This window comes from Clostridium sp. CM039 (assembly GCF_055081075.1).
In genome coordinates this window covers 519,045-576,715 of record NZ_CM143649.1, presented here as the reverse complement: position 1 = coordinate 576,715, position 57,671 = coordinate 519,045, and the positions used below count along the sequence as shown (strand labels likewise).

Genomic DNA, 57,671 nt, shown 5'->3' with positions numbered 1-57,671 from the left:
GGAATATACATATGATTATAATCATTTTGTTATTGGGAATGACTGCGTCGTTTGCAATAGCAGGAATTATAAAATCAGTAAATAAAAGTTCTAAAAATTTGAACACTAATTAATAACTTTAGCAATTTTAAAGGAGTATCTTAGATGAAAAATAAAAAAAAATTGATGAAAATTTATATACATATCGGAGTAATTATTATAGCATTGCCAATAATGGCACTTCTCTTCCCTACATGGACTCCGGATATAAAAGGTGAAAACAGTATAAGTGTATTAGAACAAGTAAAGATAAATGAAAGTAATCATGAAATTATGATACGCGGTAATGATAGGACTAATCCAGTTATTATTTTTGTACATGGAGGACCTGGATGTCCGGAAATACCATATGCTGATAAATACCAAAATTTATTGGAAACCAAATTTACAGTTGTTAATTACGACCAAAGAGCTAGTGGAAAATCATATCAATTTTTTGAGGACTATTCGAATCTTTCAACAGACTTATTGGTTAAGGACTTATTGGAGATGACGGATTATATCTCAGCACGTCTTGGCAAAAAAAAGATAATACTGAGTGGTCATTCTTTTGGTACATATATTGCAATGCAAGCTGCCTATAAATCTCCTGAAAAATATGAAGCATATATTGGTATTGGACAGATGAGCGATACAACAGAAAGTGAGATCGACAGTTTGAATTACTGTATTAATCAAGCTCAAAATGTTGCCAATACAGATGATGTTTTGTATCTACAAGGATTAACTAAAGAAATCAAAAATGGCAATATGTATACCCCACGATCTTATGTTATTAAATATGGTGGGGCTTCAATACTTATTGATGCCCCCGATAATAATAGTATAGGTTTTTTATTCAGTAGTGAGTATAACTTGTTAGATGTTATCCGTTATGACTATGGGATATCCTTATCTCAAAAGATTTTGGTACAGGATTTATTAAAAAATCCTTTACCAACTATAGTAACAAAACTTAAATTACCATGCTATTTTATCATGGGTAAATATGACTATATGACTTCAGCTAGTGCAGCAAAAAAATATTTTGATATGATTAAAACGGATAAAAAAGAATTTATTGTCTTTGAACAATCAGCTCATTATCCGCAATTTGAAGAGAAAGAAAGATTTAATAAATGGATGTGCGATACATTTATTAAATAAATATAATGCAAACTTGAATTAATTTGCCATCCTTACTTACTACAACTTATGTTGGGCTACAAAAGCAACTGGCGAGCTCCAAACCCATTCATAAAGATTGGGGCTTACTGAGAAGATATTTGATTATAAGGATATTATCTATTTTAGATGATATTAATTAAACACAAAACAGAGTAGAGAAATTTAATAGAGTTCGACTAAATTTATTAAAAATCAGTTGTCCAATAAGAATACTTGATTTTCATGTTATAGTTTATAAAATACAAACTAATATTTACAGATATTAGTTTTATATATATACTTATTTAGTATATAATTTATAAAAATTTATGTGGGTGGGGTTATTAATATATGGATAACATGTTTGAGAAAATAAAGGTAAAAAAAGTCGTACTATTTTATATACTTGCAATTATACTAACTTTTTTATTATTAGAGATACCTATTATTGACAATATATATTTGAAAGATAAGTACGTAGCTGAAATTATGTTAAATATTATATTGTTAGTTTTTGTTAGCCTACTGGTATTTAGAGGTAACAATGCAATGAAAAACGATTTAGTTAGTTGCATTAAAGAAATAAGTTATAAAAAGATAGCTCGATTATACCTATTGAATATAGGTCTTTACATTGGAGTAGGTCTTATTTTATTAGTAGGTACACATGTAACTGCTACAGGTCTGACTTTAAGCTATTTAATATTTGGAGTAACAACAGCGCCAATAGTTGAGGAGTTGTTTTTTAGAGGGGTATTGTTAAATAAATTAACATTTAAGACGGGTATCAGACTTGCAATCTTAATATCTGCGACAATATTTGCAATAGTACACTTTGATTTAAACTTTATAGGTAGGTTTTTTATGGGTGTGTTAAGTGCATTATTATATATAGAAACCAAGAATATTGTAAACTGTATTATTTTTCATATGTTACACAACTTTAGCATTTTTATATTTGTTGTTCTATCTCAATATGTTTATATACCTATGTCCAATTCAGATGGTACGGCACAACCTTTAGTCGTAGTTGTAGTTTTTGCATCTATAATCATATCTATTGTAATGAACATTAAGTATATAAAGTATAATTCACCAAAAAAAAGAAGTTAATCATTATAGACGAACTTTAAGAACATTGAAAACCAACTGCATAAATATAAAATTATTTTTTCTAAAGGTAAATATTATAAATACTTTACAGGATTATCTAAAATTTCTTGAATTTTATTAAAGTAATGTCCAACATGTGCGCCATCTACCAGTGAGTGATGTACTTGAACAGATAGTGGTAACTTTATCTTTACATTTTCCTCAAAGTATTTACCCCATGATATCATTGGGACACTAGCAACAGGGTTCATTTGAATTGGGTGAGTTATACTAGTAAATGAAACCCATGGAATACTTGTAGTATATATAAGGTCATCACGACCTGTTCCATTTCCAATACTTACATTATTTTTTGTTCTTTCTATTTCATTTGTGTGTTAATCTTAAATTCTTTAAATCCATCTATAAATTCAGCTGTACAAAAACTAAATATTTCATTTGAAGTCATTACTGTAAAAGAAGGACTGACCATTTCATGTTCAATTATTTTATCTTCTCTTATCCTATAACGAAATTCCTTTATGATATTTGCTGTTTTTGTAACAACATACAACATTGATATAAAAAACGGATTATCTTTCCCCTTAATAAATCTATAAAATTCAGTAATATCAACATTCCCACAAATATTAAAATGAGGATAATCAAGTTGTTTAAAATAATTGTAATGAGTTTTTCTTTCCCAATTTTCCATGTCTATAAACTTCACCTGTATACCACTCCCCCTAAAAATTCTCCTAAACTTAGTCTTATTCTACAAGTTAGACATATCCCCCGTTATTCTTTAACGGAAGGATAGCTTTGTATAACCATGACCTTTCAGCTGCTTCTTATATTCCCTACCCTAATCAATTAAGTGTTAATTTTTTGAGCTTCACATTATAGCCGCAACCTGCCCAAATAATCTATCTCTTTAATAATTCTTACATTTGGTTATGACGAACTATGTTTGCATTACGTTCTAACCTTTTTATTAAAAAAACGCCTACTATACCGGGTATTATTTGACCTATACAAAGACTAATGGCTAATGCGAAATATGGTATATGTAATAGATATGAAAGCCATATAGGTACTAATAAGCCTGGAATAAATACTATCGGAATAACAATCATCCACTTATTTAAATTAAATCTTTTTATAAGATATATTAATGTTGTCGTTATGATTCCCACCATTGTTCCGCCTATCATATCGAATACTCCTAAGCCACCCATTAATGTATTGCTTAATAAATTTGCAACTCCCATAGGAACTATTAAAAATGGATATATATACCCTAAAGCATATAAACTTGTTGCCATCCTTATTTGATAAGGTCCGAATGAAAACCCTTGTGTTAAATACATTATTACTATATACATCGCCATGACTAAGGCTGCTATAGTTAATTCCTTAATTTTTATAATAAACACTCCTCACAAAACTGTAACTTCAATTTTACCTTTTATTAAGTATTATATTATTCAGCAACTTTTATACGCCACCAAATTCCCTCGTCTGTTTCCTTATATTTTCCCATTCCACATTTTTGCAAAACTCTGTGTGAAGCAATATTGTCTTTTTCTGTTTCTGCAGTGATAATGGAAACATCATGTTGACTAATAGCCCACTTACAAATAGCCTGTGCTGCCTCGGTCATATACCCATTATTTTGATAGGTACTATTGATACCATATCCTATTTCAACCTCACCATTTTCATCTGGACATTTCATAAAACAAGCACTACCAATAGCCTTATTTTCTGATTTTAAGATAATCTGCCAATTTGTATACCAAAAATATCTAACTTTATTTTTTACAGCTTCTTGATATAATCTCTCCATTGCTTCTTGCGTATGTCCATCTAAACATTCATTTGAAGCACTTAACTTTAACTCCTTCTCCATTTTATCAATTCCATCAAGCAATAATTTAAACTGGTGAAGTGTCAAAGGTATAATTTTTAAACGTTCTGTACTTAACTCCATTTAATTTTCTCCTTTCTATATTAATAAAAGATTCTATTAATAAATATATTAGCTTCGTTATAAATAAACATTGTGATGCAGTTTAAAAAAATTGTGTATTTATTATTCTGCGAACTGCTTTTGCTCTTCAATGTGAATTTCTATTTCATCATTGTTTAATTTACAATTGTTTGGCGAAAAGCCCACTCCTTTAGGTATGGGAATTTCAGATATCATAATACATACCTACTTTCTTCAGATTTATTTACAACTATTCATGTCACCATGTACACACGCTACACATTTCTCATAATCCCACTTATGTTTTCTAAATCTACTGAATTGCATCATACAAATAGCAATGTGCTTTGCCATCTTTCGTATATTCACTTGGAACAGTGCCCTCAAAATCTGCTGTAAAGGTTCTATGTATATCGCCCGATTTATGCTCAGACCATACCTTTTCCCACGCCTTTCTCGTACAAACACTTATTTCTCCGTTTTCATCTTTTTCATCATATTTTTTATAAAAGCCTTTACTTACTTCTGCACCCATCTTTTGAAAAAAGTCCGCTGTTACAGCCATTATCGTTAGGTTCAAAACCTTTGTCCACTTTATTTTCCCTTGACATATTGTGCCCCCTTTTTATTTATAGTATAGATTCTATAGTAGTAACTAATTTATACACCTTCGACCTAACTCTATAGAAATTATAGCATATTATACATATTTCTACATTCCTATAATAGTAAATATTTTCATTTTTTAATACCGGATTATTCAATTTCCAAATTCAATAGTTATGTTGCCTTATATCTTATCTTCCTCAACATTTAGTATTCAAAAAGTAGCAGACTCTTAGAGCAACTTCTCTTAAAATATTCTATTTAACACAATATATTATTAGCCAAAAAACTAAATTGTCTAAGCCATTTCTATGTGGTGTAGTATAGATAATCCGACAAAACCAACGTTAAGGAATTATATGGATAAAAGAGACCATAAACGACCATTTTAGATACTCTCAAATAAAATAAAACTAGAGTGTTTTTTACTCTAGTTAGTTAACACTATAAAAAAAGTATGAATTAACTATAATTACGGATTATACTTATTAACTTTATTGTTGTTTCTTATTTTTGTTCGCTATTTTCGCATCTATTGCTGCTCCACTAGCAACCCCTATAGCAATACCAATAGCCAGATTATTAATTAATAATCCAAATACAACACCGAGACTAATCCCAATAGCAAGGTAAGACCCATTTTTAGAGTTCTTTTTGTTTTCATTGATGTTTTTTCTATCGTTACTCTTTTTTAAATCAGCCATAATGAACTCCTCCTCATAAAATATAAATTAACCTTACTTCGCATAACTCTACAAATTCGACGTATCGCCGTTATTCTTTTTCCCTACACTCATCAATTAAGTGTTCATTTTTCCAGCTTCACATTATTGCTCATAATCTTATAGTTCAACTGTGGTTCCCGTACTAAAATATTGCAACCGTTCTCCCAGTTTCTCTTTCAATACCTTATAAGCAGGATTACCAGTACAATGACCAGTATATATATGCTTTACATTCAAATCAAATAGTCGTTTTCCTAATGCTCTAACCTCTTCCGGTTTTCCACTCATAGACTTGGTGCCTATAATCCCCATTAAATGAAAACCACCGATTATAGCCAGAACTTCCTTTCCGTTGAACGTTTCCATTACCTCTTCAATAATGTTATCAACGCCCCCATGACAGCAACTATTTAGAATAACTAAACCGTTCTCTACTTCAAACACCAAACTTTGTTCATGCTGAAAATCATCGGCAACAAATCCTTTTTCTGTTTTTCGATACATATGTGCTTTCTTTCCCCGTGCTGCTAGCCCAATCGTTTTATGAGAAATTAACCATACACCTTCATCAATTTCATAATCTCCATCTACAAAGACAAATCGGTCACTATATGTATCTAAAATGCCTCGTGGAATACCATTATATATTTTAATCAATCCTAGTTTGGCATAATACAGTTCCCTTGCTGCGCTTTGGAGATATACTTTTGCTTTACTGTTTTCAGAAAAAAATCCAACATATCCACCAGAGTGGTCATAATGACAATGTGATAACGCAGCAGTATCAATATTTTTTAAATCTATGCCTAGTTTATTGGCATTATTCTGGAACTTATTTGATGCACCAGTATCTAAAAGATACTGTTTTCCATTGTATTCGATATGAACAGCAAGTCCATGTTCCCCACTCAAATTACCAGTAGCTTTATTTTCAATAAGTGCCGTTAGTTTCATTACATACCTCCATATGCGCTATTTACAAATATTCTTCACTTCTCACTTTTATACAAGCTCGACATATCCCCCTTATTCTTTAACGTAAAAATATCTTTGTGGAATATGACTTCTCAGATATTTGTTCTTATTTTACCGTTTTACATAATTTATTTAATTATACCATTATTACCGTGAATTGGTTTAAAACTCATTCGTGATTTTAAGTTAAAGCTTACATTCAAAATAATAATTCTACAATTCTTTAAAATAATGTTTTTAAAGAATTGTAGAATTATTAATGTTTCGTAACATTTTCCACTGTAGAAAAAGCCATTTAGTACGTAAGAACCCCTTGCCTTTAGGCGTAGGAGTTTTAGATGTAACTCAATTAATATTGTTATATGTTGCTAATCTTTTGAACGACGGTAGTGTACTTCATAAGTTAAAGCACCTACAGGAGTTTTAAACGGTCCATGCTTCATTCCAGGTGGACGAACTGCAACCATCCCCTTAGTAAATACTTGTTCACCGCAAATTAAACCACCTTCAATAATGTAAACTTCTTCCCAACACTCATGAGTTAAAATATTTGTTGTCTCTGTTCCTGGCGCAAATTTTAAAAGTCTAGTAAATTCATTCGTCTTTTTATCCTCAGTAACTATTAGTTCCAAAACCCCCTCTGGATAGCCTTCTGGTCTATGCCAGCTTAATGTATTAGGATCAAAAAATTCTTTTTCTTCCTTTGACATGATATCAACTCCTTTTAACTTTACAATTATGAACAAAGAATAATTTTTGTTTTCTCTATAATTTAACAAACATTAAATAGTCCGTCTCTCTTTCTTCTATAATAACAAACCCAAACTTTATGTACAAATTTGTTGCGAAATTGTTTTTTGACACACTTAAAGAAACTTGTTTATAGGATTGTTCTTTTAATAATTCCTTCATACTTGAAAGTAACATATTGCCTACCCGTTTACCTCTGAATTCTTCCTTTACAGACATAGATAATTCAGGAGTTGTATCATCATAATATCCATATCCTTTATGCGCACCATCAAACAGTCTCGTCCAAATTGCACCTATTATTTCTGAATTTACCTCAGCAACTAAACATATATCATCTTTTCCCCCGAATTCTTTGATATATTTAATTAAACTAGGTTCATCTACAATATTCATAGGCAAATTGGAATTTCCCTCTTCGATAAATACTGCAAGATATAAAAATTCTCTCAAAACCGAATCTTCTTGTGATAATAACGGTCTAATAACTAAACCTTCCATATTACTTCACCTCATAAAATATAAAATTTCTACCCTTTATTCTCTTAATATTAATACTTATGATATATTGTCCATTTTCTCGGTCTTATAAGTTATCAATCGGAGATTATCCGTTTCGCTTTCAATATTTGGAATAGAGTCTAGTTCATAGTTTCAGATATCACCAACGTTTTTCAACTGCAATACGAGTATCCGACAAGAATCCTATTATTACCACTATACTCATACAACATTTTTCAAACATTGTACCTAAAAACTGTTGAACAATACCCATTAATCCGAAAGGCAATGTCACCACTAAAAATACCGTTAAAAATTTCGACCAAAATTTATTCATTTTCAAAGGAATTATTTTACTGGCTATAAGTGCAATAATAATATTAAAAATAGTCATATAGATGCTTGATAACGATGTCTGTCTTGCTAATTCAAATGATACTGACCTTCCTCCATTAACCCATGTATATGGCATTATTTGTGTAATAATCAAAATATGAACGATAATATTTATTACCCCTATAGTAGCAGAACATACTCCTGCTTTTTTTATGTTTATTTCTCTGATTTTATCAAGCATTTCTTATTCTCCTTATCCGTTTTATTTTACTAATCTGATGAAACTCATAGGAATATTATACCATTCATTTATGCAAAGCTATCACAAACGTACCTATTTTGTATTTTATGACACCACAAAAGTAATAAGGATATCTTTGTGACAAATACAATATAATTCGGGCATATCATTATAAGAAACGCAAGATCATTGTTTAAGCATTTTTCAGCTATTGATAAAACTAAATTATAAATCCACCCATTGGTATTATTTAAATGCTAATTATAGTTTTATTTTAATATTGTATTATTTAATTATTAAAGACCATTTTTCGTATTTAAAATTTCAATAGTTACGTGGCACATTAAGAATCGATCGTCACTTTAAAAAAATACAAAATGATGTAAGCACACATTCTAATCATTTATTTGTTTACGCTTCATAATAATACTTATCCCCACTTTAACTATTACCCATCCAATTGTTGAACCAATTGCTAATGTAATCATAGAGGACTCTGTCTTAATCCCTATCTTTCTAAAAATCCAAAATATGAATAATGCAACCAAAAAATATTCAACTGCTTGTATTTCCAATTTAATAACCTTATTCATATTTACTTCTCCTTCGCTTATAAAAATAATTTTTATGTAACTACAGAATACAAGTTAGACATATTTCACGTTATTCTTTAACGGAGGGGTATCTTTGTATAACTATGACTTTTTAGATATTTCTTATATTCCATACACTAATCAATTAAGTATTCATCTTGCCATTATAGATACAACCTGCCCAAATAATCTATCTCTTTAATGATCTTACATTTGGTTATGACGAACTATTTTTGAAGTGTGACGTAAAATTCAGTTATGAATAATACGGTGTTTTAAAAAATTATTTGTTTTTTATAGTTGAGTCGTTAAATTAGAAAATGGTGAAATACTTTGTTCTACCTAAATTTTTTCTGAAGGTTCTCTATATCATTTTTATTATCAATCCATTCTTCAGAATAACCACATTCACAGCACAGATATCTTGTTACCTTTACTCCATTAAAGCCCAAAATTCCCCACGTAATATTGTTACCAGAATTAACTGGTCCAATGTTACCTGGTATTCTTATAATATTCTTTGAATTACATTTAGAACATGTTTGTGTTTTTTTCATATTACACCTCACTACTTTTTAGTTATTAATTTATTGTTATATCTATAAATTATTGCTACGCTATAATCTACTGTTGTGACGCTTATCAATAAAAACATTATGTAGTAACAAAACATAACATTATGCTCATTTTGTTCATCAGAGATATTTCTCTATTTTATATTGCTCATATATCTTTTTCCCTAACAGAGTAATTGCTTGTTGAGGACAATTGTTGATACACCTATAACACATGGTGCACCTTCCGCTTTGTACTGCTATCTTATTTACAGTAGACAAGTTTTTCATCGGGCATAGTTGCGTACATACCCCACAACCAACACATTTTTCAGTGTCGATTTTCAGCTTATTTGAATAGTTTTTTGTTTTACCATAGAACCAAAGTCTTTGCCCGAAAAGACCTGCAATATGATAAATAAAACCGATTCCCTCTTGTGTGGCATGCCTGTTTTTTAGGCTATTGGTGGACTTTTTTATTTTTATATATGCTTGCTTTACAATAACTTTATTTTGCTCTACTGTTTTTTTTAATGCTTTTTCATCGCCTATACAATCAGGCATTTTTAAATGAAGCCCGCCAACAATCTCAGCACCACATTGGGCAAGTAACCTTGCGCTACAACCACTACCATCACCACTGAACAAGCCCATAGTAGCAATGATAAAAACTTTTTTACCCATGAATTTTGATTTATTCTGCAAAATAAAATCTCTCACTATTTTAGGTAAATTGCTAAAATAAATTGGATACGCTAGAACGATATAATCACTTTCATGAATTTCGTCTAAGACGTTCACATCTTCAATCGAAATACACTTTGCTGCTGCGTCAATTTCTTTTATGAACAGTTTAATACAATGCTTTGTGTTACCTGTTCCACTAAAATATATCCCTAACATATCTTTAATACCTCATTTCTTTCGACCATTTTGAACTAACTAATAATAATTATAGCATATTTACATATGAAATCCATACATGGAAACACTTGTATTATTCAATTTTCAAAAACCATTGTTCGCACTCTCCATTTCCTAAGTTTTCTATTTTTATATAACTTGCAAAAATCCCTTTGTTTGTGCCAGCGTGAGTTATTTGTATAGAAAAATCTATTATGCCCTCTCTCTTTAAGTCCTTAAACATTTTGGAATTTGTTTTCCTTAAGATATTGATAACTTCAAGCTTTTCGCTTTTCAACGTAATATCCACTTATAAATCCACTTCATCTGGTCCACTATCTAAATTCCCTTACTTCAGAAAATTCCTAATTCCACATCTCAAAATCTCAAATATTTCTTCACCACTATCATTTTTATTTATAAAGCTTGGCCCGTTGAGAAATTGGTTTTGTAAACTTCTTAACCTTCTCATAAATGACAAAGGGAGATATTGACTCCTATAATCGCCTGTAATTATTTTCTTTCTTCCATTTTCGTCCTCTACTATCAAAAACATCTTGATGCCTTTTTCTTGAGCTCTTCTAAGTTCTCAGCTAATTCATCAACTGAATTTTTCCTTTCAACACCTATAGGAAAATATAACTATATATACCCATCTTTTCACACTTAGTAATGATGGCTGTATAGTCACCTGGTGACAGTTAAAACTTCTTTGATTACAAAAATTAATAGAGATAATAACTAAGACTTTCTATTGATTTTGCATAACTTTGTTACATTTTTTTCCGATTTACACATCTATGAAATTAACACATTCTTTAATAGCCTGCTTTCTAATTACAAAAAATAATCCAACTTGGATTAAAACTACTAATAAAGATAATCCACAAGCAAATAAAAATGATACATTTAAAAACAAAGAAGTATTAATAGTCATCATTGATTTAAATAAAAATAAAGTGATAATAGTTCCTAGTGTTACTGGAACAAAATATATTAAAGCAATTTGCATTGATATATTCGACTTTATCTTAGTTTTTCTTACTCCGAGTAATGTAATATTTTTATATACTGACTTATCCTGCCACATTGTATTTAATATTTTAAGACCGATTGTCATAATTGCTGAAACAATTGCGATTATAGAAATATATAGAGTAAGCAATAAATAAACAGCAAAATCAGAAATTCCACTATTAAATATGTGATATCTTGAATATGGTGTAAATTCCCACAATCTATTCGCCTCAAAGCTATTTTCTTTATACTCCTTATATTCATAATTTACTGGTTCGTTTGGTGTTTGTTTTCTTATTCTATCAATAACCCCCTTACTATAGTTTGTGCACCATTTTCCCCCGCTAGATTTAATTATTGAACTAAATAATGCATTACTAAAAACACCTGTTTCCCTCCAATTTGGTGTATTGAATATATATGTTTTAAATATATATTCCTTTTTTGTTTCGCTTCGCAGCTTATTAAACAAAGCGGTATCTATAACGTAAAAACCTTTTCGTTCAACTGCTGTATCTTCATTCATAATCTTATCAATAAATTTTATTCCTTTATTATTAAGAGTGAATTCTTTTTTTGTAGTAGTATTTAGTAGAGTTATAGGCCCAATAGGTTGTGAGTGATATTTACTTAAATCACTATTTTTGTCAGCAGATATAATATTAATATAAGAACCTGGCTCAATATCAAATTTTTTACCAGTAAGGTTATATACTGTTTCTTCACTTACAAAATTGATAGGGCCCCATTCATTATATTTTTTTAAGTACTCACCTAAAATGATTGTATCAAACTTCTTGAAGTCCTTAAGTTTAATATTATTATCTATTGCTAATTTTTTTATATCACTTTCATTAAAACCTCCTTGTTGAAATCCTACTTTAACCATATAATCATAAGGATCAACATAGATTGTACTTAAAATACCCGATATCATTGGAGTAGAAGTAAAAGCAATACCAAAAATTCCAACTCCAATTAGAATAGTCGAGACAAATAATGGTAAAGTATATTGTTTTCCCTTTGATTTTATCAAATTAAAAAACACAATGTTTTTGTAATAATAGCTAGGACTAATTTTTTTAAACAAAACACCTATGGATGTAATCTGTACTATGAATAAATACAATCCAACTAAAGATGCTATTAAAAAATATATCTTAGTGCTTGAAGTAAATAAAATGATTCCTACAGGTATCATTACTATACCAACTAAACCCAAAACGAAACTATCACCTTTATTATCATCGACCTGTTCTTCAGCCTTAAGTATCTTTATTATGTCTATCTTTTTGATATACCTTGAAGTTAGTACTCTAGTAATAATCATGCATAAAATTGAAAATAAAATTGCAATAGCCATTCCAGTCCATCCAATAGAAAAAGCTGTTTCTTCTGTTTTTAGAAAAATGGTTAAAATAGTACAGCTTAGCCACGAAATTAATATTGAAAAGAGTAATCCCAATAATGTAGCTGTTAAGAAAATTATATTCAGCTCTTTCATAACAATTTTGCATACATTTTTACGTCTGATTCCAAGAGAAATGAAAACACCTATTTCCCTTGACTTATATCTTATAAATAACGAATAAGCATATATTATAAATACAAATGTTCCTATTAATGTAAAGGCAAACATGCTTAATGTAATTTGTTGCGTCGAACCATCATCCGTGAGTACTTTGGTAACTGTTGGACTAAATTGGAGAATTCCATATCCTCCAATCATTGCAACTGCAAATATGATTGATGAAATAAACAAAGCGTATTGCTTTATGTTATTTTTAAATAATTTTTTAACAATAGTGTTAAGCGTCATAAGTCTCACCATTTATTCCTTTCATAAAATTTAAAATATCATTTAAAAATTCTCTAGGAGGTGTGTTTCTAACTAGTTCTTTGACAATTTGTCCATCCTTTAGTGCCACTACTCTATCTGAATGAGATGCTGCAAAAGCATCATGAGTAACCATAAATATTGTTGCTCCTAGATTTTTGTTTGCATCTATAAAAGTTTCTATTACTGCTGAACTTGACTTAGAATCCAAGTTTCCTGTTGGTTCATCTGCTAATAGAATGGATGGATTGTTTGAAAGTGCTCTTGCTATTGCTACTCGTTGTTTCTCTCCACCAGATATTTCATTAGGATATTTGGTTTTTATCGTTTCTATTCCGAAATTTTCCATAAGATCTTCTGTTCTTTTCATCATTTCCTTCATATCCTTACTGGCAATAATTTGGGGCAGAAATATGTTTTCAATTACTGTAAGTCCATTAATCAGCATATAATCCTGAAATACAAATCCTAATTTATTCTGTCTCACATCTGCAAGCCTATCCTCATTAATATTTAAAATATTTACTCCATCCAAAAGAATTTGACCCGATTCTGCATGTATAAATCCTGATATACAATTAAGTAGTGTGGTTTTACCACTACCAGACGGCCCCATAACAGCCACAAATTCGCCTTCATTAACTTTCAAATCAATATCCCTAAGAGCAATATATTCACCCCCCTTTGATACATAAGTCTTCTTTAAACTCTTTACTTCTAACATTTTTTCTCCTCCTCATTCTATATTATAAGCAAATATTAGCATGCTGATATGCTAAGTTCAATCTTATAAATTGAGGTGTTGTAACGCTTGGTAGTTATTTTGTAACGTTTGGTAATGTTTTTGCAAATTTCATAATTAACACTGTATAAATTGTAAAATACTACTACTATTAAATCATGTTATAATATTATTAGCGTAAATTTAGAATGATTTTCTTAAAAGATTGGAGGAACAACATTTATGTTACAAATCGCTATATGTGAAGACGAATTTAAACAAAGAAATATGCTGAAAAATATTCTGACAGGCCAGATTAAAGAGAATAACCTTGCTGCTAAAATAAATGATTATGAAAGCGGAGAACAGTAGTGATGTGTATATAATAAATTTTAAAGATAAAACTCATAAAATTAACTTTTTGGATATAGTGTATTTTTTTAGTGATAAGAGGATTATTAGACTAATCTGTAAGCAGGGGGAATATGAATTTTATTCGAAGCTTGATGATGTAGAAAAAGAGCTTATTAATAGAAATTTTATACGCTGTCACCAAAGATATTTAATAAACCTAACTAATATAAGTAGCATTGAACAAAATCATGCTATTACTACAATTGGATACAACGTTCCAATAAGTAGAAACAGATATAAAAAAACTATAATAACGTTTGCAAAACAAATACTGAGGTAGGGTGCTTTATGAAGATAATTGCAGTTATTATTCCATTCATTATTTTAATTATTATTTCGCTTATAGAAACAATAATTTTATTTAAATTACTTAATGCATTTTTAACGAAAAGAGACTCGAAAATATTTTCTGCATTAAACTTTTTGGGCTTATTTGTGATGTGCACGATACCTCTTCAGTCAGGAGATATTGAAAATATTATATATATATTTGTTATCTACTTGATTATAGGATTACTCTTTTATAAAGACGTAAAAATAAAAAAGATTTGTGCCGTGTCCATGGTTTCCACCATCTCTGTAAGTGTGAAAATGTTGGCTGCTAGAATAGCTTTTTTTTTCCCAATCTACGAATATAAATTTAATGACATAGTTGAAGCTTCTTTAAGAGTTCTGATTTATATTTTAATATATTTTGCGCTTTATAAGGTTGTATTATGGGCTAAAGAAATTTTATCCAGCAAAATATGGGCACTCATATGTACTATGTCTTTAGCTACCTTTACATCCATTGTTTTTAGCATTGTTCCTTTTATATTCAAGACAAGCACTTATTACAACCTACTTGTAATTGCGATAATGACTTTATATATTTTAGGTATTATTGCTACGTTTTATCTTATTAAAGAAATTGCTTTAGGTGCCAAAGCTGACTCCTTAAATAAACAATTAGTAATGCAGATGGAACATTATACTGATATAGAAGAAAATCAGAATATCACAAAGAAAATATTGCATGATATGAAAAATCACTTAGGGGTTATAAACTCATTTTTGTATGAGGGGAACATTGAAGAGGCAAGGCATTACTTAGGCAATGTGACAGAAAGCATAAGCTCTATGTCACTTCATACATTTTGTGTGAACAAAGTAGTAAATTCAATTTTGAATAACAAACACAAAAAGTTTATTAATTTAGATATAAATGTTAACATGAATATTTATGTTCCTGAGCAATTAAATATTTTGCAAACGGATTTGTGCAGTATATTCGCAAACACTATTGATAACGCAATAGATGCCTATTCAAAAATACAAGATAAAAACTCCAGGTTTATAAATATTAAGTCAAATACAGATAAAGGCTATTTTGTTTATGAGATTGAAAACTCAAAGATAAATCAGATAAAAGTAAACGGACTGAGATTTATCACTAATAAAAAAAACAACCTAATACATGGATATGGGGTAGATATCATTAGGGCTGTAGTCACCAAATATAGTGGGGATATAGATATAGAATATACAGATAATACTTTTAAAATAATAGTTTTTATAAAGTTGTAATAATTTTACTAATATTTGAATAAGAGGTAGTAACCGCAAAGCGTAAATTTACCACGTCAAGACATGTATTCCCAAAATTGCATATTAGTATGTTGACTAAATATTATATTATTCAGCAACTTTCATGCGCCACCAAATGCCCTCGTCTGTTTCCCTATATTTTTCCATTCCACATTTTTGCAAAACTCTGTGTGAAGCAATATTGTCTTTTTCTGTTTCTGCAATGATAATAGAAACATCATGTTGACTAATAGCCCACTCACAAATAGCCTGTGCTGACTCGGTCATATACCCATTTTTTTGATAGGTACTATTGATACCATATCCTATTTCAACCTCACCATTTCCATCTGGACATTTCATAAAACAAGCACTACCAATAGCCTTATTTTCTGATTTTAAAATAATCTGCCAATTTGTGTACCAAAAATATCTATCTCTATTTTTTACAGCTTCCTGATATAATCCCTCCATTGCTTCTTGAGTATTTCCATCTAAGTATTCATTTGAAGCACTTAAATTTAACTCCTTCTCCATTTTATCAATTCCATCAAGCAATAATTTAAACTGCTGAAGTGTCAAAGGTATAATTTTTAAACGTTCTGTATTTAACTCCATTTAATTTTTCTCCTTTTCTTTCTATATTAATAAAGTATTCTGTAAACCAATGAATCCATTATGAATAAAAATACTCGTTAGTTTAGACCTTATATATGGCTTGTTATTTGTTTATATGGAACCAAAATAGTGTGTAGTTACAATAGGACATTCTCACACAACTTTTTCATCATAATTCCTCCTAATCTAGTATCTTTTCTACTTAAATTGTACCATTTGAGCATATAAATCTAAACCTTAAAGACAGTTATTAAAAAAAAATGAGCCAATACAGTAACAAAACTGCATTGGCTCATTTCGAAAGTTAACCATTATTTTTTTGTTCCCTTATTATCCTTTGTATACTTTTCAAGGATAAAAAATATTTTCCAGCTAACTCTTGTGAACTATGACCCACCAAATAATCTTCATAAATCTTTGTATTTCGTTTATATAATTCTTGACGAGTAGATGTCCTGGCTCCCCATTCCTTTTTATTGCTTGATTTTCTTGGAATATAGATAAACTCACCATCTATATATTCCTGGACCTTTTCAATCAAATCATTGGGGAGTATATAAAGTACTTTGTTATAGCTCATCTTTGCCCTCCTAAAGGTTTTATTTCTATTAGGAATAGCAAAGGCTATGTGTTTTAACTGCTCGTTGCAATAGCCTTTGCTATGCAACAATAACAATTGGATTAAACATATACTTTCAAACCTCCTTTTACATGATCTTGTAAATTATAATATCATACTTATATTACCACAAATGCCATCACAATCTATTTCCTAAATGAAAAAAGTCTACACCATTTATGGTACGGTTCAACTCAACTAATTCTAAATATATTTAAAATATGCAGATATATCACAATCTTCGAATATTGCGAATGCTCATTACAGTCCACCATTATATTTTTTTTGTGCCATAAATATCATAATTAAGCCCCATACAATGAATATCCCATAGAATATCCAACCATATGCTGTCTTTGATATGAAATTAATAATACCCATCAGTATCATTCCTATTCCCATTATAATACATGCTTTACCCATTTTTTCTGTATAAGATTTTTTATCTTTTTCAGCAACCCTTGTATAATGATAATCATGTATTAGCGTTATCTGTTCTTTTTTCCAAATACGCCATCCTATAAAGATTAAAGCCAATCCTATAACTAAAAGTATCATAAATGAAGCAAACATCTAATCATCTCCTACATATAAATAATTTCAAGTTCTTAGTTTATTACAAGTATGACATAAAATATTTATTTGTAATAAAAATCATTTAATTCATCATTTTTTACAAGTTAGACATATCCCCCGCTATTCTTTAACGGAGGGCTACCTTTGTATAACCATGACTTTTCAAATACTTCTTATATTCCCTACACTAATCAATTAAGTATTCATCTTGCCATTATAGACACAACCTACCCAAATATTCTATAATTAATTCGCCATTTCTGAATCGGTTTATCTTTTAAATAAAACTTCAATTCTATTATTTAAACAGTTTCTTTAATATATCAAAAACACTAAAACTTGTACGATTATAGACACGGTTATAGGCCGCCTTTTTAGGATTTGTAATCCAACCATACCCACGTGGTGCTTTTATTCCTAAGCTATTCTTTATTATCCTCTTGGGACTTATCCTACTACTAATCATTTTCTTTACGCTTGGTTTTCTTAGCCCGAATTTCATTATAATCATCTCCTGAAATATCACTATTTTTTAAAATTATTATCCCAAATCCACCCTCTACGGCTGATACGAACCCTGAGTATAGTATATCATATTTTTTGGAAATTGTTATTTTCTAAGATACATCTAATATTTTTCAACTTTCAATAAACTCATTATGCTCATAACGTAATACATCCCGCCTGACGTAAACTTGCCCTTTCCCTTTAAATAGCAGGCAAAAATTTCAAGACCGACCTTATTTATTGTCTTGAGGCAGTATACGGTATCGGTCGTTGATTTATGCCTATTGCTTTCAAAACATATTCATTCATTTTTGTTCACCTGTCCTTTCTATCTTTAAGTTTAACGACAGTTCAGAAGGAAAGTCTCCCACTTCTATAAGCGGGAATTACATACCCTAACAAATAGAAAATTTCAGTAGGAGTACAACTCTCCTTCTGAAGTCGTTAATATTTCAACTCCGCAGGAGATGATTTAATGCCAAAAGGTTTAGAAAAGATTATTATTATATAAAAAGAATATGTAAGGAAACAGATAATTGCTCTTTTCATATGATTTCTCTACATTCAAAATATATTTAACGCTCATTTTCCTTTAAATTTAACATATATATGCAAAAAAATAGAAGGCAGCATTATATACTGTTATTGGCAAGTACTTTTGGAGAAATTTCGGCAAACTATTTTACTGAATTTATCCCAGTATATTTTTCCCATTTAACTGCTAAAATATAGATTTTCTGTGCTCCAACCTATAGCTCTTTCCAATCATGTTAAAAAGTTCGCACCTATAAGATATTCTATCTAATACAGCTGTTGTTAATGCTGGGTCTCCTAAAAGCTCTACCCATTCTTCGAATCCTTTGTTAGAAGTTATAATTAGTGATGCCTGTTCATGAAGGGATGATATTAATTGAAAGAACAAATTAGCCTCATCTCTAGTTATAGGAAGATATCCGACCTCATCAATTATAACGAGGCTTGAAGAAAGGATTCTATTTAGTTTACCTTTGCTTTTTCTTGATATCTGCTGAGTTTTCAAAACATGCATCAGATTATCCATAGTTACAAAACTTACCTTATAACCTGCCTCAACGGCTTTATAACCCAAGGCAATAGCTGTGTGAGACTTCCCAACGCCCGGTGGGCCTAAAAATATAAGATTATACATCCTATCTATCCATTCCATTTCCATGAGTCTGTTTATTTGTTTCTTTGTTATTGATTTTTGAAATAGAAAATCAAATTCCTCCATTGTCTTTTTAACTGGAAAGCCAGCATATTTAAGTCTTTTTTCTTGTGTTTTCTGATCCTTCAAACCAACCTCATTTTTAAGTATTGATAACAGAAAGTCTTGATAGGAAACATTACCTAACTCGCCTTTTTCAATAATTTTATCTGCATCTACATTTAAATAGTTTAGCTTAAGATTTTTGGCATACTCTTTGATTAATTCTAATTTCTCCATGATTGCTTGTCCTCCTTCAAAGCATCAATATAGTCACTTATACTTCTTACTTCCGGTTTTAACCCTCTATACTTTGATGGTATAGATAACTTGTCAATTACAGATTTTTTATCAACTTTTGCAATATCCTGTATCGCAAGATATTCAAGGGTTTCTTTAAACATTCCAGCACTCCACAAGTTTCGTATAACACAATAATTCAATGCTTGTTCTATTAGCGAAGCTTCATATGAATGTACTATATTTAGTATTGATCCAAATTGATCTTTGCAGTATCTTGGTTTTTCACGTTTTATGCCATCTAGTAGCATTTTTGCATTTTCAGTTTTACCGAGAGCAAAAAACAATCTTTCATAAACTTGGTCAATAGAACTGTGAATATCCCTTTCGGGATGAATTATTTTTATAAGTTCACCCTGCCTTGTACTTACTTGATGACTTGCTATTAATACACCTGTATCAAAATCAACTATATTCATTTTGGAGCCTTTTATCATTAATTTAAGTTCTTTACCTGGGCTATAAGTTCCTTTGGGCACTTGATACCTGTTCTGTTTATACAAAATTACATTGTTTTTTCGTACAGCATAAGTTAAACTAGTATTAGATGAATTTTTTTCAAAGAGTTCAGGTACTGGTAGCAAGTGTTTCTTTTCGAGAGCAAACACTTCTGCCGGTATTTTTTTCGTTATTTCATGTTTTTTACCATTGCCTGTTCTATCTAGCCATTTGAATGAGTCTTCATTAAAGGAATCAACATCTATAAATACTCTGTTTATAGCAAAGTTATATTTTGAGTATTTTACCACAGATTCTATTTTCCCCTTACTTTGAGGATCAAAACCTCTACAAAGCCTAACTTTATATTTCATAGTATTAATATAATTTTGAAAACCTTCGGTATAAATAATGTCTCCAGAATTCTCGGCTACTGCAAGCACACGATCTTGGTCATACACTATTTCAATAGGCATACCACCAAGATATTCAAAAGCTCGATTATGAGCATCAATAAAAGAGGCGGTAGTAAATGGTTTGTCTGTCCAAAGTATGTATTTATACCTTGAATGTGATAAAACCATTGCAAAGCAATACACTTTTACTTTGTTTCCATTTAATCTTTTGAGCCATATTTGACCCATATCAACCTGAGCTTGGTAGCCCATGGGAAGTTCATGTACTTCCTCAAATTGTCTTATTGGCGAAGCCTTAGGCAGATTGTATTCTTTCCTTAAATTACTAATATAAAGCCTTAAAGACCTTTCTTTAAATTTTACATCACCATATCTTTCCTTTATCCAATCAAGTACTTGTGCTGCTGACATATCTCTGAAATCAGTAATCCATTCTAAAATATCATCTTTGTAGATATCAATTTTTTTATGTCTATTCTTCGATTGAATAGTGACTTTAGCATATTCACCAGGATCCATGTCCCAATACTTTTGAACTGTTTTGTAATTTATATTTAGAGCTCTTTCAACCTGTGATTTATTAAATCCAAGTGCTTTATATTGTTTTATTTCACTAAACATATTCCATCCTTTCAATTTTAAATTCCCCCTCTGTAAAATATATCTCTAATTGTATCAGAGAAGGAATTATTATTGTACTTAACTGGAAATTATTCTCCTTTTTTGTTTGCCGAAATATCACCCTTTTAGTTTACCGCTAACATATACCATCTCCTCTACAATAATTGTATATGATTATTTAAAGCAAAACTTAAATAAAGTAATCAAATAATTAAGAATCAATTATTTGATCGCTTTTTAAATACTTTTATTTTTTTTTAAATATCGGCAATTTAACTTTTATTTTTTCCGGATTATTTAGATTATAAATATTAGAAACTAAATCGTTTATTCTTTTTTCGCTATCGTTTATTTTATTATCAGCTAGGGCTATAATGTCAGAATATTTATTGTTGCCTATTATTTCTGTAACATTAATAATAAGAGGATGTTCTAATAAATCCCCAGAATAGCCTCTTATGCATCCTTCAAAAGAACTTTTAGCCATAATTTGATTTTTAAATTTTATATCTATAGTTGAATTAAGTTTCACTACACAACCATCTATAACAGCTTTACTAACCGTGTACTCAAGTAATGAAGAATGAATCAAAACAACCCAATACTTGTTTTCTTCAAGAATATTAAATACTTCCAATTGATTATTCACATTTTCCTTAAACCATACACTTACGAATTCATAATTTGCATTTATTAAATTATAATTATCCTTTTTTAATTCATGTAATTCTTTTGAAAGCATAGCAAGTCTTTTTCTCTTAATCAGAGAAATTTGACTTAATTTTTTCACAGGTATATCTTTATTACCTTGCATTCTATTTTTATAATAAAACTGTATAACATCACTGTTAATTATAGATGCTATGCAATATAGATCATCAATACTGGTTTTTCCACTTGGGATGATGTAATTAAATCTTCCACCATCTTGCGGTAATACTAATTCATCAACAATTAATGCATCAAATTTACCATTATTTCTGTCTTCGACAAGGAACAATTTATATTTATTTAATATTGATTCCTTACCATTATTTTTATGAAGTCTCGCCCTCCAAATCACATATCTATCATGATATATATAATAATATTTTTCATAATAATATTTTTCCATGTGTTTTTGAAAAATGAACTTAACAATTTTATTATCATCTAATTTTCTAATTAATTTCCCATTTCTAATATTTTGTCCTATATAGTCTCTTGACGTTTTATTTAACTTTGATAAGTCACCACTAAAAACATATTTTTCAATCTTTTCTTTTAATCCTTCAATGGTTTCATCAACTAAATAATTCACATCACCTGGTCCAACTCCTGCATTCAAATTCCCATAATATGAAAGGTCTACAGATTGTTTCTCAATTTTATCCAGAAGTGTTTCATCCTGAGAATAGTTAATAATATATCCTTTTCTATTTAAAATTTTACTTTGGTCTATTTCTATAAATGGCATTAACTTTATATTTATTTCTGAAAAATCTTCTATTGCATTTTTATTCTTACATTGCCCATTGTTTTTATTTATTTTACATATAGCTCTATATTTATCAATAACTTCTGGTACATTACTCAAATCTAAATATTTAAACTTATTATTACAAGACTTTTCCTTAGTCATTACAATTATAGCAGTGCCTATGGATGCTTCTGGTAAAAACATGGAGCTTCCTCTCTCACTTATTCTGTTGAAATTTACGATGTAATGAATTTTATAATTTTGAATAATATACTTTCTAAGCCATTTATAAGTATGTATAGATAGGTATGTGTTTGATGTAATTAAAGTTATAATTCCATTGTCTTTAATTAAATGGTCCGCAATACCCATAAAAGAAGCATACATATCTCTTATTTTACCTTTGTTTTTTTGGTCATCAGGAACTTTGCCTTTAAATCCAATGTTATCCCAGGTGAAGTCAATTTCATTTCCCTCTTCATCAAAATTATTCTCTGGATATATAAATGGTATTAACTGTTTTTTAACAAACTTTGTTGGCGATTGCACACCATAGGGTGGATTTGTTATAATAATATCATATTTTTTATTCTTGCTATCGATTATTTCTTTTCTCTCTTTAAATGCCTCCTCTGCGTCCTCTTCCATAATTAATAACTTTTCCTGTTGAATTTTATTTTCCATAGTTAGGTCATAACTGTTAGTTCTAAATAATCTTATCTTTTCTATGGGATACTTTTTTAATATTTCTCCATTAGTTCCATAAAGTTGTATAAGTGCAATAAATATATTTATATCTGCTATACTCTTACTTAAAGGATTTATTTCAAATCCGTACATATGCTCCTCTACTTTTCTTTTTATATTTCTATCTTTCAAAGTAGCATATATAATTCCATTATTAATAGGTTTATTGCTGGCACATTGATTTATTTGAAGTATTCCTTCATATAAAAATGATCCACTGCCGTAGGACATGTCCAAAACATCTACATAATTACTTTCTTTGTCATATAAATCTCTTCCCTTTGTCTTTCTCAAAACTTCTCTTGTCAGCTGCCACATAAATCTTACTATAGGCTTTGGTGTATAGAATTGTCCTAATAAATATCTATAAGATTTGTCTCCCTCGTCTTTATTACCTTCAAGATAATGTTCATAAATATCACCTAATATATCCTGATTTAATTTTTTAAAGCTAATGTCATTAAATAATTTTATGAAGTTAATTAAATTATAGGGCGAAATATAATCCAGTACCCATGAATAAATATCTTTTTTCAGTATATACGAGTACTGCTTTAAATCAGTTTGATTAAATTCATATACATTTTTAAGATATTGAATAAATTCCTTTTCCCCTTCCTTAAATTTTTTAGTCAGTATTCCATCTGATAAATATCTATTCTTATATCCTTCATAAACAAACTTAGTATTCTCTGTACTTAAATCTTCAAGACACCTAAGAAAAAATGTTTTATTAATAAGACTATATATAGAAGTTAACAAAAATGCTTCTATATTTTCTTTGTTTTCTACAAATCTATTTATTGAAGAAGATTTAACCTTAACATTTATAAAAATATTTTCTATGTAATTCATTTCATATCCCCATAGAAAAAAGCTCTTACATATTCTATTTTTTATCCCTTCAATATTTAAGGTTTCAATAGTTTTTAAAGCTTCTAAAAAGTCTGGCTCTATATCCTCTTTCAAGCTATTTACTGCATTGTATAAATTAGTTCTGAAATTCTGCCTAACCCCATAGTTTGAAATACTGTTAGTTCTATCATAATCTACAGGATTAATAAAAACATGTTTCTTAAAAAGTGATCCATAGCTTAAATTTTTTAGAATTTTCAAATCGTTCTCATTCATATAATTAAAATGTATATTACCATATAGGTATCTTTCAAATAACTCTTTTTCGTATTTACTAATAAAATTAACATTATTTAAATTAATTCCACTTTTCTTTTTAATTTCACTGGCATTGAAAATGTACATAGACACATAATCTGTGCAGCATATTACCCTTATTTTTGATTCATTAGCTTTTATATACTTCTTCAACTGAAGAAAATCTATATTTTTAATATCTCCCTTAAATAAATTATAATTTTTTGTTTCAATAATAAATTGGCTATGGTTATTTTTGTTCTTTATCTCGTAATCCCCATATATACGTATGTCAGGTATCTTAACTCCCTTGTTTAAATTCTGGCTAACATCGTTAAGAATATTCTTGGAATCATGCCCCAATGCTTTTAGAACTGTATTTATAAATATACTTCTATCATTTATTTCAAAGCCTGTATCATTTTCATGATTTTCATGAGTTTTTAATAATATTTTGTTAAAATCACTTATTTCCTGAAGTATGACTTCATTTGATATGCTAAAATTATCATCCATAAAATCCCTCTAATAAATTAATTCATATATATTTATGCTTATTTATGAGTGAATATGAATTACATACTGTAGATTAGTAACTAACAGGCAATTATATTTTTCCATTATTTCTATTAGCTACTGTTAAGTATGTTAAAATATGCTTATAAATAGAAAATGTAGCCTAACAAAACTGTTAGGCTACATTTTACATTGAAATTTTAAGATAGTTTTTTCACAATTGATTTTTCGACTACCCATTATAAGAATAATTGGAAGTTGCAATTTCTTACTTATTTCGTTTGTTTTGAGTAAACTCTCTATATTCCTTTATCTATTAGCTTGTAGGTACATGCACATAAATTAACTAGATGTAAAGTACTCCTAATTTGTTATATGGACAATGCTACTTCTTTCATAATTTTATTATTTTCTAAAACAAGCATGTCTTCTTTAAGAAATTCTTTAATATCTTTTATTTTTTTATTAACCTTCTTCTGAACTGTTTTCGATTTGATTATTTGAAAATATGTATCAAATTGTTCACTCCCATTACTATTGTATTTATATACTTCATTAAGGTACTCATTAATATATTTCTTCATAGATTGCATCCATGCGATTCGATTATATGAAATGTATGTGTTAATACGTTCCTTTTGATTATCTAAACTTTGTAACTTTGAATTTGCGTCTTGTATAGCATTACTTACTTTATTGATTTCTATTGAAAGATCATTATTTCTACTCTGAATTTCAATATTCTTATACGACAATTTATATATATTCAACTACCCATTATTAATCTATTAATTTATTCTATCTAAAATTTCTTTTATACTTGGTCTTTCTTCTGGATTTTCACATATCATCTCTAAAATAATATATTTTATTTCATCATTAATACAACTTTCATCTAAATTTTTTAAACTTTCTTGTAAATTAACAGTAACCTTTCCTGATAATAAATATATACAGACCTGTGCTAATGAATAAATATCCGCTTTTTCTCAGTTAATACTCGTTCCAATCTCTAAATTAATAACTTCTGGAGCAAAATACACCTTTAAGTTATTATTCAATATTTTTTTTTCAACTGTATTAATTACTGTGTATTTAGCATCATCAGCTGTATCTTTAGTACAATCAAATCTCGCAAGTAAAGCTTTATATTTTCCTTTTATCTTAAATATATAAAAAGAGTCAGGACATATATTCCTATGATAGAATGGTGGCTCATACTCATGCATAGATTCAATTCCACGGCATATGCCTTTTATAATGTCTAGTTTTTCATTAACGGTTATCTCGTTCAATAGTGATTTGCTAATCTTCAAAGGGCGACTTGGCAATGAATATACCTGATATTTGTAATCGCCATTACTCCCACTAATATTTTCTGATAATCTAATAATATTTGATGGATCATCAAAATTATCTTCCCATAGTTTATTAATAGTCTCAATATCCCTTTTTTGACTTAATGAAATATTATCTATATCAGAGGAAAAAATACTATACATTATTCTTCCATTATTTTCTCTTACATATAAACGTTTCCCAACATCAAGCGTTAATGACATTTCTTTACATGTATTTTTAGGTACTGGAATATACGTTCTTATGGGAATTAAAGTACTGTCAAACTTATGTTTTACCCCATAATATATCGCTAAGAAATCATGAAAAGAAGCAATTACTTTTAAACAGTTTTCACGATTAGGAATATACTTCGCATCCATCTTACTATTAACATGAGAGCTTTTACTGCCAAAATCATAAATATATCTTATAAATGTCTTCATGACTCTTCTGTTTTCAAAATCATTTTGTATATTCTTTCTATACCCATATTTTACAAATACATATTTAAATTCAGTTGTTCTATATTTACAAAGACCAATTATAATATTTTTGTAATTAATAATAGATGCTGGTGTTGTAATCTCACTTACAATTTCTGTTTCAATGTCACTTTCTGATACTTCAACATATTTCAATAATTTAATTCTTCTTTGAACCTCTTCAAATAAGGCAAATGCCTCGTAAGCTAAGCGTATTTTATGTGAAAAATCAATGTAACTAATCTTAAAGATTTGCTCTGCTTCCAAAAATATATTATATAGTCTCTCATTCTTAGTGGAATCAAAGACAAATGAAAAATTACCCTTACCAAGGGTTTCACCCTGTTCCAGTTCAATACATGACATTTTACCACTCCTCTACTGTAAATTTACACCTAATCTTTGTGGTTGTGATAAATTTTTCTTCATATCTGTAATACATTCTTTCGACTCTGTATAATATCCAGTTTCCTGTCTGAATCCACGTTTTGGATCACCCTTAAATGACAACCAATTAAAACTTGTAATAATCATGAATTTATTATCCATAATCAATACTTTTTCATGTGTATTATTTAAAGCTATAATCTCAAGACTTCCACTAAATTTTTTTGATCTTATATCATTTAATTTGTCAATAATCAATTTATCAGAATCTTCCTTTTCACTAATACCATATCCAATAACAACTCTGGTTTTCCTCTTAACCGCTTGTTCTATTAAAATTAATATTTCATTATTTAATCCACTTGATTTTATCCACGGTGATATAATAACGATAATCTCCTTTGCTTCTTTTAAAGCCCTAATTAATATTGGTCTATGATCATACGTATTTAAAATTCTATCAGCACTTCTACGTTCATCTTCCATATCTTGAATTTTTCGTTCTAATGATTGTATATGTTTATTGGCTGATTCTGCATCTCCCTCTAATTCATCTTCTTCTGAAAGTTCCTTCATCACTGTTAATTGAGTTTGTAATTGTGAAATTTCTCTTTCAATTTCATTTGACTTTTGGGTGAATTCTTTAGCTCCATTAATTATTTCGGAAGGTAATGAGTTTAATAATGAGTAGTGTTCATTTTCATTAACACTGATTTTTCTATCAAACTCAAAAATATGTGTATTGCTATTATACATTTGCAATAAAATATTCTCGTATTCTTGACGTCTTGTTTGTTTATCATAGAGTCTAAGATCAATATCTTGCGTTTTTCTATTCATATAAACAAGCACTGATACCTTATTATATTCTACATAAACCTTTTCTATATTAGGTATTGAAACAAGATTTCCTTCCAATTTATCTTTTTCATACAAATTCTCTTTTCTAAACTTATTTATTGCACTTTTCACATCTTCAAACGATAAATCAGCAATATCTGGTTTATCAATATGTGTGGCAATCGGTACTAAGTCAAAAATTTTCACCTCTTTCTTTTTATATTTCTTTTTTGTGTCCAAATAAATACTACCTAGTAAAGCATCCATAAATACTTTATATTCTACATCCTCAGGAACAATAATAGTTGCATCTTTTAATGCTGCTTTTCCTTTATCTGTGATTTTAATTTTTGAATTAAATACATCAACTGCAACTAATTCTATTACTTGCATATCTGCAACTGCAGTATAAACAGCCGCTTTATTTATCCCTAAAAAAGTACATAAATCTTCGATACTATTAATATCTTCCATAATAAACTTTAGAATAAATTCTTGCAAAATAGATATATCCTTGACCTTTTGCATCGTAAGTACCAATTCCATACAATATTGAGGAATTGCCGCTTCATAATACTTTACTATGTCTGAATTAGGTATTGCATTTGCATTTTTCTTAGCAAGTTCTTCAATTATCATTTATTTCACTTCTCCTAATGAGCAATCTTCTGTGTTTGAATATATATACTGTACAATTCCAACAAATGGATTATCTTGACCATATATGCGGATATTTTTAGTTACAGATTGATGATTTCCTACAACAATAAGAAGCTCTCTTGCTCTTGAAAATGCAACATTTAAACGCCTCGTGTCTTGTAGAAATCCAAGATCACCTTTATCATTACTTCTGACAACACTATAGAAAACTATGTCTGTTTCTCTTCCTTGGAATGCATCTACTGTATTTATCTCAATTTTCATATTTTTTAATTTATCTGAGTACTGGCTCTCATAAATACTAATTAGCAAATCTCGCTGGGCTCTGTATCCTGCAATAATAGCTACTTCCTTACTAAGCTTCAAATCATCTAACTCATCATTTATTTTTAATAAATATTCAAAAATAATATTAGCCTCGCATCTATTTCTGAATGTATAATACTGTCCAGAACGAAGTATTTCTTCTTTATTATCGTTCTTTTGAGCTGTTGAAAGCCATATTAAAGACTTGTTATCAAACATTCGAAGGGAAATAGATTTTTCCTTTTTAGATGTTCTTGAAATAAGCTTACCCTCATAAAACATTTGGCTAATAAGGTCTCCAATAACAGGATTCATTCTATATTGCTCATCAAGAATACTCTTACAACTTTCATCTAAATGATGTTCGAGGTATTCAAATAAACTAGTTTCTAAATCCTTCTTTGTAAGATTCAACTTATTATTTTGTTGATTTTTTATTAAATTCTGATCTACAACTGGCGGAAGCTGTTTATGATCCCCTACTAGAACTATTTTCTTTCCTAAATTGATAGGAACAAGAATTTCTGGTGGTGTAGCCTTACCAGCTTCATCTACAATTACCCAATCGAATTTAAGTTCAACATTAGTTCCTAAGCTGGCAATACCAAGGCATGTAGCTCCTACAATAGTAGCATCAGCTAGACTTTCTTGTAGCAGTCCATCCCCATGTTGTACTCTTTCAATCCAGTCTTTGCAGATTCCTTCTATTTTAGAAAACTTATTGTACTTTACTTGATTTTCTTTTAGCGAATTTTTAATATCAATTTTTATAGTTTCATACTCGTCTAGTGATGATACCCCTAATACTTCTTTCGACTCCGCAATATCTTTATGCTTTGAATTAATATCAGAATAAATTTTCTGGTATCTGCGTTCTAATTCAACTTTTTGCTCTGATAATTGAAAAGACTCTTCTATCACATCTCCTAGCTTGGCATTTAATGTATTTAAATTCTCTGTGAAATTATCGAAAATATTAACTAACTCTTGTCCCGATATACTATTATTCTTAACCTGTACTAATTTTTGCATAGCTGAAATTTTATCATTAATATAATTCCATTTACCATTTAATATATCAATTCTACTCTTTTCTGCTTCAACCTCCGAGAGCTCATAAACAAGAGATTCAACGGTTTTTGACAATTGCTCAATCTCTAATATCTTGCTATTCTTTTCTTGTAGAGATTCATCAAGACCAATTACATTCTTGTAGTTTGAAATTGCTTCCCTACATTTTGCAATAACTGTTGCTGTCCATTCTTGGCAAAAAGCATCTAATGTATATTTAATAACACTTTCAGAAAATTTTTCTTTAACACCAATACGAATCATTTTGATATCTGGAATTAGCTCTTTAACTTTTGTTAAAGAATGATCTACAGCAACATGCGATTGTGAAGCAATAAGAATCTTGCTTTCCGGATTTTGTTTTAATATTTGGTACACAAGTTCACTTATAAATGTCGTTTTTCCAGTACCTGGAGGTCCTTGTAATAAAAATAAATCTTCTGATGATAGTGCTTTTTCAAGACTTTCCAATTTAGATTTATCAATTAATTGCGATTTACATTCTTTTGGGTTCAATAATACATTTCCTTTTGAAGTAGCTTTTTCCGGATTAAATATGATATCGCTAATTGCAGGATTTACTATTTCTTTAAATCTTAAGTTCTTAAGAGCCTTAGTTTGTCGTCCCAATGCTATTTCAACTAAACTCTTATTAATTGAGATTTCACCAGATTGCGCAATATTTTCTACATATGTATTTCTATCAAGGTCAATAATCATCTTCCCATTTTGACAGTCACGCATGTAACCGACATTACATTCTCTATGAATATTCTTTTTTGTTGTCATTGTAAGCATATCATCCGATGTAAATTCAACTTCTTGCACCCCTTTATCCAACTCAATTTCAATACAATTTTCAGTCTCGTTCATAGTAAATCTGGTGTAACACACTGTTGATTTTTCCTGTTCAACCTTTCTACTTTGCAGTTTAAGAATTTCTTGCCATTTACTTGCAATATCCTTAATATGCATATTTTCATTTCTTAAAGAATTCTGCTTGACTTCGTAATTCATAAGTTCCTCGATAAGAACATTAGCATCAACTTCACTCGCTGATATAATCCTGTTACATAATGCTGATACTTTTACCTTATACGGAAGCTCATATGCATTTTCTTTTTTATATGTTAACTCATCATTGGTAAAGAACTTTATGCCAATTATAGTAAATCTTTTACTATTTCGATTATCGACTTTACATATGCATATATACTGTTTACCTAACAACCAATAAGCAATCTCTCCATTATCTGATTTATAAGTTCTAATATAAATCTTTCCTAATAAATCTTTTTCAATAGCTACCGCTGCTAAAGCCAATTCATCTCTATCTACATATGTATATTGATGCAACAGGCTAGCAACTCTATTAGTTAGTCCAATATTAAGGTATTTATCTTGCATAATTTTTGATTTAGCATGACTAATATCTCTTTTAACTTCAGAAATATTCCCATATCTTAATGCTGTTTCTGGTTTAAGCATTTTTATAAGGATATCTTGTATACCTTCTAGCAAAGTACTTATATCTATGGTTGTCTTTTCTTTTACCTTTTCCCCTTTGAATATTTCATAAAAAATAATTCCAAGTGAATAAATATCACTTTGACAAGTAACATCCTTTCCCTGTGCTTGTTCTGGAGAACGGTATTTAGGCGTCGAAAAATTACCAACTGTATATTCCCTATAGAAAGTGTCGGTAAGTTTACTAATCCCAAAATCAATAATTTTTACAACATTTTCTTCATTAAACATTATATTTGAAGGTTTTAAATCTCTATGAACAATATTCTTTTTATGTAGATATTCTACTGCTCCAAGAACCTGTTCCATCAATTCTAGTTTGGGATAATAATCATAACTGCATAAATCCTCAAATGCCTCTTCAAAGTTTTTTCCTTTGACATACTCTAAAACAATATAAAATTTGCCTAACGCCTCATCCAATCCTTTGTCAATAATTCTAACTATATTTACATGTTGTGCTCTCTCTAATGATTCCACCTCTCGATGAAAAATTTTTTCTTGTAAATCGTCGTCATTATTAGCACATTTATCAAACATTTTGACTACTACCCTATTATCACTATCATCATCGCATAAATATACCTTAGACATATTCCCGCCTGGTATTTCTCTTATTACACGATACTGATCATCTATATAACTAGCCCTTTTTCCCATTTTCCCTTCCTCTCCTACCGCTTTTTAATATTTTCACTTGCTTTTTCCGTTGAATATTTTTAGGATTGTCTACAAACTCATAGCCATATTTTTATCTAATATCTACTTTATTACGTTAATACTCCCTGCATCTTTATTGAATAAATTCATATAAATATTAAATACTCTACTATATTAAGGTTTTTCCTAAGATAAAAATTTTATTTTGTCAACTTCTCATTTTAGACACTATTAGAACAATCAAAGTAAGGAAAACTAGTTTCCACCCTTTTCCTAAGCTCGTCTACTATCATTATACAACAAATTTTAGCATTATATTATTATTTTACCTATGATACTTCTTTTAGTTTTCATCTATGCTTTAAACCGAAACCCTTACCTTTTCTAATAAAAAAAGATAGCAAAACCTTCATACGTTTTGCCATCTTTTTTAATCATCGCACATTTACATTTTCTTTTAAGTAGCGAACAGAACTCCACATGCATTAAATCGTTCAAATAAATTATTAGCATGTGTGTTATCTCCTAACTGCTTATTTTCTTAAAAAACAATCATTTTTTCTATTACTTTGAAATAAAATATATTTTGAGTATGGTTCACCTATCATATTTTAAATTCATTCATCATTTATTATTTTTCTCCAATCATATTAACTACCCATTATTAGCCTAATGGGTAGTTGAGTAATAAGAAATAATTTAATTACTTTACTGTAAAACTCTACAATTAGCATTTCTATTTTTAAAAAAAAAAAAAAAAAAAAAAAAAAAAATCCAAATTTTTTCTTTTTATAGAATGGTTCAATATTATTTGCGTACTACTTACAAACTCAGAATCATAGGGTACCAAGTCAATAAAAATACCTTTTAAGTGACTCATTGCAACATTACTTATTCCATCAAATATTTCTCTCCTATAACCCATAAAATCTACTACTAAATAACTCTGTTCACTTTCCTTTACCATTAGTTGCAAATAGGCTGCCTGTACATTTTTTTGCTTCTTCAAATATTCAATTAGATTATTACACCTTCAAAATGATCCATTTCATGTTGAATTATTTGTGCTGTAAACCCATTAAACACTTGCTTTTGCTTGTTAAAATTTCTATCAAGATACTCCACCTCTATCATTTCATATCTCTTCATTTTTCTAAAGCCAATTAAAGATAAACAACTTTCTTCTGTTTCATAAAGCTTTTCTTTTTTTAATATAACTGGATTTATCATAGGCACAATAAGGTTGTCTACAGTAAATACCAATATACGCTTTTTTGCTCCAATCATATTACCAGCCAATCCAACACAATGCTCTAAGTTTGCACTTAATGTATCTATTAAATCATCAATTACTACTATATCATTTTTAGTTGCCTCTTCTGATTTTTGTCCTAAAAACAATATATCTTTTACAATTGGTTTTATCATAATTTATACCTCTTTTTCAGTTATATTTTTTATAAAAAATAAGATATGATTTTAAAATATATCGTATAACCTAAGCATATTAAATAAATTTGCTTGACTATATCCTTTCCCATAATTAGCTATAAGTTCTTCACTTAATACACATCCTTAACTCAAAAAAATTATAACATAAACCAATGACACTTTTAATATCATTGGCTTATTTATTAAGAATATAAGCATGAATGGTAATAGATCCAATCTTAGAGATATACCTTACTATCTTCTACTCTGTACCCGACAAATCGTATAGTTGTTCAGCGCAATTTTGGTTAGATCCTTGTGTTGACTCTGTTGAAGAAGGTGTGGTATTTTAAATATCCCTATGTTCCAAAGTTTTGATTTTCACTCCTCTAGGTAGAGCCCTCATAACCACCTTTTCCCATGGGGTTCCTATTACTTGGTCCATGACAGCTATTGCTCCACGGTCATCCTTAGTTCTAATTAATCTGCCACAACCTTGTTTTAACTTCAATCCCATTTCAGGGTAATCAACGGTTATAAGTGGATTCATCCCCTCTTCTTCTGCTTCTTTACGCCTCATTTCAATCAAAGGGTCTAGGGAAGGAAAGGGGAGCTGCCAAACTACAACAAGAGATAAAGACTCCCCAGGCACATCAATTCCCTCCCAAAAGGTAGAACCTACTAATACAGATGTAACTTCCGCACGAAACTTTTGGACAAGATATCCTCGCTCACCTTTATCCTCCCATAAAACTTCAAAAGGTAGCTCATAGCCACTAATTTCTTTTCTTATTTTCCTGACTTCCTTCAAAGAGTTAACAAGTATCAACGCTCTTCCTCCATTCTCTTTCAGCAAACATAGTAATTGTTTGATTTTGCGTGAAAACTTGGCACTGGAAGTAGCCTCAAAGGATGGCTGATGTAAATAAACCACCACCTGTTCCTCAATATCAAAGGGACTCCCAACCGTTGATATTGCTGGATCTTTTAAGCCAAGAGTCCTCATAAGGTAACCAAAATCCCCCTTATCACTTAAAGTTCCTGAAGTAAACACCACAGGCAATTTTTTCAAAAATAAATGTTTATCTAGCATATTGCTCAAATTCCGCGGAACTACCCAAAAGCTGCCGTCTGCCCTATCTACCCAAGTAATAACCTCTCTACCTTTATTCCTACCAAACCTAGCTAAGGCTGTAATTGATAGTTCTATTTGAATTTCAAAGGTATGTAACGTGCTTTCCGGTAGCGCGTCTATGTATAGCTCTTCCTCAATTTGTATATCTAAAAGCAACCGATCTAGTGCCTTATGAAAAGTATCAGCTGCTTTCAGAAGTATATCATCGGTGCGAACCCCCAGACGCTCTGATTGCTCATCATCTATTACGTTTTGATTAAGTTTTTCGAAAAAGTTAGAAGTGGCCTGGTCCAAGGCAATTGCACTTACAACCAGTGAAGTTCTTGCTCCCTGGATTTCCTCTATCGAAATGATAATATTATCAATATCCTCTTTATGAATTTGTCTTCCAGCACCCATGGCTGCCGGCAGTATGACTTTATGCCCTTCATCAAAAATCACCAGCGAGTAATCTGGAAGCATAGGCATTTTACCGTCTGCAATTCTTTCATCCCTTGTCCACAGGTCCTGAAAAAAGATATTATGATCAGCGATAATTAAATCCTTGGAAGATCTGTAATGTTCCCTTACCTTAACAAGCTTACAAAAGCCTCTTCTGGGACAGGCATCACAGGGCATAGTCTCATCCCATCCAATCTGTCTCCATACACTATCGGATATATGCGGCATTTCTGAGCGTTCACCTTTTGTAGTCCTGGCTAACCATTGATTAATCTCATCAGAGGCTGTCGCATCGCCAAACATTCCCCCTATTCCACTAACTCTCTCATCACAAACATACTGACGAGGATCCTTTGCCATTGGCGCATCTATTTCTAATCCCAGTATTCGGGAAAGTGTTTGAATATCTCCCTTTGGCCCTGCCAGCTGTTCCTGAAGTGCTGTTGAGGCACATGCAATTACTACAGGTTTTCCGCTAAAACCAGCGTAGGCAATTGCAGTGAGTAAGTAGGCGAATGTCTTTCCGGTACCGACCTCAGCCTCAGCCAGATGAACTTTTTTATTACAAACTGCATCAGCAAGCTGAAAAGCAGTATATATTTGCTCATCACGTATCTCATATCCGTGTTTCGGAAGAATATCGTAAAAAACATCGCCAATCCAATCCATCAACTTACTTGGAAACTCTTTTTTTGTTTTATAATCAAAGGTGGCCCCTATTTTCTTATACAAAATTTTATCCTCCTGTTAACCTATGGAATACCATAGAAAATATTATGCGAAAATTTACTGTCAGTTATGTACATGCACATAGTTTTTCTTTATATACTAAACATAAACACCCTTACATTCTAAACTTTTTCAATAAGTATTATAACATTAACAATGGAGAAAAAATTACCTCTTTTAATAATTCTAATTTATATTACATAAAATCTAGTCACTTTCCTGGGATTGCATAAACAAGAAATAGAGTATTTACTACTAATACTATGCGATAATAGAAACGTGTATTGAATACAATAATCATGGAAAATTGCATAACAAAAAAAATAACAACTTTCGCTATTTTTATTGTACTTATGATAGTAGGCGGATATATACTTACTTTCACCTCAAAGTCGATCCCAATACCAGATACTGATACTCCCACGCCTAAAGGCATGGGGTTCTTAGATAGATCACCTTCTCCTATACTCTCATTTATAAAGAATCTATAAATTACAACATATAAGAACTAAACAACTTCTCTAAAACTTTCACTACCAATTATCCCAATGGATAAATTAACGATAGTTTAAAGGCTCATATCAAAACCTATTAAATTTTTTATTAATTTTTTTTTAAATTCCCATACTTGATATTTTTTTATTATTACTGCTTAATAATCTATTAATTTCTTTATCATGCAAATGTTTAAAATTATCATAAGTTCCAAAACATAAATCTCTATCTATTTCTTCTAAATTTTCTTTTACATTCATTATTAAAAAACTACTATATAAGTCTCTTTGAATTTTAATTTCTTTATTGTCGACATTGAATGTGTTCCAACGTTCACTTAATTCTTTTTTATTATACTTCTCATCAAAATGGTTGTATTGTGATGCTTTTATTTTATAAGTATTAACTTTATATAATTCAGTATTATTCCACTTTAATTTATTGTCTAATATAATTAAAAGCATACTTGGGGCTTTATTTGCTAAAGACTTTCCAAATCTTTTTTTCTTATTAAATTTTCCTGTTTTCTCGTTAACGATAGTATTTTGAGAACGTTTTTGCAATCCTTTATAGTTCATTGTTTCTACTAATATCCTATCTCCTAAACTCACTATTTTATCAGCAAAAATATTATGACTTTGCTTTCTTATATCAGCTTGTTTCCTTTGAATATCTCTTAATTCATTTTGGGTTTTAATATATTTATTTGATTTAACCCATATTAATTTTGCACCATGTTTTATTGTACCATTTTCATTAAAATTATTATGATTGTTGACCCTTCTTTGTCTATCTAGTTTTCTTAATAATCTTCTTTTAATTGTTTCAATATTATTAACCTCGGGTGCTAATTCTAATAATTTAACCTCATGTTTTGAGGCAATCGCTATAGTTTGAGTACCAATATCTATTCCAACATTACCCTTTCCAATACTATTTTTAACTTCCCCAGTTTCTTTATTATATTTCAAAGGTGGAACTCCCTCTAATATTAATTGAATATAATATTTGTACTTTCCACGAATAAATTTTCTAACTATTCTACAATATTTAACTTCGTTTAATAGCGAAATTTCTGCATATTCATCGTTGTTTTTAACAATAGGATTGATTTTAAGCCCATTCCAAATTAATTGATTATCTTTAAATCTAATCCCCGTTCCATTGGACTTCCCTTCAACACTGTTCATTTCTCCATATTTCTTAAAACAAACCTTATTTGCCGTATGGAACATTAATCCTTGAAATGCACTAAAACACCTTGAAGCTATTTTTTGAGTGGTGAAGCTATCTACATTACTTTTAAAATGTTTTTGAATAGGTTTTACAAATTTATGAAGTGAATACTCCGTCAAACTATATTTTTTATTTAATTCATTAAATTGTTTATTACGTTCTTTTCCTTTAGCCATTTTAACAACTTTCTTATATTCCTTAGACTGTCTCATATAATTATATCTTTTATATAATTCACCTAAACAGCTATTATATATATTACTACTTATCTCTAATCTCTTATCTAAAATATCTTCTTGATATTTTTCTGTATCTAGTTTTAATGTTAAAATATAATTTGACACAATATTCACCTCCTAATTATATCTTGTTTTTTGATTTTCTACATATTTTTTCACCGTTTCACTACTCACATTTCCCGCAGTTGATATAAAATAACTTCTAGTCCATAAGCTAGGCATCTTCTTTAATTCAATAAATTCGTCTCTCAAAACTCTACTTGTTGCACCCTTTATTTTTTGCATAATATCAGAGGGACTTAATGTTGGCATACAATTCAAAAACATATGAGTATGGTCTTTATCACATTCTATAGCAATGATTTCAATTTCCAACTCGTCACATATAACTTTGACCATATGCTTAAATCTTTCTTCCACACTAGGTATTAAAAATATTTTTCTTCTATATCTTGGGCAAAATATAAAATGATAATTAATTAATGACATGGTTGTTTTAGTTGTTCTATATTTATTTTCCATAATTAAAGTATATCTTAAAGCGTGTATATTATCAATGATAATATACACGCTTTAAATTTAATTTCTTATGCTATCCATCCCACACCTCAAGGAGTGGGCTTTCCGCACAAATTCATTGTAAATTTAATCGCACCATAATTACATCCATTATTTGACTTTACTGTTATAATATTATTAGAAGGTAACTATTTCATAAATTACAATTATAATTTTAGGGGGTATTTTTTATGAACAAACCAGTAATATCGGAACATTTTAAGAAAAGGATGCCATCAGCCGTAAGAATTGGACAAATGAAATTTAATGAGCGTAAAGCTAAACCTGAGTTGGTCAACGTAGCGATTGGAAACGTTTCCCTACCAACAAATCCTGCTATGCAGAAAAGAATGTTTGCATTGGATTCACCTGAAAGCCCATTTGCAAAGGGTACTGTAAGATATTCAGGTACTGCCGGTGTAGCCGAGGCTCAGGATGCATTTAAAAACATTCTCAATTGCCAAGGGTTTGATACTAGCAAATTATTTGTTCAGGTAACCGATGGTGGATCCACTGGTATTGAGATGTTATTACTTGGTGTTTGCGGAGCTTCCGGCACTGATGATAAACCTCTTATGATGATTGACCCAGCCTATACAAATTATATTTCTTTTGCAGAAAGAATTGGCCGTAAAACTGTTACAGTAAAGCGTCATTTAGACGATGATGGCAAGTTCAGCCTTCCAGAACTAGACAAAATTGAAGAATCTATTAAAAAGAATAATCCCGGAGCACTTCTTGTAATCCCTTACGACAATCCTACAGGGCAGCTCTACGACTATGCAACTCTTAAAGAACTTGCTAAAATATGCGTAAAATATAATATGTGGATGATTAGCGATGAAGCTTATCGTGAACTATATTATGTCAACAGTGACCTCATAAGTATCTGGGGAATCACTGATGCAGATGTACCTGGCATAGAGGGCAGAAGAATAAGTCTCGATACCGCATCAAAGATATGGAGTGCCTGTGGTTTAAGAATAGGGGCTTTAATCACTGATAATGAAGAGTTCCATACTCAATCAGTAGCTGAATATACTGCTAACCTTTGCGCCAATGTAATAGGTCAGTATATCTTCGGAGCACTAGCTCATGAAAGTAAAGAACAGCTTGATGAATGGTGTACAGGCCTCCGTGAGTATTACAAAAAACTCTTGTTTAAATTCTATAGTTGTATGAAGAAACTGGACCCAGGTCTTATTGTTTCTAGCCCTGATGCAGCTATATACTCAGTAGTTGACGTTAGAAATGTTGTAAAACCAGGATTTGATTCAATCGAATTTGTTATGTATTGTGCCCAAGAAGGCTCAGTGGATTTCCACGGAGTGGAAACAACTCTTCTGGTAGCACCTATGAAAGGTTTCTATGACATTAAACCAGGCGAATCTAATCCAGGAAGCACTCAGATGCGTATCGCATTCGTAGAAACTCCAGAAAACATGGCAAAAGTTCCTGAGTTATTCGTTAAGCTTCTAAGAAAATATGAGGGTATACGTTAATCATACTTAAATTATACACCAAAAGAAAAAAGAGCCATCTCGCAATAGAAATTACTTTCTATTTTGAGATGGCCCTTTTTATCTATTTTCCTTATATCAGTTTTAAATAGATAATTCCCCTATTTTCATAGCACTTTCCAAGCTTTTAGCAGATGCTATAAACCCTGCTTTGTGACAAAAAATAGCATCATCTATTTTAAGTATAGAATTTATTTCCTCACTTGATTTTCCTCTAATCGATTCTAATAAATCTTTTCTTGCTTCAAAAGTATCAACGGCTTTCTTTACAGTTTGAATCTTATACTCTGCATTATTATCATTTGGAGAAATAACAAACAATATTTCATTATTTATATCTATTTTAAGTAACTGTTTAAGCCAAGGGCAACCGGTTTTTAAAACCATTATTTCGTTAGTCTTTCTATTTTGAAAGGCTTCATCTACTATTACCCTTGCTTTTATAACAGAAACTTGTCTGCTTATTATTCTTTTTATAACCTCAGTAGCATACCGGACGGCTTCTTCGAATGCCTCCTCTTTTGAATCATCAGAATCCCATGCAGGATTAAAACTTTGGATTATATCACTTATTGTAGTTACATTAATTTCTGATTTTATATCTATTCCATTATCTGTAGCATCAATACCCTGAACTAAATTTTTATCAACACAATCAAAAATGGATCTTATGTCCTCTTCATCAAATTCAGAATTAAACTTTTGTATTACTCTTGACCCAAACTCTCTCCAAACCAAACCACAAGCAGCATATGGAACATCGTTTTCTCTTATTTCTTTGTCTAATTGGTGATGGTCGAACTCTCCAAAGCCTATGTCATATACAAAATCTAAAGTTCTAAGTATATTCTCATCTCTTGTTCTTGTTACCTTTATATCCCCTAGTAGTAGACTAAGTATAGCTGTAGCCATAACATCGTCTGCATGAAATTTTCCATTATGTGTTCCTAAAGTTTTAATATTCTTTTCATTAATCATTATTTACCTCTTTTATATTTATTATAATTTACTCATATCCGCAATATATTCTACAATTTCATCATCACTGCTAAAATCATCTTTATTAATCCAAGTTACTCTTGGATCTTTTCTAAACCAGGTAAGCTGCCTTTTAGCATAATTCCTACTTCCTTGTTTAATCATTTCTATAGCTTCATTTAAAGATATTTCACCATTTAAATAGTATAGCACTTCTTTATATCCTATACCCTTCATTGACTGCATATCTGAATTGTAGCCCATATCTTTTAATTTTATAACTTCATCTATTAAATTATTTTCAAACATTATATCTACGCGTTGGTTAATTCTATTATACAATTTTTGTCTATCCATGTTTAGTACAAAATAATGTACATTATAAGGAATATCCAAAATATTTTGCTCTGATTTAAACTCACTCATGGGTTTACCACTTACTTTGTACACTTCTAAAGCTCTAATAACCCTTTTTAAATCATTAGGATATAGTTTATTGTAAGATTCCTCATCAATATCTTTAAGTAAGGTATGTACATATTCGTTTCCTTTTTCATCTGAAAGTTTTGTAAGATACTCTCTATACTCTTCATCTTTGTTGGTACGCGCAAAGCTATAGTTATATATTAGTGAATTTATATAAAACCCAGTTCCACCAACTAGCATTGGGAGTTTATTTTTATTACTTATATCTTCAATAGCACTTTCAGCTCTTTCTTTAAACTCAGCCACACTAAACTCTTCACTAGGCTCTATTATATCTATTAGATGATGAGGAACTCCCCTCATCTCCTCGAATGAAATCTTAGCAGAACCAACATCCATACATTTGTATATTTGCATTGAATCTGCTGATATGATCTCTCCCTTTAGCTTTTGCGCAAGTTTTATAGAGATTTCTGTTTTACCTACAGCTGTAGGGCCTGCTAAAATAAATAAATCTTTCATGTTTCCACCTTTTTTCTATTGTATTCTTTTAAATCTTTTTTCAAGTTCATTAAGTGTAACTTTTATTATTGTAGGTCTTCCATGGGGACAAGTAAAAGGTTCATCAATATATCTTAAATCATCAATTAATTTGTTCATTTCAAGCTCTGTTAGCTGATTATTTGCTTTTACAGCTGCTTTACATGCCATAGATGCTATACGATTATATTTAACTTCTACAGTTTTACCGCTGCCCATGTTTTTTAAATTATCTAATATTTCATTAAAAAGATTTTTAATATCTGGTTTCCCAAGTATTATTGGAACTTCCCTAATACTTATTGTGTTTTCACCAAATTCAATAATGTCAAAACCAGAATTTTTAAATACTGCTTCATTTTCAATATAATAAGTGTAATCATCTTGATTAAGCTCTATTACTATTGACGTAAGTAAAATTTGGGATAGCACCTCGGAATTTGTAATTTCTTTTTTATATTTTTCAAATAATACTTTTTCATGAGCTGCATGTTGGTCAATTAGGTAAAGCTCATTATATACCTCACCTAAAATATAGGTTTTATTGAATTGTCCTATAATTCGAAGCTCTGGAAACTTTGAAATTTTAGAAACTTCATTTGGCGATGTGATTTCACCCGTCTCATAATTAATTATATTACTATCTTTAACATTCTCACTTACCCGCGCGATTTGTAACTCATTAGTAGCTTCACTACCATAATTACTTGTAACTTTTAGATCACTCACATTTGTATAAGATGATTCTTTAAAATTATCCGTTTCATTGTTTAACGTTTTATAATTAAAATCTATTGGGATTTGAACACTCTTTTCTAGTTCTTCCCTATCCTTTTCATCTATTACCGTCCTGTTAAAATCATAAATTTCTTTTCTTAAGGTGTTTTCTTCAATTTCTTTCTCACTGCTATTTGCTTTATCGCCTTCTGGTATATCAAAATTGCCTCTTAAACTATCAGCAATTGCTGTATGCACTGCGTCAAAAACAATTTTAAATACAGCTTTATCCTCCTGAAATTTAATTTCAGTTTTTTGTGGATGAACATTTATATCTATATACTCAGGGAAAATATCTAAAAATATAACAAAGAAAGGAAATTTATGAACAGTCAAAAAAGATTTAAATGCATTTTCGACGGCCGCTGTAATTAGACCACTTTTAATATACCTTTTATTAACAAAAATACTTTGTCTATTTCGGCTTCCACGACTTATCTGTGCATTACCGATATATCCATGAACAGACATTATATCGTTATACCTTTCAAAACTAGTAATATTATCTACAACTTCTTTACCATATATATATCTAATAGTATCACAAAGATTTGTAGAACTATATGTAGACAAAACCTTTTTACTATTGTTTAGTAGTTTAAAAGAAATCTCATTGTTAGCTAATGCAAGCCTGCCTATAATATCTGATATTAAAGCCGATTCTCTTTGAGGCGTTTTTAAAAATTTTTGCCTTGCAGGAACATTAAAAAACAGATCCTTAACTTCTATTGTTGTACCAACATTACATCCCACTTCTTTAACGTAGAGTATATCTCCTGATGACTGAGATATCTCTTTGCCAAATGAGGATTCTTCAGTTCTACTATTTAGTAAAGTATGAGATACAGACGCAATACTTGGTAATGCCTCTCCTCTAAACCCTAACGTATGTATTTTATAAATATCTTCAACATATTTTATTTTACTAGTAGCATGAGGCAAAAAAGCCTTTTCTATATCATCTATATGTATTCCAGTGCCATCGTCAGTTATCTTTATGGTTTTTTGACCACCATCAACGATTTCTATGCTAATATTTTTAGCACCAGCATCTATACTGTTTTCCACGAGCTCCTTGACTACAGACGACGGCCGCTCTACAACCTCACCTGCAGCAATTTTATTGGAAGTTTCAACTTCTAACATATTAATTCTCATGACAACTCACATCCTTAGCTATTTTTATAGCCCCCGCCTATCACTATAGCAACTTAGCCCTATTAACTAGATCGTATAGCTTATTAAACCCATCCATAGGTGTTAGATTAAGGATATTTATATTTTTAATTTCCTTTAACATATTATCCTTTTCTATGTCTGTAAAATTAATTTGAGTAATTTCATCGTTTTCTATCTTCGGTACATAAGTTACAGCCGCTTCTTTCGCCACAATATTTTCAATATCTTTTTTATTATTAGCTTTATTAGGTCGTTTAATTTCCGAAAATTTATTGCTTCTTAAGTCAATTTCCGTAGTATTGTTAAGATTCTCTAGTGACGCTAGAATTTCATTTGCCCTATTTATTACATCCTCTGGTAGACCTGCAAGCTTTGCAACCTCTATTCCATAGGATTCATCAGCTCCACCGGGAACAATTTTCCGAAGGAATACAATTTCATTTTCAATCTTTTTTACAGCTACAGAATAATTTTTAACACCCTTAATCATACCTTCAAGTTTTGTTAACTCGTGATAATGGGTAGCAAACAAAGTTTTACTCCTTAAATTAGAATTCTTACAAATATACTCAATTACTGACCAGGCAATACTTAGTCCATCATAAGTACTAGTACCACGTCCTACCTCATCAAGTAAAACTAAACTTTTATTTGTTGCATTTTCTAATATATTGGATACTTCCCACATCTCAACCATAAAGGTACTTTTACCCGCAGCAAGATCGTCTGAAGCTCCTATTCTCGTAAATATCTTATCACATATGGATATATCTGCATCTATGCAGGGAACAAAACTTCCTATTTGAGCCATAATAGTTATTAATGCGACTTGACGCATATAGGTGGATTTACCCGCCATATTGGGTCCAGTTATTAGTAGTAATTGATTATCCACAGCATCCATGCATGTGTCATTTTCAATGAAAGTATTTGTAGGCATCATTTTTTCAACTACAGGATGTCTCCCACCTTTTATATTAAAAATACCCTTAGTATTTATTTTAGGCTTGGTATAATTATTTTCAAGGGCAATTGTAGCTAGGGAACTTAAACAATCAATTTCTGATATTAACTTTGCAGTATTTTTCATTCTTTCTATGTGTTTTTCAATTTCTTCTCGAATACCTGTAAATACCTCATATTCGATATTGACTAATTTTTCTTGTGCTCCTAAAATTTTCTCTTCCATTTCCTTAAGTTCAGGAGTAATGTATCTCTCCGCGTTAGACAAGGTTTGTTTTCTTATGTACCTTCCCTCCGGAATTGACCCAATATTTAATTTGGTTACTTCAATAAAATAACCAAACACTCTGTTATACCCTACTTTTAATGACTTTATTCCAGTTATTCTTTTTTCATCATTTTCTAATGTAGCAATCCATTCTTTGCCATGGGCCTTAGCTTGCCTTAGCTCATCTATTTCACTATTAAAGCCTTCCTTAATAATATTTCCCTCTTTAATAGAAATAGATGGATTTACAATAATAGAATTATCTAAAGTATTGTATATATCTTGCAAATCATCTAAGTTTAAATATATTTTTTTCGTTAATTTACTATTAAGTCCTGCTAAAATGGATTTAACCCTTGGTATTTTCCCTATAGAATTTTTAAGAGAAATCAATTCTTTTGCATTAACATTCTTTGAAGAAATTTTCCCTACAAGTCTTTCTATATCATAAATATCCACGAGCACATCTTTTAAATCTTCGTGGAAGGTAGTATTACCTTTTAGTTCTTCTACGGCCTCTAATCTTTCATCTATTAAGCTCTTGCTTATTAAAGGTTGATCTAACCATTTACGGAGCCTTCTAGCTCCCATGGCAGTATTAGTTCTATCTAATACCCAAAGCAAAGAGCCCTTCTTTGTTTTATCTCTTAAAGTTTCCGTGAGTTCTAAGTTTCTCCTAGAATTTGCATCTAAACTTACATAATCTAAAATATCATAATATTCTATAGTATCTATGTGAGAAAGTGATTTTTTTTGTGTATCCATAATATAACTAAGCAATCCTGAAATGCTGCTAATTAAAGTTTGTGTGAATGTATTCTCACAAAAGTTATGAAACTGATTTGTAATTAAACTTTCGTCTTTCAGGGTAAAATACTCATTTGGGTAAGACGAATACAAAACATTAAATCTTTCTTTTATAGCGCGCAGTATCTCCTCAGATATATCCTCTGACACAATAATTTCTTTTGGGTTAAACTTTGAAATTTCATCTAATATAGTAACAATGTTAAATTTAGTATCTGTGCAAGTAAATTCACCAGTTGATACATCACAAAAACACACTCCACAGAAGTTAATTTTTCTGTCAATGTAAATGCTCATAATATAGTTATTTTTAGTTTCTTCTAAAAAACCGGAATCAGTGTAAGTTCCCGGCGTAATTATTTTAATAATATCTCTTTTAACTATGCCCTTTGTAAGTGCTGGATCTTCCACTTGCTCACATATGGCAACCTTATATCCTTTTGCAATTAGCCTTCCTACATAGGTGTTAGCAGCATGGTACGGTATTCCGCACATAGGTGCTCTTTTCTCAAGGCCACAGTCCCGTCCTGTTAGGACTAATTCTAATTCTTTTGATGCAACCTGCGCATCGTCAAAAAACATTTCATAAAAGTCACCTAATCTAAAAAACAATATACAGTCCTTGCACTTTTCTTTTATTTCAAAATATTGTATCATCATTGGAGTTAATGCCATTGTCATACCACCTTGCTTTCATCTGTAAGTAAATAATAATTGTTAATTTTTATATAAGGGACATTCAAGTAAATAACAAGTCAGTATCCTAGTGACTTGTTATTTACTTTCATGCCCCTAATGTGCATTTATTCTCATGCACCTTATATTTCTTCACCTAAAAGTGAAAAAGAGTGTGCCTCAGTTATTTGAACTGATACGAGCTCTCCAATAGCTTTGTCATTTCCCTCGAAGTTCACTAATTTCCCATTTCTAGTTCTTCCACTTAATTTATTTTTATCATTTTTACTATACCCTTCTACCAATACTTCTACTATTTTACCTACACATTCTTTGTTTCTTTCTGCACAATTTCTGTTAACAACTTCAATTAATCTATTAAATCTTTCATGCTTAACATCATCTGGCACTTGGTCTAGCATTTCATCAGCTGGAGTTCCTTTTCTTTTAGAATAAAGGTACGTAAATGCTAAATTAAATTTCACCTCTTCCATAAGGCTTAGAGTCTCTGCAAAATCTTCATCTGTTTCTCCAGGAAATCCAACGATAATATCTGTACTTATTCCTACATTAGGTATTGTGGTTCTAATATCTTTAACCAAATCCAAATATTCCTGCCTATCGTAATGTCTATTCATTTTATTTAGAAGATTAGATGAACCTGATTGTACTGGTAAATGAACATGTTCACAAATCTTATCCCCCGCAGCAATCACTTGCATTACTTCATTTGATAAATCCTTTGGATGAGATGTCATAAATCTTAATCTCTCTAAATTTTCAATATTGTTAATTCTTCTAAGTAACTGTGCAAAATTTATTTCAGGAGTTAATCCCTTACCGTAGGAGTTAACGTTTTGACCAAGTAAGGTTATCTCTTTGTACCCTTGTGCAACCATAGCTGTTATTTCATTAATAATTTCTTCAGGCTTTCGACTTCGCTCGCGTCCTCTTACATAAGGCACTATACAATAAGTGCAAAAATTGTTGCAACCATACATAATTGTAACAAAACCTTTTAGATTATTTCCCCTATCTATTTTAATTCCCTCTATAATATTTTCTTCTTTATCCCAAATTTCAACGATAGATGATTCTCCGCCTTGTATTCTCTTTAAGTACTCTGGGAATTTATGAGCATTGTGTGTCCCGATAATAATGTCTACAAATGGAAACTTAGTAATTATATGTTTCGCCATGCCGTCTTGTTGCATCATACATCCAATAATCGCAATTATAAGCTTTGGATTATTTTTTTTCATTGTTTTTAAAGCACCTATATTTCCATCAACCTTTTGCTCTGCGTTCTCTCTAACACAACAAGTGTTGAATATAATTATATCAGCAGTTCCCTTATCCAAGGTTCTTTTATATCCCACAGGTATTAGCATACCAGATAATTTTTCAGAGTCCTCCTCATTCATTTGGCATCCCCATGTTTCTATGTAATAATTAAGTGTTTTATTCATTAGTGCATTCTCCTTTATAAAAAAAAGTATTAATACATACCATTATATATAATATGAAAGCTTTTTTAAAGTCATTTTTAATAATTGATTATATAATTAATCTATTCTAAATATATATACGAATCAGATTATACTCTTACTAGTTGATTTTCTATTTTAATATAGAAAAAATTACATATTATGATTCTTTAATTAGCACTTATATTTGTTTTGATTTCTAGATTAAATTTCTGTTTTTAGGATAACCTACCTAAAAGGAGTGATTTTATATGTATGATGCAAAAAAAGAAGAGACTATAAAAGATACGAGTTTACAATACAATTGCATAGGTGATAGAAGTTATTATTGTATGTGTAACCATAGTAATATGCTAAACATAAAAGCATCCTATGTTCCTGTTGAAATTGTACTAAACCAGTATAACGACATTTCAGAAGGAATATCCACCACTTCCATTAGTGAGAATTCCTTATTATAACAAAAATAAAAATGCTTTCTGATATTGAGGATAAAATATAAAAAGAGATAGAATCCTCTATCACTTTTTATATGCATTCTTAAGCTTTGGTTTTTTTCCAAGTATAAACTTCCTTTTTAATATTAAAACCTAATGAAATATATAATTTTAAAGCGAAAACATTATTAGAATCCACCTTAAGTGAGACTTTAGAAAAATCATTATCCATAGCTATATTAAGCAAATGCCTTAAAAGCACTTTCCCATATCCTTCTTTTCTGTATTTCTCTACTATTCCGAAATTTACTATGATTGCTGCCTTATCTTCAACTATAATTTGACCATATCCAACGGGTATATTATCTAGTTTAATAAATATTGCGCCCTCATTAAAATAATATTCCTGTGCTTCATCATAATAGATATCTTCTACATTTATCGGAATTCTATCATCATTTTTAAATATTTCATTTTGTAATAAACAACGTTCTTTTTCATTTTTGCCCTTTTTTACTATAGAAAAAGTAATATTACTAGGAACGAGGGCATTAAAATATTCTTTACACTCTAGTTCTAGTTCCATAACTCCCTTTAATCTAGTAAACCCTAGCTTATTTAAAATATCTATGTTTATTCCATTATCTTCACATTCATAAGTTATCAAACTATTACTTACCAGTGAACTAATTAAAATTTTATAGCAGTAGACTAAATTATTATCCTCTATTACATTTATTGAATTAATGGAACTATGATATTTAGTATGTTTTTCAAACCATATATAACCTATATAATTATTTTCTTCTAATAATAAGTTTACAGTTTTTCTTAAAAACAATTTTTGAATAATGTTACTATTATCATACTGTTCAAAGAAATCTTTATTCGATAAACTAAAGTTAGTATTAATTCTACTAATTTTTCTAAAACTTTCAATATTTTTCAAAGTTAGACTTATTAATTTATACATTTAACTTTACTCCACTAATATTTATTTTTAAATAAATTTGATTATTTATAAAATTTTAATACATTTATAATTATAAATCTATTATTAATAGTTTTACAATGAATTTTTATAATTTATGAATATTCTTCTAAAAAATTTAAATATTCATTAAAAAATTTCTCTTGAGCTTCATTGTGACATGTTATCTTATTAAGTTTATTCAAATATTTAGTCTCAGACCATTTTTTTTGTTTCATATATCTTTTCTTCGCTAACTTCCAAAACTTATGAGGGAATATTATTAAGGCAAGCATTATCTCTAAATCTTCTTTGCTTAATTTATTAGTAGAATTATATGCTTCAATCAGAATTTTAGCAAAATTAAAATTCCACCCATAAGCTTTTTCGAACATCAATCTCCGAAGAAGCTTTCCTAAATCACTTATTTGTAAATCACTCATAATACTATCAAGGTTAATTATAAAGTACTCTCCATCCATTTTAATTATGTTGTGATAACGAAAGTTATTATGACATATTATTTTCTTATCATTTGCTATTTTTGATGATTTATAATACTGTGACTTATTTAGAATATTAACGGAAGACATACCTCTATTATAAAAGTTATCAATATTTTCTAGAAAATGAATATCAAATTCATTTTTTATCCTTTTGTTAGTAATTATTCTTTCGAATCTTTTAAAATCATTTAAATCGTTAGTGAAAATTTTCGGCCAATCCTTTAAATTGTTTGGTATATGGATTTTATTATGGTCAATTTTATTTGATACGTTATGAAATTGTGCTAAGAGTTTTGTACAACTCACAGCTTCATCAATATCAGTTAAATCACATTCACAGCCTTCTAACCATTCTGTTAAGTAATATATATTTTTTTTATAGCTTACGGAAAAAGCTCCGTCTTTTGTTCTAAAATATTTAGGTGTATTGGTAAAGTTATTAAGTAGTAGTTCTTCTGTTAAAATACAACCATTTTTAACCTTACTTCTTCCATGCCTCATTTTCTTTAAACAGAAATCACCATTATCTGTTGTAATCTTATATGCACTTCTAACTTTTTCAGCAGTTATTAACTCTAATTTATACTTCCTAACTACATTTATTAATATTTGCATCTTTTTATTAGTAATTATATTTAAGTGCTCAATTGTTCTTGCATTACCTTTCAATTTTCTCTCTCCCATAATAGTGCTATTAAATTATATTAGCTAATTTAATTTAGTATTCAATAATTCGTAAAAATTATAAAAAAACGTGCTTGCATAATTTTATGCTACACGTTTTTTACGAGAAATTTTCTTAAAGAAAATGTTATGCTTCAATAATCTATTATTTCATTTTTAAAATTGCCTCTTTAATAACCCAATCCGGTGTTGAGGCTCCAGCTGTGACCCCTATACTCTTAACATTTTTATCTTTTATAAATTCATCAGTAATACCTAATAAATTTTCTACATGTATTGTATTTTCACAATTTTTCTTACATATTTCATACAGCTTTGTAGTATTGGAACTATTAAAACCACCAATAACAACCATAGCATCAACTTTAATTGAAAGTTTTTCTGCGGATTTTTGGCGTACTTCAGTTGCACTGCATATAGTGTTGAACGCAACTATTTCCTTACAGGTTTTTATTACCTTGGTTAATACATCCTCCCAAGTAGCCTGCCTCTCTGTTGTCTGAGATACCACGCATACTTTATTTGATATATTACCGAGCTCCGTACCACTCTTAAGTATTACTGCAGAATCATTACACCATCCATTAATTCCAATAACTTCGGGATGATTTTTATCTCCAACTATAATTATATGATATCCTAAATCGTAATATTTTTTCACCTTTTTATGAATATTGGTTACATAAGGACATGTTGCATCTATTACATTAAGGCTGGTTTTTTTTAAAATATTTAATGTTTTTTCAGATACTCCATGCGATCTTATAATAATCGTATCATTTTCTTTTAATCTTGAAATATTATCAAGTTCTATAGGAAATATTGAATTTTCTTTCAAAAAATCCACAACATCAGTATTATGAATAAGTGGCCCTAGTGTATAGATTTCATTATTGTATTTTTCTTTCATATTTAAAGCCGTATCTACAGCTCGTTTAACTCCAAAACAAAAACCAGCTGAATCTGCTAGTGTTATTTTTCTCATACTGCCACCTCCATATATAAGGCATTATAATAAATATTGAATTAACTATTCTTAATTTTCAAATTAATATATTCCACAATTGTTTCAACTACTCCATTAATGCTTAAATCAGAAGAATCGATTTCTATAGCATCTTCCGCTTTTATAAGTGGACTAGTCTCTCTATGTGTATCAACATAATCTCTTTTTATAATATCCTTTAAAATAGTATTGTAATCAACTTCTATATCCTTAGAAATTAATTCTTCGTATCTTCTTTTCGCTCTCTCTTCGCTACTCGCAGTTAAATAAAATTTAAAAGAAGCATCCTTAAGTACAACTGTACCAATATCGCGTCCATCCATAATAACATTAAATTTTTTGGCTATATTTTGTTGTAGCTTAACAAGTATTTCTCTGATTTCAGGAATAGCTGCATATTTTGAAACATTGTTGCTTATAATAGGCATATTTATCATATATGTCAGATCTTCCTTATTAACAAATAGACGTTCTTCTTCAAAATGAATTTCTAAAGATTCCACCATTTTAAGTAAATCATCTACATTATTTTCTGATATGTTTGCATTCATCGCCTTTAAAGTAACTGCTCTATACATTGCTCCCGTGTTAATATACATAAGACCAAATTTTTCACCTATCATTTTAGCTATAGTACTTTTACCTGCACCTGCAGGTCCATCTATGGCAACGGAAATTCCCATACTCTTCACCCCTCGTTTATAAAACTGCTAGTTTTAATAGCATTAATTTGCTACTGGAAGTAGCATTAATTTTCCCCTACATTACTCCCAGCTAAATTCCCTGTTGATAATGCTATTTGAAGGTTATAACCTCCTGTATATGCATCTACATCTATCATTTCACCTGCAAAATAAAGATTATCAATTTTTTTTGATTTCATGGTAGAAGCATCTATCTCTAAAGTATCTACTCCACCACTAGTTATAATTGCTTCTTCTATTGGGCGAAGGCCCTTAATATTAAACGTTAAATTTTGAAGCAAATTTACTACGGTTTTTCTTTCTTCTTTAGTAATAGAATTCACTTTTTTATCTTCATCAATATTAGATAGTTGAATTATCGTATTAATCATTTTTCTAGGAAGTAAATCATCTAATGAATTTTTAAAAGCTTTGTTTGCATATTTCAAGAAATCACTTTGAACTCGCTTATCAAGTTCAACTTCACTTAATGCTGGCTTAAGATTTATCACAGCCTTAAATTTTTCTCCTTCTTTTATAAAACTACTTGCACTTAATACAATAGGTCCTGAAGCACCATAATGGGTAAAAAGCATTTCCCCAAACTCTTTATATAGACTCTTATTCTTACTATTAGTAATTTTTAATTCTACATTTTTTAGAGAGAGACCCTGTAAATCCGAAACCCACGTTTCATCAAATTCTATTGGTACAAGTGATGCTTTAGGTTTAATTATATTGTGTCCTAAAGAACGAGTATAAGATAAACCTTCACCAGATGATCCCGTTTGTGGATATGATAAACCACCGGTACATAATATAAAGTAATCTCCATAAACATAACTTCCATCAGCAAGCTGTACTCCGACAATCTTCTGATTATCCCTAACTAACTTTTTAACTTTTGAGTTTAATTGCACTTTAACATTTTTATTTTTTAATTCCATATTAAACGCTTTTATTATATCCGAAGACTTATCTGACTGCGGAAATACTCTATCTCCTCTTTCAACCTTAAGGTTAACTCCTAATTCTTTAAAAAAATTCATTGTATCTTCATTAGTAAAGGAATATAAAGAACTATATAAAAAATGAGGATTACATGGTATATGTTCAAAAAAATCACCAATATCCTTCGCATTTGTAATATTGCATCTACCTTTCCCAGTTATATAAAGTTTTCTTCCTAATTTTTCATTTTTTTCAATGAGTACCACATCATGTTTTGATGAAGCTGTAACAGCTGCCATCATACCTGCTGGTCCTCCTCCAATAATAACTACTTTTGCCACCTAATCACTCCCTTATAATACTTACAATTATAAATTAATATAATACATTAATTTATTCAACCTCATTTAAAAATAAACACCGTATTTCAAATAAATATATGCATTCTATTATATCACACTCTTTTATATAACTAAAAAATAAAAAATCGAGTAGGAGCTAAATAATTAATTTATTTAGCGACCTCTCACACCACCGTGCATACCGTTCGGTACACGGCGGTTCAATAGAAATTAATGTTTTAATAAATATGTCTCAGATATAGAAACTAATCCTATATTTTTAAGGTATTTATTGGTCAATGTTTTGTTTAATATAGGGCTATTGGATGTTCTCCAATAGCCTTTCCTTGTATTTGCATATTGCAAAGCTTTATTGTTTGGTATTCCTAATTTAACAAGGTTCCCATATTTTGTTTTAATCTTTTTCCATTGTTTCCAAAAACACATTCTAATTCTTCGCCTTAACCATTCATCAAGTGTTTTAAGAATACTTTTAATGTCTGCAATAGCAAAATAATTTATCCATCCAACTATCACTTGCTTAAGTTTCATAAACCTATATTTCATGCTCATCGCATTACTTCTTGAAGTTAATTCTTTTAGCTTTGCTTTGAATTTGATTATAGGTTTTTGAGGAACTCTCATTCTGTATTCACCTTTTGCTCGGTAAAATGAAAATCCTAAAAATTTAAGTTTCCAAGGTCTATCTACTGTACTCTTTTCTTTATTCACTCTAAGCTTTAACTTTTCCTCAATAAATCTCGTAATACTCTTCATTACTCTATTTGCTGATTTCTCACTTTTGACGTATATATTCGCATCATCAGCATATCTACAAAAGTTTAGTCCTCGTTTTGTTAGTTCTACATCGAGTTCATGTAACATTACGTTACTTAATAATGGGGACAAAGGCCCGCCTTGAGGTGCTCCTTCTTCTGTATTCATAAATACCCCATTTATCATCACTCCACTTTGTAGATACTTTCGTATCAGAGAAATTACTCTACTATCTTTAATATCTTCCGATAGTATCCTTATTAATTTATCATGATTTATCGTATCAAAGTATTTAGAAAGGTCTATATTCACCGTCCATGTATGTCCAGCATTAATATATCCCCTACATTTTTCAACAGCTTGTTTTCCACTTCTTAAAGGTCTAAAACCGTAACTATTATCAGAAAATTTCTTTTCATATATTGGTATTAGAGTTTGTGATATCGCTTGTTGAATAACTCTATCTAATACAGTAGGTATTCCAAGTAGCCTAATTCCACCGTCAGGTTTTGGTATTTCTACCCTTCTTACGGCTAGAGGTCTATATCTACTTTCTAATAATGATTGCCTTAATTCTTGTCCATGCTCTTTTAGATAATGTAGAAGTTCATCTACTGTCAAACCATCAATCCCATGACTTCCTTTATTGGCTTTTACTCTTTTATATGCTTTATTCATATTATCTCTCGATAATATCTGCTCGAGTAAACCATTATCATATTCATTCACATCGTTTCTTCCTTCTTCTGACATAGAGGAAATACTATGCACTTCTACATTACCTTCGAGTTCCACTCTATTCTCTCGTAGAGAGCCTTCTTTATGAAGTTGTCTGCTTTTATCATATTTTCTCGTATCCTTCAAAATTCCAAACCTCCTATTGTTCAGTCCTTCCCACGCTAACGCGTTTTGCATGGTACTATGACGTCTGCTGACTTCTGATAGTTCAGCCATACATCACTGTATGGGTTGTTATTTCTAAATTCATATCCACAACTTACCTATCAGATCTCCCCGGGTAAGAACGCAATCTTTCACTCCATCTATCTGCTACATTTACACCACTTGTTTCGAATAGTTTTGGGCTTCGTTTTGTATTGCAAACTTACCCACAAGCATATGCCTTATATGTAGTTTCTGTTCGTCAGACCGGAGTTTGGCCGCCAACTTCCTTCAGATTCCATCTCACGATGGACACCCTTGTCTTAAGCTATGCACTTGGCACTATTAACCCGTGCTAGGGACTTTCACCCATTAGATTGCGCCCATGCCGGGCGCACAATAAAAAAGGGAATCCCCCTAAAAGGATTCTCTTTGAAATATATACGTAAGAATTAATAATTTCCTTGTGCGTGCATTGCTTCTGCAACTTTAACAAATCCTGCGATGTTAGCTCCTGAAACTAGATTATAACCAAATCCAAATTCTTCTGAAGCATCTTTACAATTTTTGTATATATTAATCATAATTTCATGTAATTTTTCATCAACTTCTTCAGCCGTCCATGATAGTCTCATGCTATTTTGACTCATTTCAAGTGCTGATGTAGCAACTCCGCCTGCATTTGCAGCCTTAGATGGTCCTACATTAACGCCCTTTTCTAAGAAGTAGTCAACTGCTTCGTTAGTACATGGCATGTTAGCACCTTCACAAACAAATTTTATTCCATTTGCGACTATTTGTTTAGCATGCTCTATATTGATATCGTTTTGTGTAGCACACGGTATTACTATATCAACTTTTACATTCCATGGTTTTTCTCCAGCATGGAATTCAACATCATACTTGTCAGCATAGTCCTTAACTCTCGAGCCTTTATTTACCCTTAACATTTCAACTAAGTAATCTATTTTCTCTCCTGTTATTCCATTTGGATCGTATATATATCCGTCTGGACCTGAAAGTGTAACTACTTTACCACCTAAATCAGCAACTTTTGTGCAAACACCCCAAGCAACGTTTCCGAAACCCGAAGTAGCTACTGTTTTACCTTTAAAATCTAGCCCTTCATGTTTAAGCATTTCTTCACAGAAATAAGCTATCCCAAAACCTGTAGCTTGTGGTCTTATTAAACTTCCGCCATACGCTAACCCTTTTCCTGTAAGAACTCCATTTTGAAAAGTTCCTTTAATCCTTCTGTATTGTCCATATAAATAGCCAATTTCTCGTCCTCCAACACCAATGTCTCCAGCTGGAACGTCAACATCTGGCCCTATATATCTGTAAAGTTCAGTCATAAAGCTTTGGCAGAATCGCATTATCTCAGCATCTGATTTCCCTTTTGGATCGAAATCAGAACCACCTTTACCTCCACCTATTGGAAGTCCAGTTAATGAATTCTTTAACACTTGTTCAAATCCTAGAAATTTAATGATTCCAATATAAACTGAAGGATGAAATCTTAAACCGCCTTTAAATGGTCCTATACATCCATTAAATTGCACTCTAAAACCACGGTTAACCTGTGTAACGCCTGCATCATCTATCCATGGAACCCTAAACATCATTTGTCTTTCAGGTTCACAGAATCTTTCTAAAAGGTTTGCTTCAATATACTCTGGATGTTTTTCTAAAACTGGTCCTAAAGATCCTAAAACTTCTTCAACTGTTTGTAAAAATTCAGGTTCATTAGGATTTCTCTTTTTAACATTTTCTAATACTTGCTCTATATATTCTTTTACTTCCATAATTTATTTCCTCCTTAAATTAATGTTTTATTTGAATTTAATATATATATGTATGTATATATATATTAGATTGCTACTACTTTGCACATAATTTATAGTATGCACTATTTCTTCCTCATTTAAAGAATTATAATTATATTTTAAAATAAAAAGCAAATATTTATATCCACTTATCTCATACTAATCATCCTAATCTTTATCTTTATAAGAATAAACTTGATATTCTTCCCATACGGTCTCCAAATTAGAAAATGTCCTTGAAATTTTT

At 30.1% G+C, this 57,671-nt stretch carries 52 protein-coding genes and 2 pseudogenes (2 of these 54 cut by a window edge); 8 read left to right on the top strand and 46 right to left on the bottom strand.

Annotation, left to right across the window (positions count from 1 at the left end):
• The 3 genes from ACWJJ2_RS02660 to ACWJJ2_RS02650 all read left to right on the top strand — a co-directional run.
• Nucleotides 1–113 carry the 3' portion of a hypothetical protein gene (locus ACWJJ2_RS02660; protein ID WP_462954365.1) on the top strand. Its footprint begins 331 nt before the window's first position, so the window shows 113 of its 444 coding nt (coding positions 332–444); the start codon falls outside the window, past its left edge; it ends in the stop codon at nt 111–113.
• A 31-nt stretch (nt 114–144) separates the two neighbouring features.
• A complete protein-coding gene (locus ACWJJ2_RS02655) occupies nt 145–1,185 on the top strand; it encodes an alpha/beta fold hydrolase (RefSeq protein ID WP_462953799.1) in 1,041 nt (346 codons plus the stop codon).
• Between the two features lie 351 nt (nt 1,186–1,536).
• Nucleotides 1,537–2,298, top strand: coding sequence for a lysostaphin resistance A-like protein (locus ACWJJ2_RS02650; RefSeq protein WP_462953798.1), 762 nt, complete (start codon nt 1,537–1,539; stop codon nt 2,296–2,298).
• A 74-nt stretch (nt 2,299–2,372) separates the two neighbouring features.
• On the opposite strand, the gene ACWJJ2_RS02645 is transcribed toward ACWJJ2_RS02650, so the two are convergent.
• From ACWJJ2_RS02645 to ACWJJ2_RS02565, 17 genes and pseudogenes are all read right to left on the bottom strand, one after another.
• Complete coding sequence (locus ACWJJ2_RS02645) at nt 2,373–2,591, bottom strand: CatA-like O-acetyltransferase (RefSeq protein ID WP_462954309.1); 219 nt, start codon at nt 2,589–2,591, stop codon at nt 2,373–2,375.
• A gap of 68 nt (nt 2,592–2,659) precedes the next feature.
• Entirely contained in the window at nt 2,660–3,007 is a 348-nt protein-coding gene (locus ACWJJ2_RS02640; protein WP_462953797.1) for a CatA-like O-acetyltransferase, read from the bottom strand.
• Nucleotides 3,008–3,221: 214 nt separating this feature from the next.
• Nucleotides 3,222–3,713 carry a QueT transporter family protein gene (locus tag ACWJJ2_RS02635; RefSeq protein WP_309550857.1) on the bottom strand — a complete coding sequence of 164 codons (492 nt, stop codon included), beginning with the start codon at nt 3,711–3,713 and terminating at the stop codon, nt 3,222–3,224.
• Nucleotides 3,714–3,760: 47 nt separating this feature from the next.
• Complete coding sequence (locus ACWJJ2_RS02630) at nt 3,761–4,270, bottom strand: GNAT family N-acetyltransferase (RefSeq protein WP_462953796.1); 510 nt, start codon at nt 4,268–4,270, stop codon at nt 3,761–3,763.
• 313 nt (nt 4,271–4,583) lie between these two features.
• Nucleotides 4,584–4,847, bottom strand: a pseudogene (locus tag ACWJJ2_RS02625) (AraC family transcriptional regulator); the annotation flags it as partial.
• A 523-nt stretch (nt 4,848–5,370) separates the two neighbouring features.
• Entirely contained in the window at nt 5,371–5,580 is a 210-nt protein-coding gene (locus tag ACWJJ2_RS02620) for a hypothetical protein (RefSeq protein ID WP_220285861.1), read from the bottom strand.
• A gap of 138 nt (nt 5,581–5,718) precedes the next feature.
• Complete coding sequence (locus ACWJJ2_RS02615) at nt 5,719–6,555, bottom strand: MBL fold metallo-hydrolase (RefSeq protein ID WP_220319522.1); 837 nt, start codon at nt 6,553–6,555, stop codon at nt 5,719–5,721.
• A 389-nt stretch (nt 6,556–6,944) separates the two neighbouring features.
• Entirely contained in the window at nt 6,945–7,286 is a 342-nt protein-coding gene (locus ACWJJ2_RS02610) for a cupin domain-containing protein (protein WP_462953795.1), read from the bottom strand.
• 55 nt (nt 7,287–7,341) lie between these two features.
• Nucleotides 7,342–7,827 carry an N-acetyltransferase family protein gene (locus tag ACWJJ2_RS02605; RefSeq protein ID WP_462953794.1) on the bottom strand — a complete coding sequence of 162 codons (486 nt, stop codon included), beginning with the start codon at nt 7,825–7,827 and terminating at the stop codon, nt 7,342–7,344.
• A gap of 160 nt (nt 7,828–7,987) precedes the next feature.
• Nucleotides 7,988–8,404, bottom strand: coding sequence for a hypothetical protein (locus tag ACWJJ2_RS02600; protein ID WP_462953793.1), 417 nt, complete (start codon nt 8,402–8,404; stop codon nt 7,988–7,990).
• A 395-nt stretch (nt 8,405–8,799) separates the two neighbouring features.
• A complete protein-coding gene (locus ACWJJ2_RS02595) occupies nt 8,800–8,997 on the bottom strand; it encodes a hypothetical protein (protein ID WP_462953792.1) in 198 nt (65 codons plus the stop codon).
• Nucleotides 8,998–9,335: 338 nt separating this feature from the next.
• On the bottom strand, nt 9,336–9,554 hold the full coding sequence (locus ACWJJ2_RS02590; protein ID WP_462953791.1) for a hypothetical protein: 219 nt from the start codon (nt 9,552–9,554) through the stop codon (nt 9,336–9,338).
• Nucleotides 9,555–9,692: 138 nt separating this feature from the next.
• On the bottom strand, nt 9,693–10,454 hold the full coding sequence (locus ACWJJ2_RS02585; RefSeq protein ID WP_462953790.1) for an EFR1 family ferrodoxin: 762 nt from the start codon (nt 10,452–10,454) through the stop codon (nt 9,693–9,695).
• Nucleotides 10,455–10,548: 94 nt separating this feature from the next.
• On the bottom strand, nt 10,549–10,764 hold the full coding sequence (locus ACWJJ2_RS02580) for a hypothetical protein (RefSeq protein WP_462953789.1): 216 nt from the start codon (nt 10,762–10,764) through the stop codon (nt 10,549–10,551).
• 39 nt (nt 10,765–10,803) lie between these two features.
• Entirely contained in the window at nt 10,804–11,004 is a 201-nt protein-coding gene (locus tag ACWJJ2_RS02575; RefSeq protein ID WP_462953788.1) for a hypothetical protein, read from the bottom strand.
• Between the two features lie 240 nt (nt 11,005–11,244).
• Nucleotides 11,245–13,233 carry an FtsX-like permease family protein gene (locus tag ACWJJ2_RS02570; protein ID WP_462953787.1) on the bottom strand — a complete coding sequence of 663 codons (1,989 nt, stop codon included), beginning with the start codon at nt 13,231–13,233 and terminating at the stop codon, nt 11,245–11,247.
• A 46-nt stretch (nt 13,234–13,279) separates the two neighbouring features.
• Nucleotides 13,280–14,032: an ABC transporter ATP-binding protein gene (locus ACWJJ2_RS02565; protein WP_462953786.1), complete on the bottom strand. Its 753-nt coding sequence runs from the start codon at nt 14,030–14,032 to the stop codon at nt 13,280–13,282.
• A gap of 240 nt (nt 14,033–14,272) precedes the next feature.
• Between ACWJJ2_RS02565 and ACWJJ2_RS02560 the strand changes: the two genes are divergently transcribed.
• Genes ACWJJ2_RS02560 through ACWJJ2_RS02550 form a run of 3 tightly spaced genes read left to right on the top strand, consistent with a single transcriptional unit; the run spans nt 14,273 to nt 16,009 of the window.
• Nucleotides 14,273–14,401, top strand: coding sequence for a hypothetical protein (locus ACWJJ2_RS02560; protein WP_462953785.1), 129 nt, complete (start codon nt 14,273–14,275; stop codon nt 14,399–14,401).
• Nucleotides 14,376–14,723 carry a LytR/AlgR family response regulator transcription factor gene (locus ACWJJ2_RS02555; RefSeq protein WP_462953784.1) on the top strand — a complete coding sequence of 116 codons (348 nt, stop codon included), beginning with the start codon at nt 14,376–14,378 and terminating at the stop codon, nt 14,721–14,723. Before ACWJJ2_RS02560 ends, ACWJJ2_RS02555 begins: the two co-directional genes overlap by 26 nt.
• A gap of 8 nt (nt 14,724–14,731) precedes the next feature.
• A complete protein-coding gene (locus ACWJJ2_RS02550; protein WP_462953783.1) occupies nt 14,732–16,009 on the top strand; it encodes a sensor histidine kinase in 1,278 nt (425 codons plus the stop codon).
• Nucleotides 16,010–16,117: 108 nt separating this feature from the next.
• Here ACWJJ2_RS02550 and ACWJJ2_RS02545 read toward each other — a convergent pair whose 3' ends face one another.
• The 16 genes from ACWJJ2_RS02545 to tnpA all read right to left on the bottom strand — a co-directional run bounded on the left by ACWJJ2_RS02545 (nt 16,118) and on the right by tnpA (nt 38,705).
• Nucleotides 16,118–16,627, bottom strand: coding sequence for a GNAT family N-acetyltransferase (locus ACWJJ2_RS02545; RefSeq protein WP_462953782.1), 510 nt, complete (start codon nt 16,625–16,627; stop codon nt 16,118–16,120).
• Between the two features lie 304 nt (nt 16,628–16,931).
• Nucleotides 16,932–17,207 carry a CD3324 family protein gene (locus ACWJJ2_RS02540; RefSeq protein ID WP_462953781.1) on the bottom strand — a complete coding sequence of 92 codons (276 nt, stop codon included), beginning with the start codon at nt 17,205–17,207 and terminating at the stop codon, nt 16,932–16,934.
• Between the two features lie 300 nt (nt 17,208–17,507).
• Nucleotides 17,508–17,819 (bottom strand): DUF3784 domain-containing protein, encoded by a 312-nt coding sequence (locus tag ACWJJ2_RS02535; RefSeq protein WP_462953780.1) that lies wholly within the window; start codon nt 17,817–17,819, stop codon nt 17,508–17,510.
• Between the two features lie 301 nt (nt 17,820–18,120).
• On the bottom strand, nt 18,121–18,324 hold the full coding sequence (locus ACWJJ2_RS02530) for a hypothetical protein (protein WP_462953779.1): 204 nt from the start codon (nt 18,322–18,324) through the stop codon (nt 18,121–18,123).
• A 726-nt stretch (nt 18,325–19,050) separates the two neighbouring features.
• Nucleotides 19,051–19,794: an IS21-like element helper ATPase IstB gene (istB, locus tag ACWJJ2_RS02525; protein ID WP_258280588.1), complete on the bottom strand. Its 744-nt coding sequence runs from the start codon at nt 19,792–19,794 to the stop codon at nt 19,051–19,053.
• Nucleotides 19,782–21,344: an IS21 family transposase gene (istA, locus tag ACWJJ2_RS02520; RefSeq protein ID WP_258280587.1), complete on the bottom strand. Its 1,563-nt coding sequence runs from the start codon at nt 21,342–21,344 to the stop codon at nt 19,782–19,784. The genes istB and istA overlap by 13 nt, the downstream gene beginning before the upstream one ends.
• Nucleotides 21,345–21,576: 232 nt before the next feature.
• The gene (locus ACWJJ2_RS02515; protein ID WP_462953778.1) at nt 21,577–25,203 is read right to left on the bottom strand and encodes an HsdM family class I SAM-dependent methyltransferase; all 3,627 of its coding nucleotides are present in this window, start codon (nt 25,201–25,203) and stop codon (nt 21,577–21,579) included.
• Nucleotides 25,204–25,574: 371 nt separating this feature from the next.
• Nucleotides 25,575–25,973 carry a hypothetical protein gene (locus ACWJJ2_RS02510; protein WP_462953777.1) on the bottom strand — a complete coding sequence of 133 codons (399 nt, stop codon included), beginning with the start codon at nt 25,971–25,973 and terminating at the stop codon, nt 25,575–25,577.
• A gap of 219 nt (nt 25,974–26,192) precedes the next feature.
• Entirely contained in the window at nt 26,193–27,392 is a 1,200-nt protein-coding gene (locus ACWJJ2_RS02505; RefSeq protein ID WP_462953776.1) for a protein kinase family protein, read from the bottom strand.
• 12 nt (nt 27,393–27,404) lie between these two features.
• On the bottom strand, nt 27,405–28,892 hold the full coding sequence (locus tag ACWJJ2_RS02500) for a phospholipase D-like domain-containing protein (protein WP_462953775.1): 1,488 nt from the start codon (nt 28,890–28,892) through the stop codon (nt 27,405–27,407).
• Nucleotides 28,893–32,477, bottom strand: coding sequence for an AAA domain-containing protein (locus ACWJJ2_RS02495; RefSeq protein WP_462953774.1), 3,585 nt, complete (start codon nt 32,475–32,477; stop codon nt 28,893–28,895). It lies immediately after the preceding gene.
• A 742-nt stretch (nt 32,478–33,219) separates the two neighbouring features.
• Nucleotides 33,220–33,486, bottom strand: a complete 267-nt coding sequence (locus tag ACWJJ2_RS02490) for an enhanced serine sensitivity protein SseB C-terminal domain-containing protein (protein WP_462953773.1) — start codon at nt 33,484–33,486, stop codon at nt 33,220–33,222.
• An 8-nt stretch (nt 33,487–33,494) separates the two neighbouring features.
• Nucleotides 33,495–33,905, bottom strand: a complete 411-nt coding sequence (locus ACWJJ2_RS02485; protein WP_462953772.1) for a peptide deformylase — start codon at nt 33,903–33,905, stop codon at nt 33,495–33,497.
• A 352-nt stretch (nt 33,906–34,257) separates the two neighbouring features.
• Nucleotides 34,258–36,216, bottom strand: a complete 1,959-nt coding sequence (locus ACWJJ2_RS02480; protein WP_462953771.1) for an ATP-dependent DNA helicase — start codon at nt 36,214–36,216, stop codon at nt 34,258–34,260.
• Between the two features lie 611 nt (nt 36,217–36,827).
• On the bottom strand, nt 36,828–38,288 hold the full coding sequence (locus ACWJJ2_RS02475) for a nuclease/transposase family protein (RefSeq protein WP_462953770.1): 1,461 nt from the start codon (nt 38,286–38,288) through the stop codon (nt 36,828–36,830).
• Between the two features lie 12 nt (nt 38,289–38,300).
• Nucleotides 38,301–38,705 (bottom strand): IS200/IS605 family transposase, encoded by a 405-nt coding sequence (tnpA, locus tag ACWJJ2_RS02470; protein ID WP_462954308.1) that lies wholly within the window; start codon nt 38,703–38,705, stop codon nt 38,301–38,303.
• Between the two features lie 227 nt (nt 38,706–38,932).
• On the opposite strand from tnpA, the gene ACWJJ2_RS02465 reads away from it, so the two are divergent.
• The gene (locus tag ACWJJ2_RS02465) at nt 38,933–40,243 is read left to right on the top strand and encodes a pyridoxal phosphate-dependent aminotransferase (protein WP_462953769.1); all 1,311 of its coding nucleotides are present in this window, start codon (nt 38,933–38,935) and stop codon (nt 40,241–40,243) included.
• A gap of 102 nt (nt 40,244–40,345) precedes the next feature.
• Here the strand turns inward: ACWJJ2_RS02465 and ACWJJ2_RS02460 are convergent, their stop codons facing one another.
• The 5 genes from ACWJJ2_RS02460 to miaB all read right to left on the bottom strand — a co-directional run bounded on the left by ACWJJ2_RS02460 (nt 40,346) and on the right by miaB (nt 48,343).
• A complete protein-coding gene (locus tag ACWJJ2_RS02460) occupies nt 40,346–41,239 on the bottom strand; it encodes an MYG1 family protein (protein ID WP_216303037.1) in 894 nt (297 codons plus the stop codon).
• Nucleotides 41,240–41,260: 21 nt separating this feature from the next.
• Nucleotides 41,261–42,187, bottom strand: a complete 927-nt coding sequence (gene miaA / locus ACWJJ2_RS02455; RefSeq protein ID WP_462953768.1) for a tRNA (adenosine(37)-N6)-dimethylallyltransferase MiaA — start codon at nt 42,185–42,187, stop codon at nt 41,261–41,263.
• Nucleotides 42,188–42,202: 15 nt separating this feature from the next.
• Complete coding sequence (gene mutL, locus ACWJJ2_RS02450; RefSeq protein WP_462953767.1) at nt 42,203–44,140, bottom strand: DNA mismatch repair endonuclease MutL; 1,938 nt, start codon at nt 44,138–44,140, stop codon at nt 42,203–42,205.
• 43 nt (nt 44,141–44,183) lie between these two features.
• The gene (gene mutS, locus ACWJJ2_RS02445) at nt 44,184–46,874 is read right to left on the bottom strand and encodes a DNA mismatch repair protein MutS (protein WP_462953766.1); all 2,691 of its coding nucleotides are present in this window, start codon (nt 46,872–46,874) and stop codon (nt 44,184–44,186) included.
• Between the two features lie 143 nt (nt 46,875–47,017).
• Nucleotides 47,018–48,343, bottom strand: a complete 1,326-nt coding sequence (miaB, locus tag ACWJJ2_RS02440; RefSeq protein ID WP_216303041.1) for a tRNA (N6-isopentenyl adenosine(37)-C2)-methylthiotransferase MiaB — start codon at nt 48,341–48,343, stop codon at nt 47,018–47,020.
• 269 nt (nt 48,344–48,612) lie between these two features.
• Between miaB and ACWJJ2_RS02435 the strand changes: the two genes are divergently transcribed.
• Nucleotides 48,613–48,822: a hypothetical protein gene (locus ACWJJ2_RS02435; RefSeq protein ID WP_216303042.1), complete on the top strand. Its 210-nt coding sequence runs from the start codon at nt 48,613–48,615 to the stop codon at nt 48,820–48,822.
• 79 nt (nt 48,823–48,901) lie between these two features.
• Here ACWJJ2_RS02435 and ACWJJ2_RS02430 read toward each other — a convergent pair whose 3' ends face one another.
• The 8 genes and pseudogenes from ACWJJ2_RS02430 to ACWJJ2_RS02395 all read right to left on the bottom strand — a co-directional run.
• Nucleotides 48,902–49,771, bottom strand: a complete 870-nt coding sequence (locus tag ACWJJ2_RS02430; RefSeq protein WP_216303043.1) for a GNAT family N-acetyltransferase — start codon at nt 49,769–49,771, stop codon at nt 48,902–48,904.
• A gap of 113 nt (nt 49,772–49,884) precedes the next feature.
• Entirely contained in the window at nt 49,885–50,943 is a 1,059-nt protein-coding gene (locus ACWJJ2_RS02425) for a CotS family spore coat protein (RefSeq protein ID WP_462953765.1), read from the bottom strand.
• 166 nt (nt 50,944–51,109) lie between these two features.
• Nucleotides 51,110–51,943 (bottom strand): annotated as a pseudogene (locus ACWJJ2_RS02420) (4-hydroxy-3-methylbut-2-enyl diphosphate reductase); the annotation flags it as partial.
• Between the two features lie 41 nt (nt 51,944–51,984).
• Entirely contained in the window at nt 51,985–52,647 is a 663-nt protein-coding gene (gene cmk / locus ACWJJ2_RS02415; RefSeq protein WP_216303046.1) for a (d)CMP kinase, read from the bottom strand.
• A gap of 65 nt (nt 52,648–52,712) precedes the next feature.
• Nucleotides 52,713–53,900 carry a BaiN/RdsA family NAD(P)/FAD-dependent oxidoreductase gene (locus tag ACWJJ2_RS02410; protein WP_253198179.1) on the bottom strand — a complete coding sequence of 396 codons (1,188 nt, stop codon included), beginning with the start codon at nt 53,898–53,900 and terminating at the stop codon, nt 52,713–52,715.
• Between the two features lie 270 nt (nt 53,901–54,170).
• Nucleotides 54,171–55,580 carry a group II intron reverse transcriptase/maturase gene (ltrA, locus tag ACWJJ2_RS02405; protein WP_462952630.1) on the bottom strand — a complete coding sequence of 470 codons (1,410 nt, stop codon included), beginning with the start codon at nt 55,578–55,580 and terminating at the stop codon, nt 54,171–54,173.
• Nucleotides 55,581–56,050: 470 nt separating this feature from the next.
• Nucleotides 56,051–57,403, bottom strand: a complete 1,353-nt coding sequence (gene gdhA / locus ACWJJ2_RS02400) for an NADP-specific glutamate dehydrogenase (RefSeq protein ID WP_216303048.1) — start codon at nt 57,401–57,403, stop codon at nt 56,051–56,053.
• Between the two features lie 189 nt (nt 57,404–57,592).
• On the bottom strand, nt 57,593–57,671 hold the final stretch of the coding sequence (locus ACWJJ2_RS02395; protein WP_216303110.1) for a MurR/RpiR family transcriptional regulator. It continues 794 nt past the right edge of the window; 79 of the gene's 873 nt are visible here — the last part of the coding sequence; its start codon lies off the right edge, out of view — the gene reads right to left on this strand; it ends in the stop codon at nt 57,593–57,595.

Bases quoted from the DNA above. Each gene is read 5' to 3' on its own strand.
- ACWJJ2_RS02590 (WP_462953791.1), bottom strand. From the start codon at position 9,554: ATGAAAAAAACACAAACATGTTCTAAATGTAATTCAAAGAATATTATA.
- miaA (WP_462953768.1), bottom strand. From the start codon at position 42,187: ATGAAAGATTTATTTATTTTAGCAGGCCCTACAGCTGTAGGTAAAACA.
- ACWJJ2_RS02465 (WP_462953769.1), top strand. From the start codon at position 38,933: ATGAACAAACCAGTAATATCGGAACATTTTAAGAAAAGGATGCCATCA.
- miaB (WP_216303041.1), bottom strand. From the start codon at position 48,343: ATGAATAAAACACTTAATTATTACATAGAAACATGGGGATGCCAAATG.
- ACWJJ2_RS02545 (WP_462953782.1), bottom strand. From the start codon at position 16,627: ATGGAGTTAAATACAGAACGTTTAAAAATTATACCTTTGACACTTCAG.
- ACWJJ2_RS02500 (WP_462953775.1), bottom strand. From the start codon at position 28,892: ATGATAATTGAAGAACTTGCTAAGAAAAATGCAAATGCAATACCTAAT.
- ACWJJ2_RS02540 (WP_462953781.1), bottom strand. From the start codon at position 17,207: ATGAGCTATAACAAAGTACTTTATATACTCCCCAATGATTTGATTGAA.
- mutS (WP_462953766.1), bottom strand. From the start codon at position 46,874: ATGGCATTAACTCCAATGATGATACAATATTTTGAAATAAAAGAAAAG.
- ACWJJ2_RS02555 (WP_462953784.1), top strand. From the start codon at position 14,376: ATGATTATGAAAGCGGAGAACAGTAGTGATGTGTATATAATAAATTTT.
- ACWJJ2_RS02655 (WP_462953799.1), top strand. From the start codon at position 145: ATGAAAAATAAAAAAAAATTGATGAAAATTTATATACATATCGGAGTA.
- ACWJJ2_RS02435 (WP_216303042.1), top strand. From the start codon at position 48,613: ATGTATGATGCAAAAAAAGAAGAGACTATAAAAGATACGAGTTTACAA.
- ACWJJ2_RS02410 (WP_253198179.1), bottom strand. From the start codon at position 53,900: ATGATGGCAGCTGTTACAGCTTCATCAAAACATGATGTGGTACTCATT.
- ACWJJ2_RS02585 (WP_462953790.1), bottom strand. From the start codon at position 10,454: ATGTTAGGGATATATTTTAGTGGAACAGGTAACACAAAGCATTGTATT.
- ACWJJ2_RS02605 (WP_462953794.1), bottom strand. From the start codon at position 7,827: ATGGAAGGTTTAGTTATTAGACCGTTATTATCACAAGAAGATTCGGTT.
- ACWJJ2_RS02615 (WP_220319522.1), bottom strand. From the start codon at position 6,555: ATGAAACTAACGGCACTTATTGAAAATAAAGCTACTGGTAATTTGAGT.
- istB (WP_258280588.1), bottom strand. From the start codon at position 19,794: ATGGAGAAATTAGAATTAATCAAAGAGTATGCCAAAAATCTTAAGCTA.
- ACWJJ2_RS02610 (WP_462953795.1), bottom strand. From the start codon at position 7,286: ATGTCAAAGGAAGAAAAAGAATTTTTTGATCCTAATACATTAAGCTGG.
- ACWJJ2_RS02630 (WP_462953796.1), bottom strand. From the start codon at position 4,270: ATGGAGTTAAGTACAGAACGTTTAAAAATTATACCTTTGACACTTCAC.
- ACWJJ2_RS02565 (WP_462953786.1), bottom strand. From the start codon at position 14,032: ATGTTAGAAGTAAAGAGTTTAAAGAAGACTTATGTATCAAAGGGGGGT.
- ACWJJ2_RS02595 (WP_462953792.1), bottom strand. From the start codon at position 8,997: ATGAATAAGGTTATTAAATTGGAAATACAAGCAGTTGAATATTTTTTG.
- ACWJJ2_RS02530 (WP_462953779.1), bottom strand. From the start codon at position 18,324: ATGAAATTCGGGCTAAGAAAACCAAGCGTAAAGAAAATGATTAGTAGT.
- ACWJJ2_RS02550 (WP_462953783.1), top strand. From the start codon at position 14,732: ATGAAGATAATTGCAGTTATTATTCCATTCATTATTTTAATTATTATT.
- ACWJJ2_RS02495 (WP_462953774.1), bottom strand. From the start codon at position 32,477: ATGGGAAAAAGGGCTAGTTATATAGATGATCAGTATCGTGTAATAAGA.
- ACWJJ2_RS02650 (WP_462953798.1), top strand. From the start codon at position 1,537: ATGGATAACATGTTTGAGAAAATAAAGGTAAAAAAAGTCGTACTATTT.
- gdhA (WP_216303048.1), bottom strand. From the start codon at position 57,403: ATGGAAGTAAAAGAATATATAGAGCAAGTATTAGAAAATGTTAAAAAG.
- ACWJJ2_RS02505 (WP_462953776.1), bottom strand. From the start codon at position 27,392: ATGTCATGTATTGAACTGGAACAGGGTGAAACCCTTGGTAAGGGTAAT.
- ACWJJ2_RS02485 (WP_462953772.1), bottom strand. From the start codon at position 33,905: ATGATAAAACCAATTGTAAAAGATATATTGTTTTTAGGACAAAAATCA.
- cmk (WP_216303046.1), bottom strand. From the start codon at position 52,647: ATGGGAATTTCCGTTGCCATAGATGGACCTGCAGGTGCAGGTAAAAGT.
- ACWJJ2_RS02430 (WP_216303043.1), bottom strand. From the start codon at position 49,771: ATGTATAAATTAATAAGTCTAACTTTGAAAAATATTGAAAGTTTTAGA.
- mutL (WP_462953767.1), bottom strand. From the start codon at position 44,140: ATGAGAATTAATATGTTAGAAGTTGAAACTTCCAATAAAATTGCTGCA.
- ACWJJ2_RS02535 (WP_462953780.1), bottom strand. From the start codon at position 17,819: ATGTTTGCTTCATTTATGATACTTTTAGTTATAGGATTGGCTTTAATC.
- ACWJJ2_RS02460 (WP_216303037.1), bottom strand. From the start codon at position 41,239: ATGATTAATGAAAAGAATATTAAAACTTTAGGAACACATAATGGAAAA.
- ACWJJ2_RS02560 (WP_462953785.1), top strand. From the start codon at position 14,273: ATGTTACAAATCGCTATATGTGAAGACGAATTTAAACAAAGAAATATG.
- ACWJJ2_RS02620 (WP_220285861.1), bottom strand. From the start codon at position 5,580: ATGGCTGATTTAAAAAAGAGTAACGATAGAAAAAACATCAATGAAAAC.
- ACWJJ2_RS02515 (WP_462953778.1), bottom strand. From the start codon at position 25,203: ATGGATGATAATTTTAGCATATCAAATGAAGTCATACTTCAGGAAATA.
- ACWJJ2_RS02600 (WP_462953793.1), bottom strand. From the start codon at position 8,404: ATGCTTGATAAAATCAGAGAAATAAACATAAAAAAAGCAGGAGTATGT.
- tnpA (WP_462954308.1), bottom strand. From the start codon at position 38,705: ATGGAAAATAAATATAGAACAACTAAAACAACCATGTCATTAATTAAT.